Raw genomic sequence first — 54940 nt, forward strand, 5'->3', positions numbered from 1 at the left:
GGAATACCTCTCCCGCGGCACCTACATCTTCCCGCCGGGCCCCAGTCTCCGCCTGATCACCGACATGATCGCGTGGACCGTGCACCACGTGCCGAAGTGGAACCCGATCAACATCTGCAGCTATCACCTGCAGGAAGCCGGTGCGACGCCGACGCAAGAGGTCGCGTACGCGTTGTGCACCGCCATCGCCGTCCTCGACGCCGTCCGGGATTCCGGGCAGGTCGAGCGGGCCGACATGGCCAAGGTGGTCGCGCGGATCTCCTTCTTCGTCAACGCCGGGGTGCGTTTCGTCGAAGAGATGTCCAAGATGCGCGCGTTCACCACGCTCTGGGACGAGATCACGCGGGACCGTTACGGCGTAACGGATCCGAAGGCGCGGCGACTGCGCTACGGCGTGCAGGTCAACTCGCTGGGGCTGACCGAGGCGCAGCCGGAGAACAACGTCCAGCGCATCGTGCTGGAGATGCTCGCGGTCTCGCTTTCCCGTGGCGCCAGGGCCCGCGCGATCCAGTTGCCCGCCTGGAACGAGGCGCTCGGCCTGCCCCGGCCGTGGGATCAGCAGTGGGCGCTGCGGATGCAGCAGGTGCTCGCGTTCGAGACCGATCTGCTGGAGTACGAGGACATCTTCGACGGCTCGCACGTCATCCAGGCCAAGGTCGAAGAAATCATGGCGGGCGCGCGCGAGGAGATCGCGCGGGTGCAGGATCTGGGCGGCGCGGTCGCGGCCGTCGAGAGTGGATACATGAAGTCCCAGCTCGTCGCCTCGCTCGCCGAGTTGCGGCGTGGCATGGAGGACGGCAAGCGGATCCTGGTCGGTGTCAACAAGTTCGAGACCACTGAGCCTTCGCCGTTGCAAGCCGAAGGCGCCAAGGCGATCGAAACGATCGACCCGGCCGTCGAGAAGCAGGCTGTCGCGGCGATCGAAGAATGGCGGGCGCAGCGCGACAACGCGGCCGCCGAGTCGTCGCTGAAGACGTTGAAGGCCATCGCGAAGACCTCGGAGAACCTGTTCGAGGCCACTATCGACTGCGCCCGCGCCGGCGTCACCACCGGCGAATGGTCGGGGGCTCTGCGCGAGGTGTTCGGCGAATACCGCGCTCCCACCGGGGTTTCCGCGTCGGCGGCCGCGGGCGAGGGCAACGCGGAGATCCGCCGCGTGCGTGACCGGGTCAAGACGACGAGCGCCGAGATCGGCGAGCGGCTGCGGATCCTGGTCGGCAAACCCGGTCTCGACGGGCATTCCAACGGCGCCGAGCAGGTGGCCGTGCGAGCGCGCGACGTCGGTTTCGAGGTGGTGTACCAGGGCATCCGGCTCACGCCGGAACAGATCGTCGCGGCGGCCGTCCAGGAGGGCGTGCACGTGGTCGGGCTTTCGGTGCTCTCGGGTTCGCATCTCGAGGTCGTGCCGCAGGTCGTGGACGGGATGCGGGCCGCGGGCGCGGGCGAAATCCCGGTCATCGTCGGTGGCATAATCCCGCCCGACGACGAGAAACTCCTGCTGGAGCGCGGGATCGCGAAAGTGTTCACGCCGAAGGACTACGAACTCACCGACATCATGGACGGAATCGTGGGATTGGTGCGGGAGCGCCACGGCCTGAGCACGTAAAGTCACCGTAAATCTCGGTACCGTAACGGCGGCTGGCGAGGGAGTCACTCACATTGCCTGGGCAAAGGTACCCCCCTACGTTTCGATTGAACCGATTAATCGAAAAGGGGTGCTGCTGTGGCGCACGGCGAGTGGTCAAGGCGGGAATTCTTCCGGCGGTCGGCCGTTCTGGGGGCGGTGACGATCGGCGGCCCGGTGCTGTTGTCCGCGTGCACGTCGACGTCCTCCGGGAACGCGCTGGAGGCGGCGAAGAGCTCCAAGAAGATCAAGATCGGTATCGCGAACGAAGCTCCGTACGGTTTCACGGATCAAACCGGCAAGGTCACCGGTGAGGCGCCGGAAGTCGCGCGCGCCGTCTTCAAGGCCATGGGCATCGACAACGTGGAAGCCGAAGCGGTCTCCTTCGACCAGTTGATTCCCGCCCTCAACGCCAGGAAGTACGACCTCGTGGCGGCCGGGATGAACATCAAGAAGGAACGGTGCGACGCCGCCGCGTTCTCGATCCCCGACTACTCGGCGCTGACCGCTTTGCTGGTGCCGAAGGGAAATCCGCAGCAGGTCCGCAAGTTCGAGGACATCGCCGCGAAGAAGGTCAAGGTCGCCGTGCTCTCGGCCGCCGTCGAGAAGGGCTACGCCACCGATTCCGGCGTCGCGGAAGACCAGATCGTCACCCTCGATTCGCAGGACAACATGCTCCGCGCGGTCACCGACGGTCGCGTCTACTGTGCCGCGCTGACCGACATCTCCCTCAAGGACGTCCTGAGCAAGAGTCCTGGCGCGGCAGCCGAAGTCACGCCCGGTTTCGATCCGATCAAGGACGGGCAGCCGGTCGTTTCCGCGGGCGCCTTCGTCTTCCGCAAGGACGACAACCCGCTGCGCGAGGCGTTCAACGCCGAACTCAAGAAACTGCACGACAGCGGCGAGTGGACCAGGATCGTGACGCCGTTCGGGTTCTCGGCGGACAACCTGCCGAAGGCCGATGTCACCACAGAGAAACTCTGCGCGGTGTAACGGGGCTGACGTCATGTCGTCGTCGGTATCGCATATCATCACGTCCGTCCTCAGTGGACTGACCGCGACCGTCACCGCCGCGCTCGGCGGGATCGCGGTCACCGTCGTGCTCTCGTTGATCGCGGGCCTCGCGCTCCGATCGCCGTCCAGGGTCGTGCGGGGGATTTCCCGGGTCTACGTGGAGATCTTTCGCGGCACCTCGGAGGTCGTCCAACTGTTCTGGTTGTATTTCGTCCTGCCGGTGCTGGTGGGCTTCCAGCTGGTCCCGATGTTCGCCGGGATCCTGGTGCTCGGCCTGAACCACGGTGCTTACGGTGCCGAGATCGTCCGCGGCGCGGTGAACTCCGTCCCGCGGGCGCAGTTCGAAGGTGCAGTCGCACTCAACCTGTCGCCCGCCCAGCGGATGCGCCGGGTGATCCTGCCGCAGGCGTTCGCGGAAATGCTGCCGCCGTTCAACAACCTGTTCATCCAGTTGCTGAAGAGCACCGCTCTGCTCTCGTTCATCGCGGTTCCGGAGATGGCACGGCAAGGTGAACTGCTGCGACCGGTGTTCGGTTCCGAGATCGGCTGGATCTACGGCACCGAACTCGTGCTCTACCTCCTGATCGCCCTGCTGATCACCAGTGGGATGCGGGCGCTGGAGCGGGTCGCGGCGCGGCGTCTCGGCAGGACGCCGTCGAAGATGACGGCCGCGGCGGGGGGTGTCTGATGGACTGGAGCTGGGAAGCGGCGTTCGACTCGATTCCCCTGCTGTTGAAGGGTTTGCTTGTCACCGTCGAGATCACCCTGCTCGCCTCGGTGGTCGCGTACGCGCTCGGGCTGGTGTTCGCCCTGGTCCGGCGCGCGGAGATCCCGGTGCTGTCTCGTGCGGTGTGGATGTTCATCGAGTTCGTCCGCAGTACGCCGTTGCTGATCCAGGTGTTCGCGATCTTCTACCTGGTGCCGCCGCTGACGGGGTTCACGATGTCGCCGTTCGTCACCGGTGTCGTGGCACTCGGCGTGCATTACGCGACCTACTCGGCCGAGGTCTACCGCGCCGGGATCGAGGCTGTCCCGAAAGGACAGTGGGAGGCCGCGACCGCGCTGAATCTGCCCCGGCGACGGGTGTGGACGGCGGTCGTCCTGCCGCAAGCGGTCCCTCGGGTGCTGCCCGCGTTGGGCAATTACACGATCTCGCTGTTCAAGGAGACCCCGCTGCTACTGGGGATCGGTGTTCTCGACGTGCTCAACCGGGCGAAAGAGGTCGGCGCCGAGACATTCCGCGTCATCGAGCCGTACACCCTGGCCGGGGTGCTGTTCCTGCTGGTGAGCCTGCCGGCGTCGATTCTGGTGAGAAGGTTGGAGCGTCGTGCCGCCCTCAGTTGATTCCCCGATGATCCGGTTCTCGCAGGTGGTCAAGTCCTACGGTGACCACGTCGTGCTGCGGGACCTCGATTTCACCGTCGCGCCGGGGGAGTTCGTCTCGCTGATCGGGCCGAGCGGGTCCGGGAAGACGACGATCCTGCGGTTGCTGATGACCCTGGAGCGGGTCGACGGCGGCACCATCGAGGTCTGCGGTGACTACCTCAGCCATATGAAGCGCGGCGAGAAGCTGGTGCCCGCCGACGAAAAGTACCTGCGGGCCGTGCGCAAGCGGATCGGTATGGTGTTCCAGCAGTTCAACCTGTTCCCGAACATGAACGTGCTGCGCAACATCACCGAGGCGCCGATCCATTCACTCGGCGTCGCCCGCGACGAGGCCGAGGCACGAGCCCTCGAACTGTTGGAGATGGTCGGGCTTTCGGACAAGAAGGACGCGCATCCCACGCGGCTTTCCGGCGGCCAGCAGCAGCGCGTCGCGATCGCGCGGGCGCTCGCGATGCGGCCGGACGTGCTGCTGCTGGACGAGGTGACTTCGGCGCTGGACCCTGAACTGGTCGCGGACGTCCTGCGGGTACTGCGCGAGATCGCCGCGTCGACCGACATCACGATCCTGTGCGTCACGCACGAGATGCAGTTCGCGCGCGATGTTTCGGATCGGGTGATGATGTTCGACCAGGGGCAGGTGCTGGAGGGCGCCGCGCCGGACAAGTTGTTCAACGATCCCGATCACGACCGGACCCGGCGATTTCTCAAGGCGGTGATCGACCGCGCTTGAGGTGGGAGCTGAAGGGGACTTTTCCCGCATGTCATGCGGGGAAAGCGCCCTTCGCCGCGTGGGACGAGGGGAAAGTCCCCTTCAGCTCCCGAGGATCTCCTTGGTCGAGGTGACCGTGGCGAACCCGCCGCCGTGCAGGTTCGTCGCGGTCGCCCTGGACAGCTCGTCGGCGGTGAGGACGCTCCCGTCCGGCCCGGCGAGGTCGAAGGTGAACGTGGCGTCGAGCGCGAAAGTGACGTCGTAGCCCAGGTTCCCGCCGACACGCGCGGTGGTCTCGCAGCAGAAGTTCGTCTGGATGCCGGCGAGCACGAACGACGTGATGCCGCGCGTCTTCAGCCAGCCGTCGAGGTCGATGTCGCCGTGGAAGGCCGAGTTGACCTTCTTGCCGAACACCAGATCCGCGCGCACGCCGTCGAGTTCGGGCTTGAAGTGGTTGCCCTCCTGGCCCGGCTGCAGCGACGAGCCGGGTTTGACCGAGTCGTGGTGCACCAGCACGATCGGCAGCCCGCGCTCCTGGTAGGCGTCGACGAGCGCTTTGATGTTGGCTTCCGCGCCGGGATTGTTGCGCGGTCCCCAGACCGGCTTGTCGAAGCCGCGCTGGACGTCGATCACGAGTAGGGCCTTGGTGTTCTCAGTGGTCATGGCTTCGATTTTCCTGCGTTCCGCGGCCGGACGGGAGTGGCAGAAGAAGCGCGATGCGGTACTTTTCTGCCATGCGCATCGTGGGCGTTCTCCTTCTGCCGGGTAGCCGGGCGTTCGACCTGGGCGTGATCGGCGAGGTCTGGGGCGTGGACCGGACCGACAGCGGCATCGGCCCGTTCGAGGTCCGCCTGTGCTCGCCGGGCCGGACGCCGGTCGCCAGTCATCCGTTCGGGTCGCTCGGGGCGACTCACGGGCTCGGCGGCCTCGAAGGCTGCGATCTCGTCCTCGTGCCCGGCAGGGTCGATCCGCATGCCGAGGTGCCCGCGGCCGCCGTCGCCGCGCTGCGCAAGGCGCACCGGGCCGGGGTCACCGTGGCGTCGCTGTGTTCCGGGGCCTTCACCCTGGCCGCGGCCGGGCTGCTCGACGGCCGTTCGGTCACCACGCATTGGCGGCTGCTGGATGATCTCGAAACCGCCGCTCGCGACGCCGTCGTCCAGCGGGACGTCCTGTTCACCGACGAGGGTGACGTGCTGACGTCCGCCGGGGTGGTCGGCGGCCTCGACCTGTGCCTGCACCTGGTGCGGCGCGATCATGGCGCGGAGGTCGCGGCCGCGCTCGCCCGCCGTCTCGTGATGCCGCCCGCGCGGGAAGGTGGACAACGTCAGTACGTCGACAACCCGTTGCCGCCCAAGCCGTCACGGCCGAGTGTTTCGTCCACAATGGACTGGGCGCTGGCGCGGATCGCCGACGACATCGGCGTCGACGACCTCGTCGGCCACGCCGGGCTGAGCGAGCGGACCTTCCACCGCGAATTCGCGGCGGCCACCGGGGTGACGCCGGGGCGGTGGCTGCGCGCGCAGCGGGTCCGGCTCGCGCGGCGACTGCTGGAGACGACCGAGCTGCCGGTCGAGCGGGTCGCGCAGCGCTCCGGACTCGGCACCGCAGCCAACCTGCGGCGACGGCTGCGGGCCGACGTCGGCGTCGGGCCCGATTCGTATCGCCGGACGTTCCGGTCGGTTACCGTCGAAGCATGGCCGAGTACGAGCACATCCTCGTGAAACGTGACGGCGACACCGTCACCATCACCATGAACCGCGCTGCGCGGCGGAACTCGCTGTCGGCGGACCACCTCGCCGAACTGCTCGCGGCGTTCCGCGCGGCAGGGGAGACCGACGCCACCGGGATCGTCCTGGCCGGCGCCGGACCGGTGTTCTCGGCGGGACACGACTTCGGCGACGTCTCCGCACGCGACCTGACGGGCGTGCGTGAGCTGCTGCGGGTGTGCACGGACCTGATGGGCACGATGCAGTCAGTGCCGCAGGTCGTCGTCGCGCGGGTGCACGGGCTCGCGACCGCGGCGGGCTGTCAGCTGGTGGCCACCTGCGACCTCGCCGTCGCCGCCGAATCCGCCGGATTCGCCCTGCCCGGCGGCAAGGGCGGCTGGTTCTGTCACACCCCCGCGGTGCCGGTGGCCCGGTCGATCGGGCGGAAACGGCTGATGGAACTGGCGCTCACCGGCGACGTCGTCGACGCGGCGACCGCGCTGGACTGGGGCCTGGTGAACCGCGTGGTCCCGGACGACTCGCTGGACGACGCCGTCGCCTCGCTCCTGGCGCGCGCGACGCGGGGGAGCCGGGCGAGCAAGGCGTTGGGGAAGCAGACCCTCTACGCGCAGCTGGACCGGCCCGAGGCCGACGCCTACGCGCTGGCGCTGGAGGTCATGGCCTCGGCGTCGCAGCTGCCCGGGGCGCGCGAGGGAATGGCGGCCTTCCTGGAGAAGCGTTCCCCGGTCTGGCCCGACTGAGGGCCGAAGTGCAGTGAAGGCCGTCCGCAAGTCCGTGAAGACCCCTTCACGGACGCTCAGCCGCAGAAACCCGATCCCCAGGGGCGGTGAGAGAGTTCAGTGGCGTTCGCGCAGCAGCAGGAGCGTGTAAGCGGCCAACGTCTGCGCGTCGGTGATGTCACCCGAAGCGATCATCTTCTCGAACTCGCCCCGCTCGAACCACGCCGTCCGCATGTCCTGCTCTTCGATCTCACGCTGAGCTTCACCCTGCGTGAGATCCGTGGCGAGGAACACGCGCCCGCGCTGGCTCGACATGCCGGCGGCGATGTCGGTGGGGCCGAGGTCGGTCATCGACCCCGCGACCAGCCCGGTCTCCTCGCGTAGTTCGCGGGCGGCGAGCTCGGGCGGCGGGACGTTGGCGCGGTCGGGGGCGGTACCCATCGGGAACTCCCAGCGCCGGAGGCCGAGCGGATAGCGGAACTGCTCGACCAGGTGAAACCTGGCCCCGTCGAAGGGGATCACCACGGCGCAGGTGGGCTTGTCGACGACGGCGTAGATCCCTTCGGAACCATCGGGCCGCCGCACGGTGTCCTCGCGCACGGTCATCCAGTTGTTCCGGTACACCTCGCGCGAGCTGACACGCTGAATGGGGTCCATGCGACCAGTATCGCGATGCTTGTCCTACCCTCGCGGGGTGCGCTTAGTGATCGCTCGCTGCCAGGTCGACTACGCCGGCCGTCTGACCGCCCATCTGCCGATGGCCACCCGCCTGTTGCTGGTGAAGGCCGACGGCTCGGTGTCCGTGCACTCGGACGACCGCGCCTACAAGCCGCTGAACTGGATGAGCCCGCCGTGCTGGCTGATCGAGGACGGCAAGCTGTGGATCGTCGAGAACAAGCAGGGGGAGAAGCTCGTCATCACGATCGACGAGATCTTCCACGACCACGCTCAGGAACTCGGCGCGGAACCGGGCCTGCAGAAGGACGGCGTCGAGGCGCACCTGCAGGAACTGCTCGCCGAGCACATCAAGACCCTCGGTGAGGGCTACACCCTGGTGCGGCGGGAGTTCCCGACCGCGATCGGGCCGGTCGACATCATGGCGCGTGACTCCTCGGGTGGCAGTGTCGCCGTCGAGATCAAACGGCGCGGTGAGATCGACGGCGTCGAGCAGTTGACGCGGTACCTCGAACTGCTCAACCGCGACCCGCTGCTGGCGCCGGTGCAGGGTGTCTTCGCGGCGCAGATCATCAAGCCCCAGGCGCGAGTGCTGGCCGAGGACCGGGGGATCCGGTGCCTCACGCTGGACTACGACGCGCTGCGCGGTATCGAGTCGGACGAATTCCGCCTCTTCTGACCCTCCCCCTTCCCACGCGATTCGTCCTCTAGTTGCGGTAGTTGCGCGTGCAACCACCGCAACTAGAGGACTACTTGCGGTGGGGGCGCACTGAACAGCCGATATCCAATCGAGTCCCGCGCTTTGTATCTGCATTCTTTCCCGCGCCACAGAATGCCCTAAGGGGCGGCGGGAAATTAACGAACTCGGCTCCTCCTGCAAAAGAACCAGCTATTTATGGGTCATTCGAGTGAACGCCGGATTCCTCGGTCTCGCGCTGTGTCACACTCGATTTCCGCGAGGGGTACCACCGACATCCGGTGGTCGTGGGTGCAGGGGTGATGGGTCATGACTGATTCCGAAAAGCGTGTCGATCTGGTGCTTGAAGGCGGCGGCGTCAAAGGTATCGGGTTGCTCGGCGCGGTGCTGGAGTTGCACGAAGCCGGGTACTCGTTCCCGCGGATCGCCGGGACGAGCGCGGGGGCGATCGTCGCGACGCTGGTCGCCGCTTATCAAAAGGCCGGGAAGGATCTCGGTGGCCTGGAAGCGGTGATGAACGACTTGGACTGCCGCCGGTTCCAGGATCAGTCCCCGCTCGACAAGGTCACCGGCGTGATCGGCGACGGCGTCGACTTGATCCTGCACGACGGGATGCACTCCGGTGACTATCTCGCCGAATGGCTCTCGCCGTTGCTGGACGAGGTCGGTGTGCGTACTTTCGCCGATCTCGCCATCAACGATCCCGAAGGTACTTTGCTTCCTTGTCAACAGTATTCCCTGGTCGTTCACGTCAGCGACCTGACCCGTCGTGCGCTCGTCCGCTTGCCCTGGGATTATTCCCAGTACGGCCGCGATCCCGGCGCGGAAAAGATCGTCGACGCCGTCCGCGCGTCGATGTCCATTCCGCTCTACTTCCGGCCGGTGCAGTTCGGTGTCCGCCCGGCGGGCACCGTCACCTGGGTCGACGGCGGTCTGCTGTCGAATTTCCCGATCACCGTGTTCGACCGGACCGATGCGAAACCCGCGCGCTGGCCGACCTGGGGCGTGAAGCTTTCCGGGGAACCCGTGGGCGGCAGGGACGAACCGGTGAAGAGCGCGTTGCGGATCGCCATCGGTTCACTCGAAACCCTGATGTCGGACTGGAATCGTTACCGGTTGCACGAGGAAGGTGTGAACCGGCGGACGGTGTACGTCGACACGACCGGGGTCTCCGCCGTCGACTTCGGGCTCGGTGAAGAGGAGAAGAAGCACCTCTTCGAAAACGGGCGGGAGGCCGCGCGGCGGTTTCTGGAAAAGATTGTGCCGCAGTGAACTCGCCGGCGGTATTCCGGTGGGATGAGGGATAGGAGGATCCCATGCGTTATCGCCCGATCGGCAGTGAACCCGCGGACGGCCGCCTCGGCCGGTTCGTCCCGGACGACTGGCGCCACGTCGAGCGCTATCCGCTGACCGCGCTGGCCACCGAGGACCGGCCCACGAGGTCGCCGGTCGTCATCGGTGTCAACTGGTACAAGGAGTTCGACGTCCCGGAAAAGGACGAGAAGTCCGGTGAGTTCTTCGTCGCGAAGGGCGGCGCCAAAACGCTCACCCGTATCCGCGGTGGGCACTGCGTCTGCCTCGAACCCGGCGAACCGACCGACGGCGACACCCAGTACGCCTTTTACGACCAAGGCAAGGAAGGCGCCTGCGTCGGGTTCGGCTGGTCGCGCTGCATGACGTTGTTCAACGGCGATCTCTACGGCGCGCGGTGGCTGTGGGACCAGTCGAAGTTGCGTGACGAATGGGGCGAGACCAATCCCGGTGACAACAACGGCACGTCCGTCCGCGCGGCGGCCGAGGTGTTGCTCGAACTGGGACACGTCCTGTGGTCGGAAGGCTATGCCGACGACGACCACGTCAAGCGGGCCGCCTACACGCCGGACGTCAAGAACGGCATCCAGGCCTACCGTTGGGCGAAGACCGTCGAAGAGGTGCACGAGGTACTCGGCAACCCGCGTGCCGACGAACTCGGCGCGGTGCCGTTCCTCAACTCGTGGGGTTCCGGCTACCCGCACCGCACGTTCATGCCGGATGACGTCCTCGCCCGGTTGATCAAGGAGGACGGCGAAGTCGGCCTGCCCACGGACCGGTAAACCCCCGCCGGTAGCGGGAAAGGGTCGTTCCTGACCGGAGCGGCCCTTTTCTGGTGGCACTCCCGGTCGGAGGCGATCCCGGTCCGAACCGGCGGCGCATTCCTGCCCGGTCCGCGGAGCGTCACCGCCAACGGCTCCGGTGTCCACGTGGTCCGGAGTCACCGTGAACAGGAAGCTGAACGCGCCGCCGATGGCCGCGTCGGCCAAGCGCGGAACGGGAATCGACCACGGCGGTTCTGCCGATCACCGGACAGGAATTGTCAAGAACAGCCCCAAAACAGACACTACAGGGCGGTCGCCCGCCGCCCATGCTGCCGTTCCTGAATCCATGCAGTATGGTCCGCGATTGACGCGTTACCGGCGTTTCTCGTGGACATTTTCACTATGGAGGTGGGTCGGTTGCACGTGCTGGCCGATGCGAACCTGCGGCTCGACGCGAGTCCTGTCGACTACGTCCTGCTCGCCTTCTATTTCGCGCTGGTGCTCGGCATCGGGTACATGGCGCGAAGGTCGGTTTCGAGCAGCCTGGACTTCTTCCTCTCCGGCCGTTCGCTGCCCGCCTGGGTCACCGGCCTCGCCTTCATCTCGGCGAACCTCGGCGCGGTCGAGATCATGGGCATGTCGGCCAACGGCGTGCTCTACGGCCTGCCGACCTTCCACTACTTCTGGATCGGCGCGATCCCGGCGATGCTGTTCCTCGGCATCGTGATGATGCCGTTCTACTACGGCTCGAAGGTCCGCAGTGTCCCGGAGTTCATGCTCCGCCGGTTCGGCAAACCCGCCCACCTCGTCAACGGCATCAGCTTCGCGAGTGCGCAGATCCTCATCGCCGGCGCGAACCTGTTCCTGCTCGCCAGTGTCGTGAACCTCCTGCTCGGCTGGCCGCTGTGGGTGTCGATCATCGTCGCGGCCGCGGTCGTGCTCTCCTACACCGCGCTCGGCGGCCTCTCCGCCGCGATCTACAACGAGGTCCTGCAGTTCTTCGTGATCGTCGCGGCGCTGCTGCCGCTGACCATCGTCGGCCTGGTGAAGGTCGGCGGCTGGCAGGGCCTCGTCGACAAGGTCACCGCCAGCCCCGGTGGCGACGCGCAGCTGTCCTCCTGGCCGGGTGACAACCTCACCGGCTTCGGTAACAGCTTCCTCTCGATCCTCGGTCTCGTCTTCGGTCTCGGTTTCGTGCTGTCCTTCGGGTACTGGACCACGAACTTCGTCGAGGTCCAGCGTGCCATGGCGTCGAAGAGCATGTCCGCCGCGCGGCGGACACCGATCATCGGCGCGTTCCCGAAGATGTTCATCCCGTTCATCGTGATCATTCCCGGCATGATCGCGGCGGTCACCGTGTCCGAGTACGTCCAGGACAAGCAGATCCTGCTCGAAGGCGGCGAAGCGCCCAGCGGGGTCACCGCGAACAACGCGATCCTGCTGCTGATGCGCGACCTGCTGCCCAACGGCATGCTCGGCGTCGCGATCGCCGGTCTCCTCGCGTCCTTCATGGCCGGTATGGCGGCGAACCTGAGTTCGTTCAACACCGTCTTCACCTACGACATCTGGCAGTCGTACGTGAAGAAGAACGAGTCCGACGGCTACTACCTCCGTCTCGGCCGCCTGGTCACCGCGGCGGGCACGGTGCTGGCGATCGGCACCGCGTTCATCGCGTCGAACTCCGGGAACATCCTGACCTATCTGCAGGACCTGTTCTCCTTCTTCAACGCGCCGCTGTTCGCCACCTTCATCCTCGGCATGTTCTGGAAGCGGATGACGGCGACGGCGGGCTGGGTCGGACTGGTCTCCGGTACCGCGTCCGCGATCACCGTGTGGCTCCTGTCGCAGGCCGGGATTCTCGGCCTCACCGGGCAGGGCGTCAGCTTCGTGGCCGCCGGTACGGCGTTCGCCGTCGACATCGTGGTCAGCGTCGCGGTTTCGCTCGCCACCGCGCCGAAGCCGGAAGCCCAGTTGGTCGGACTCGTCTACTCCCTCACCCCGAAGGAGTCGCTGAAGCACGACGAAACCGGCGACGACGCGGGCTGGTACCGCAAGCCGGGCCTGCTCGCTGGCATCGTGCTGATCCTGACCATCGTGCTCAACATCATCTTCTAGGAGGCCGGAGATGGCTGCGTCCCAAGCTCCCAAGAAGGCCGGCGTTTTCGACATCCGGCTGATCATCGCCCTGCTCATCGGCGTCTACGGGCTGGTGCTCACGATCATGGGCATCGGCTTCACCACCGAGGCGGAGCTGGCCAAGGCCGCCGGCGTCCGGATCAACCTGTGGGCGGGCGTCGGCATGCTGGTGTTCGCGGCGTTGTTCCTGGTGTGGGCGAAGCTGCGGCCCATCGTGGTGCCGCCCACGTCCGAAACCGGCGAGGACGGCGAATAGCCGGGTTGTCCGGACAGCGGCGCGGCGCTGCGGCTACCGTGCACTTCGTGCTGCTCAACGCTCGACGTCGCCGGATCGCGTCCGCGCTGGCCCTGGTGGCCGCGCTCGGCGTGCTTTCCGCCTGCGGTCAGAACCTCGGCAAGTCCAACTTCGCCCGTACCACCGTCGCCGCCGAAGCGGGCAGCGGTGGAGAGGTGCCGAGCGGGAACATCAACGACCCGGCCGTCACCCCCGCGGTGTTGCGCACGATCGACCCGTGTCCGCTGGTGAACAAGGACGCGCTGAGCGCTCTCGGCACCCCCGAGGACCCGGTGCCGGGGTCGACCTCGTTCGGCGCCTGCCGGGCGAAGGTTCTCGACGCCGGCGGCAAGAAACTTTCCGTCAGCGTCGACATCGGCGCGTCGACCTACTTGTCCAACACCGGTGGTGCCGTCGTCACGGCGGTGGAGGGCCTGCCGCAGGTGGAGCGGAAGGCCAAGGACGGCAAGAGCTGCGAGGTCGGCGTCCTGACGCTGCGCCAGCCTGAGCGCGGGGTGAGCTTCTCGGTCACCTACGACGGCGGTGACCCCTGCGCGGCGGCCCGTGCGGTGGCGGCGAAGGGCGTGAAGAGCCTGCACTCGTCCCCGGCGAAGTTCCCTTCCAGCGCGGGTACGCTCACCGCTGTCGACCCGTGCACCGCCGCCGACGCCGCCGTCCTCGGCGAGGTGGTGCCGCACGGCGCGACCTCGCTGTCGAGTTTCCACTCGTGTGACTGGACGCCGGGTTCCAACCCGCGGATCTCCATCGGCTTCCGCCCCGGCCTGCCGCCGGCGGAACGCGACGGGACCAAGAAGGTCGAGATCGGCGGCGTCACCGCCTACCAGAAGGTCGGCAGTGGCAGCGACGCCGAGTGCAAGATCGAGTGGCAGCACAAACCGTGGATCGACGAAGACGTCGAGATCGTCAGCGTGATCTACAAGAACTACGACGAGAAGTCCGGCGATACCGCGTCCTGCGAGAAGGCGGCCAAGATCGCCAAATCGGTGATCTCGAAGCTCCCGAAGCCCTGACGCTGGCGGCATCCGGCCGGGCGAGGTAGGAAGGGGACATCCCACCCGCCGACGTGTCGGAGACCGCCATGAAGAAGATCATCAACGACCCGAAGACGGTGGTCGCGGAATCCCTGCACGGGCTCGCCGTCGCGCACGCGGACGTCCTGCGCGTGGAAGACGACCCGGCGGTCGTGGTGCGCGTGGACGCGCCCGTGGCTGGCAAGGTCGCTGTGATCTCCGGCGGCGGCTCCGGCCACGAACCACTGCACGGCGGCTTCGTCGGGCAGGGCATGCTGGCGGCCGCCGTCCCGGGCGCGGTGTTCACCTCGCCGACGCCGGACGCCGTCGAGGCCGCGGTCAAGGCCACCACCGGCGACGCGGGTGCGCTGCTGATCGTGAAGAACTACACCGGCGACGTGCTCAACTTCGAAACCGCCGCGGAACTCGCCGCCGCCGAGGGGCTGGACGTGCGCAGCGTCGTCATCGACGACGACGTCGCGGTCAAGGACTCCACCTACACCGCCGGTCGTCGCGGGGTCGGCGGCACGGTGTTGCTGGAGAAGATCACCGGCGCCGCCGCCGAACGCGGAGACACCCTCGACGCGGTGGAGACCTTGGCGCGCAAGGTGATCGGCCAGGTCCGCTCGATCGGCGTCGCGCTCAGCGCGCCGACCGTGCCGCACGCGGGCGAGCCGAGTTTCGACCTCGCCGACGACGAGATCGAGTTCGGCATCGGGATCCACGGCGAACCCGGAATCGAAAGGACACCGGCCTTGTCCGCCGACGACCTCGTCGCGCGGATGGTCGAAGCGGTGGTCACGGACCTGCCCTTCGCCGACGGCGACAAGGTCCTGCTGTTCACGAACTCGATGGGCGGTACCCCGCTGGTCGAGCTGTACCTGGCACACGGCATCGCCGAGCGGCTGCTGGCCGAGCGTGGGATCGTGGTCGAGCGGCGCCTCGTGGGGCCGTACATCACCAGCCTCGAGATGCAGGGGATGAGCCTGACGTTGCTGAAACTGGACGACGAGCTGACCGAGTTGTGGGACGCGCCGGTGAACACCCCGGCCCTGAGGTGGGGAGTCTGATGGCCTGCACCGCCGAGACGCTCGCCGCCGCCTTGCGGGCGGCGGCCGCGGTGATCGCCGAACATCGCGCCGAGCTGATCGACCTCGACCGCGCGATCGGCGACGCCGACCACGGCGAGAACATGGACAGGGGGTTCGCCGCCATCGTGTCCGCTTTGGACACCTCGACGCCGGAAACCCCCGCCGCGGTGGCGAAACTCGCCGCCACGACGTTGATCTCGAAGGTCGGCGGTGCGGCTGGCCCGTTGTACGGCACGGCTTTCCTGCGCGCGTCGGTCAAGCTGGGCGACGCGGCGGAGGTGGACGGCCCGTTGCTCGTCGAAGCCCTGCGCGCGGCACTCGAAGGAGTGCAGGCGCGCGGCAAGGCCGTCGGCGGAGACTCGACCATGGTCGACGCGCTGATCCCCGCGGTCTCCGCCGCCGAAGAGGCGGCCGGTTCGGACATCGCGGAGATCCTGTCCGCGGCGGCGGATGCTGCGGACAAGGGCGCCGCGTCCACTGTGGACCTCGTACCGCGCAAGGGCCGGGCGTCCTATCTCGGTGAGCGCGCGAAGGGGCATGTCGATCCCGGTGCCCGCTCGACGGCGCTGCTGCTGCGCGCGTTCGCGGAGGCGGCGCGGTGAGCGTCGGAATCGTGCTCGTCTCCCACAGCGCCAAACTCGCCGAAGGGCTCGCTGAACTCGCCGCGCAGATGGCGCCGGACGTCACCATCTTGGCGGCCGGAGGCCTGGCCGAAGGCGGGATCGGAACGGACTACGACGAGGTCGTCGCCGCGACCCAGCGCGCCGATTCGGGGGCGGGCGTCGTCCTGCTGTACGACCTCGGCAGCGCGCAGATGACCGCGGACCTCGCCGTCGAATCGCTCTCCGACCCGTCGGCCGCGGTCGTCGCGGACGCGCCGCTCGTCGAGGGCGCGATCGCCGCCGCCGTCGCTGCGCAGGGCGGGGCGGACCGCCAGGCCGTCGCCGGAGCCGCCGCCTCGGCCGGTGCCCCGCCGGACCTGACGTTCGACAGCGGTGCGCAAGACGGCGAGAGCAGCGTCGAACTCACGTTGCGGAACGACGTCGGGCTGCACGCGCGGCCCGCCGCCGTCCTGGTCCGGAGCGTCGCGGGGCTGGACGCGGAGGTCACCGTGCGGCTCGGCGAGGAGACCGCGGACGCCAACAGCGTGCTCGCACTGATGGCTCTCGGCGCACGTCAGGGTGACCGGATCGAGGTCCGCGCGCGAGGTACGCAGGCCGACGAAGCGCTCGCCAAGGTCAAGGACCTGGTCGAGCAGAACTTCGGCGAGAGCTGAAGGGGACTTTCCCCTCGTCTCACGCGGTGAAGGACGCTTTTCCTGCATCGCATGCGGGGAAAGTCCCCTTCAGCTCTCGTCCGCGAGTGACACTTACTCGATCCGGAGGGTGACAGCCGCTGCTTTCCGCGCCCCGGCATGGCACGATCGGAGAAAACTACCAGCGAGTAACCTCCGGAGGCCGGTTGTGGCGCGGGAAATCTCGAGTGTGGGAGTCATCGGTCTCGGCACCATGGGTGCCGGGATCGCCGAGGTGCTCGCGCGGAGCGGCGTCTCCGTGGTCGCGGTGGAGATCGACGACGACGGCGTCAGCCGGGGCCGGGGTCATCTGGAGCATTCGACCGAACGGGCGGTGTCCGGCGGCAAACTCGACGCCGACGGCCGGAGCGCTCTCCTGGATCGGATCCGGTACACCACGTCGCTGACCGAACTGTCCGATGTGGACCTGGTGATCGAGGCGATCCCGGAGAACCTCGAAGCCAAATCCGACGTGTTCGCGGCGCTGGACAAGATCACCGGCGCGGACACGATTTTCGTGTCCAACACCTCCTCGCTGTCGATCACCGAGATCGGCGTGCGCACCGCGCGGCCGGGCAAGGTCGTCGGGATGCACTTCTTCAACCCGGCGCCGATCCTCAAACTGGTCGAGATCGTCCGCACCGTCGTTACCGAGCCCGACGTCATCACCGACGTCGTCGCGTTCGCCGAACGCCTCGGCAAGACCCCGGTGGTGATCGGCGACCGCGCCGGGTTCATCGCGAACGCGTTGCTGTTCGGCTATCTCAACCACGCCGTGCGGATGTACGAGCAGCGCTACGCCACGCGTGAGGATCTCGACGCGGCGATGCGGTTCGGCTGCGGATATCCCATGGGGCCCTTGGCTTTGCTCGACCTCATCGGGCTCGACACGGCGTACGAGATCCTCGACACGATGTACCACCAGTCGCGCAACCGGCTCCACGCGCCGGCGCCGCTGCTGAAGCAGATGATCACCGCGGGACTGCTCGGCCGGAAGACCGGACAGGGGTTCTACGCCTACGACGAGCCCGATTCGCCGACGGTGACCGACGCGGTCACGGCGTCCACAGTGGACACGGTGGCGCCGCGCGAGGTGCGCAAGGTCGGTGTCGTCGGAACCGGGACCATGGCGACCGGCATCGCCGAGGTTTTCGCGAAACGGGGTTACGAGGTCATCCTCCGGGCACGCAGCACGGAAAAGGCCGCGGCGTCGGTCGCGCGGGTGAAGAAATCCCTGGACAAAGCCGTCGTCAAGGGCAAACTCTCCGAGGAGGACGCCGCGGCCGCGCTCGGCCGGATCTCACCCGCGGTGGAGTTCGAGGAACTGGCCGACGTCGACCTCGTCATCGAGGCCGTGGCCGAGGATCTCGCCGTCAAGCAGGCCGTTTTCGCCGCCCTCGACGACGTCGTGAAGCCTGGCGCGGTGCTGGCGACGACCACGTCCTCGCTGCCGGTCATCGAATGCGCGGCCGCCACCTCGCGGCCGTCGGACGTGGTCGGCGTGCACTTCTTCAACCCGGCGCCGGTGATGAAACTGGTCGAGGTCGTCTCGACCATCGCGACCGGGCCCGACGTGGTCGCGACCGTGGACGCCCTCTGCGCGGCGGTGGGCAAACACCCGGTGCACTGCGGCGACCGGGCCGGGTTCATCGTCAACGCCTTGCTGTTCCCGTACCTCAACGACGCGGTGAAGATGCTCGAAGCGCACTACGCGCAGGCCGACGACATCGACACCGCGATGAAGGTGGGCTGCGGGCTGCCCATGGGCCCGTTCGAACTGCTCGACGTCGTCGGGCTGGACGTTTCGCTGGCGATCCAGCGGACGCTGTTCAACGAGTTCCGCGAAGAGGGCTTCGCGCCCGCGCCGCTGCTGGAGCACCTCGTGACCGCCGGCCGGCTGGGCCGGAAGACAGGGAAGGGCTTCAAGGACTACTCGGCCAGGTAGGCCTCGTTGGCGCAAGTAGGCGACTACTTGCGCCAACGGTCAGTAGTCTGGACGGCGTGCCGGTTTCCTCGATCCGGACGACGAGATCCAGTACGGGTTCCCAGCCGACATCGACGGCAGCACCAATCCCAGCGTGTTCATCGCGGTGCGCGTCCAGCGGATCGGGCCGGTGGAGACGGCGACCACTCCGTGGTTCGAGTTCAGCGAGATCGACGACGAGTACGTCTCCGTCGTCAACGCGTGACGCGGTAAAGCCGGAAGATCCGCTGCCGGACCTCTAAGCTCGCCGGGTGCGCCAGCTGACATACGACGGGGTGCCGATCCCCGGCTTGAACGACCTGGTCCGGACGGCCATCCGCCTGCATCCCGCGCAAGGCGACCCCCGTCCGGACGAAAGCCATCTGGGCGGCCCGTTGCTTTGGCCGTCGGACGAGCCGTGGCCGGAATGCCCGGTGACCTGGCCGCCGGACCCGGACGCGTCCGACGACGCGTGGGCGGGCGGGCATCCGCTCGACGAACCGGTTCCGGCGATGATCAGTGCCGCGCAGTTCTTCCGCGGCGACTTCCCCGAGTTGCCCTTCCCGGAGGGCACCGACGTCCTGCAGCTCCTGTTCTGCCCGATGCAGCACAACAGCTTGCATCACCAAGGGCCCGCGGTCCGGCTGGTGTGGCGCGCTTCCGGCGAAGTCGAGGACATCGCGGACCCGCCGCCCGCGCCCGAGGACGCCGAAGCCGCCCTCCTCCCGGTGCCCTGCGTGTTCGAGCCGTGCTCGATCGACGAACTGCCCCGTCTCTGCGACTTCCCGCCGGAGACCCGCGCCGCGATCGGCATCCCCGAGGGCGCGCATGACGACCCGGAGGGCTGGCCGGAGCTGGACCAGTACTCGAAGATCGGCGGCTGGACCGCCTGGTACGAGACCGATCGTCACGAGCTGGGCTGCCGGGAATGCGGCGTCGAGCTGCGGCAGACGATCGCGTTGGCCACGGAGGAGCACGAGGTCGACTGCGGGTGCGAGGTCGCCGAAGCGGAACCGGTCGGCTGGTCGTTCGCCCGAAAGGGGGTGCTGAACGTCTTCACGTGCCCCACCGACGTCACGCATCCGTTCAAAGTCCGGATTGACTAGTGTCGCGTGATCCTGCTTGCTTGACGTTGGGTTTCGTTCGTCGGACGGCGATCTCGCGTGATCAGACGGCGGTTACGCGTGATTGGACGGCGATCTCCGAAATCGCCGCCCAATCACGCGTAAGACCTGCAGGATCACGCGACACTAGCGTCCCGGGCGTGATCAGGTACCGCATTCGCGTGCTCGGACTCGGGACACTAGGCGGGCGGTAGCAAAGGTCCCCCGCTCCAGTGCTGGAAGACGAGGTTCGTGTGCACCCGGGCGACCTCGTCGCGGGCGGTCAGTTCGTCGAGCACCAGGCGTTGCAGTTCGGTCGCCGAAGCGGTGGCGACGTGCGCGAGGAAGTCGTCCGGTCCGGTCAGGTGGTAGACGGAGCGGACCTCGGACAGGGTCAGCAGGTGCTCGACGAACGAGTCCACCAGTGCCCGCCGGTGCGGGCGGACTTGGACGAACAGGAGCGCTTCGAGCGGGCGGCCGAGTTTGGCGGCGTCCACGTCCGCGCGCTGTCCGGTGATCACTCCGAGCGCACGAAGCCGGTTGACGCGGTCGAGGCAGGTCGAGGGCGCGATGCCGACCTCGGCCGCCAGATCCTTGTTCGAGATCCGGGCGTCGTTCTGTAGCAGCCGTAGAATCCGTAGGTCTACCGTACTCAATTCGACAGTACCCGTCATCGGCGAATGATATCCGAGGATATTGCCTCCGATCCGGAGAAAACCGCACCATCTCGGTATGACCGCAACGCTGCGCACCCGAGCCGTCCACGCCGGCCGTGACGACCTCACGGACCTCGGCGTCCACGCCGCTCCGCTCGACTTGTCCACGACCTACCCGTCGCGGGACAGCGTCGAGGAGGCGAGTCGCATCGACGAGTTCGCCACCACGGGCTCGCTGTCCGGACTCCCGGTCTACGGGCGGCTGAGCAACCCGACCGTCGAACGGTTCGAGAAGGCCCTGGCCGAACTCGAAGGTTTCGAAGACGCCGTCGCCTTCGCCACCGGCATGGCCGCGGTGTCGGCCTCGCTGCTCGCCACCGTCGCACAGGGCAAGCGGCACATCGTCGCCGTCCGGCCGGTCTACGGCTGCACCGACCACATGCTCACGTCCGGTCTGCTCGGCACCGAGGTGACCTGGACCGATCCGGAAGGGCTCGCCTCGGCGCTGCGTCCCGACACCGGGCTGGTGCTGCTCGAAACGCCCGCGAACCCGACCCTGCGCGAGGTCGACATCGCCGAGATCGTTAGTGCGGCGGGCGATGTTCCCGTGCTGGTCGACAACACCTTCGCGACTCCCGTGCTCCAGCGTCCCGGACGCGACGGAGCCCGCTTCGTCCTGCACAGTGCGACCAAGTTCCTCGGCGGCCACGGCGACGTCATGGGTGGCGTGGTCGCCTGCGGCGCCGAAGACGCCGGGATGCTGCGGCAGATCCGCTTCGCCACCGGCGGCGTGCTGCACCCGCTGGCCGGGTACATGCTGCTTCGGGGCCTTTCGACGCTTCCGCTGCGCGTCAACGCCGCCTCCGCGACGGCCGCCGAACTCGTCGAGCGCCTTCGCTCGCATTCGAACGTCGGTGCGGTGCACTACCCCGGTATCGGCGGTCCGCTGATCGCGTTCGAGGTGGAAGGCAATCCGCACGCACTCATCGGCGCGGTCCGGTTGATCACCCCGGCCGTCAGCCTCGGCAGCGTGGACTCACTCATCCAGCATCCCGCCTCGATCAGCCACCGGATCGTCGCCGAGGACGACCGGCACGGCGCGGGTGTCACCGATCGGCTCATCCGCATGTCGGTGGGACTCGAAGACGTCGAGGACCTCTGGCACGACCTGGATCAGGCACTCAAGGCGTGCTGAATCAGTGCGATAGTGATCACCGGGATGTCGACAAATCGCCTGACCTGGCTAACCTGGTCGGGTGAAAGATCTGGTCTCGTCCTGGGTGGAATCTTCAGCTCGTAACACGCTTTCGCGGCTTCACGAGCAGATCGGCGTCGCCGGACTCGCCGCGGCGGCGGCCCTTCCCGGGCTGTCGGCCGTCTTCGATCAGCACTCCGCCGCGGTGCGGGACATTCTCGCGGCGGGGGTCGAGGGTTCGGCGGCGGTCGCCGGGGTGGTACTTCTCGCCGGCTATTCGCGAGGACTGCTGGACGAGGCCAGGGCCAAGGGCTGGGCGTTCCGCGCTCCGGCCGATCTGTCCGCATGGAGCACCAGCGACTGGACGACCGCGCGCCTGGTCGGCGTGTGTTCGCTGGCCGCGACGATGGACGACCACCGGGCACAGGAGACCGGGAACGGGTAGGGCGGCCTGACGCCCCACCCGTTCCCATATTGGGTCAGCGGTACTCCGGCGGAGGGGGCATTGACCCACCGGGGGGCCGCTGGCCGGGATCCTGGTGCGACTGCACCTGACCCTGGTTCGGCGGGAACTGCTGGTGCTGGCCACCGGCCATGTCCGGATCAATCACCGCGTGATGTCCGGCGGACACCGGCTGGTGAGCGGTCGTCCGTTCGGTCGGCACGTCACCGGAACGGTTCGCGTCCTCGCGACCCCGTTGGTAGGCCTCGGCCTGCGCCTTCGCGGCCGGGATCTCCGCCTCGGCCCGGCCGAGCCAGGTCTCCCAGCGCTGCTGCATCGGTTTGATGAGGCCGCCACCGACACCGACGACGGCGATCCCGCCGACCGTGGCGAGCACGGTGATCAGCACCGGCAGCGTGACCGCGGTGGCCACCCCGATCTGGTTCAGCGCGGCGATCACGCCGAGACCCCAGATGAACACCGAAGCGATGGTGGCGAGCACCTTGCCGTAGGAGACGCCGCCGAGGGCGTTGCCCACCAGATCCTTGACCGCCTTGGCGATCGCGCCCGCGATCACCACGATGACGATCGCGACGATGGCGCGCGGCAGCCAGGCGACGATGTCGTTGAGCAGCGAGCTCACCGGGTTCGGGCCGAACACGCCGAACGCGATCTGCAGGGCGATCAGCAGGATCGCGTAGTAGATGATCTTGCTGATGATGTTCGACGCGTCGAACTGGCCTCGCGCGAGCATCTGTTTGAAGCCCCCGCGTTCGATGAGCCGGTTGAACCCGACTTTCTCGAGCACCATGCTCACGGCCTTCGCGATCGCCTTGGCGATCAGCCAGCCGATGAACAGGATGACCAGGAACGCGAGCAGCTTAGGGACGAACGTGGCGACCGAACTCCAGGCGCTGGACACGCCTTGACCGAAATCGACGGCCGCCAGTGCTGATGTGGCCACTGGGTTTCTCCCTTCCCACGAACTGGAGGATCCAGACTGGTGGGAACGAGATACCCGGTGGTCAAACGGTCACACGTGGTGCCACCCGAACGAGTGGTTCAACTACAGCAGCCGCCTCCGCAGCAGCCGCCGCCCCCACCTGCGGGAACAGGGGCCGGACCGGACGCCGATCCGGTCAGCGCCACGGTCGTCAGCAGCTTGACGGTGTCCCGGTGGCCCTCGGGGCACGGCGCGGGCGCGCCGGACTCGCTCATCGGCCGGAGCAGTTCGAAGGTCTCGGTGCATTCGCGGCAGCGGTAGGCGTAAGTCGGCATGCGCTCATCTTCTCATCCCGGAAGCCGCTCCGGAATGAGAAGCTGGCCGGGTGGAACTGCCTGTCGCGGCGCACGTGCCGCACCTCGGCCAAGTCGTCCCGTCCGTCCTTTCCGCCCTCGGTGCCGCCGAGTTCGCGAACTCGTTGAGCCTCGCCGAGGCGTCCAGTGCCTGCGTCCTGCTGATCGACGGTCTCGGCTGGGAACTGCTGGCCGAGCACACGGCCGACGCGCCCGTGCTCACGCAACTGGCGAAGTCGCCGCTGCGGGTCGGTTTCCCGGCCACGACGGCGGCGGGCCTCGGCGCGATCGGCACCGGGCTGGCCTCGGGCGAGCACGGCCTGGTCGGTTACAGCTTCGAAGTCCCCGGGGCGGGCGTCCTGAACGCGTTGCGCTGGGCCAGTCACGAGGACGGCGGCGATCTCCGCGGCGCGCTTCCGCCGCGCGAGGTCCAACCCCTGCCGACGACGTTCGAGCGCGCGGCGGCCGCCGGGATCACGACCAGCGTGGTCTCGTCGGCGAAGTTCGCGGACACCGCGCTCACCCGCGCGACGCAATCCGGCGCACGCTATGTGGGCGTCCACGCGCTCGGCGACCTGGCAGCGTGCGTCCTGCGCTGTCTCGAGGTGCGGCCGGCGTTCTGCTGGGGCTATCACAGCGAACTCGATATGCTCGGCCACATCTACGGACCGGGTTCGGCGCCATGGCGGATGCAACTGCGGCACGTCGACAAACTGGTCGAGTCCCTTGTGGACGGACTGCCGTCCGGCGCGCTCCTCGCGGTGGTGGCCGACCACGGCATGGTGACCGTCGAGGGCGCGCTCGACATCGACGAGACGCCCGCGCTGCTCGGCGGCGTCCGGGCCATCGGGGGCGAGGTCCGGGCACGGCACGTCTACAGCGAGCCGGGGGCGGAGGCCGACGTGCTGGCGGCCTGGCGCGAGGTGATCGGCGACCGGGCGTGGATCCTCTCTCGCGACGAGGCCGTCGAGGCGGGCTGGTTCGGGCCGGTCGCCGACCGGGTCCGGCCACGGATCGGCGACGTCGTAGTGGCGTCGAAGGAGCGTTTTGGGCTCGTGCGGGAACTGGCCGAGGCCGTCGAGTCCTCGATGGTCGGTCAGCACGGCTCGCTGACCCCGGCGGAACAACTCGTCCCGCTGGTACTCGCGCGCGGCTAGCCCGCGTTTAGTCCTCTAGTTGCGGTCCTTGCATGCGCAACTACCGCAACTAGAGGACTAAACGCGTCAATTCGGCGTCCTGGAGCCTGGCCAGACTTCCCCCGATGGCCACGGCGATGGTGCTCGGCGAGGTGGATCTGTCCGCGGGCACCTGTCGGCGACTGGCACGGGCTCGATATACCGTCTCGGCGTGCCTCGACGTAACCGGCCCGAACGCGGTGGACGCCCAGACCTCGGTGCGTCGACCGGCTGGGCGCGCTCCGAATCGGCCACGGACGGGGAGTGGCTCGTCCGGACCGTGCCCGGTGCGCAGGCCACCAAGGACTACCGCTGCCCCGGCTGTGACCACGAGATCCGGTCGGGGACCCCGCATCTGGTCGTCTGGCCCGCCGACGATACCGGCGGGGTCGCCGACCGCCGCCATTGGCACAGGGCGTGCTGGGACGCGCGGTCCCGGCGCCGCCCCGGCCGCTGGTGATCCTGGTGCCTGATTCAGCGCCGCAGGTGTAGTGAAGGCGCTCCCTCGAACTCCTCCTTCGTGTGGATCTCGAAGCCGAGCCGCTCGGCGACCCGGATCGACGGTTTGTTGGACTCCATGATGTTCGCGATCACCGGGACGTCCGGGATCTCCCGATCCGCCCATTCGACGACGGCGGCCGCCATCTCCGTCGCGTAGCCCTTGCCCCAGGTGAACGGCCAGAAGCGGTACGCGAGGTTCAGCACGCGCTCGCCGTTCCACTCGTGATATCGGACCCCGCCGAAGCCGGCGATCACGTCCGGATCGTCCAAAGCGGACACCGTCATGTAGCCGAAACCATGCTCGGCCCATTGCTTCATCCAGGCGTCGAAGAGTTCGCGCGCACCTTCGATGGTGTGCGGCACCTGGTTGAACTTGTTCGTTTCGGGATCGGCCTGCAGTGCGACGATGTTCTCGCGATCCGCCTCGCGCAGCCGCCGCAGCAGCAGCCTCTCCGTCTTGATCTCTGTCAGCACGGTTCTGACGGTAGACCCAGGGTGCGACAGAATTATCGCCATGAAGGATCTGCCGCTGGTACTGTTGCACGCTTTCCCCGTCGACGCCCGCATGTGGGACCCGGTGCGCGCGCCGCTGTCGGAACGCCTTCGGCTGATCACCCCCGACCAGCGAGGACTCGGCCGCAGCCCGCTGCCGGAAACCGACAGGGAGCCGAACCTGGACGACGCCGCCCGCGACGTCGTGGCGCTGCTCGACCGGCTCGAACTCGACAAGGTCGTCCTCGGCGGCTGCTCGATGGGCGGCTACCTGACGATGGCGGTGCTGCGCGCCGCACCGGAACGCGTGGGCGGTCTCGTGTTCATCGACACCAAGGCGACGGCCGACACTTCCGAAGCCGCGCAGGCTCGGCATGACCTCGCGGCCAGGGTCGAAGCGGAAGGCGCCGGATGGCTGTCCGAAGTCCTCACACCCGGATTGCTCGCCGAGGAAGCCCGCCCCGAGGTGGCCGAACGGCTTCATGAGTTGATCACGACGCAGCCGTCGTCGGGGATCGCGTGGGCGGCGCGCGCGATGGCGGCACGGCCCGATTCGCTCGCGACACTGCGATCGGTGGACGTGCCGGCGCTGGTCGTGGTCGGCGAAGAGGACCGCCTGACCCCGCTCGACGCGGCGAACACCCTGGTGGAGACGCTGCCGGACGCGACACTGGTCGTGCTGCCGGAGGCGGGACATCTGACGCCGCTGGAGGATCCGGCCGGAGTCGTAGAAGCGATCTTGGGCTGGTACCCCGCGTAGAAACGTCTCCCTCGCCCCTTCAAAGGTATAGCGGACAGGGGGACTTGCGGCAAGCCCCCATTGCCGGTCCACAATTCGTGCCTTCACGTTTTGCCGAAGGGGGATTTCCATGCGTGTACTCCTGTCCACTGTCGGGACAAGGGGTGAGGTACAGCCGCTGGTGGCACTGGCGGTGCGGTTGCGGGAACTCGGCCAAGAAGTCCGGCTTTGCGCGCCGCCGGAATTCCGTGAATGGGCCGAAGGTCTCGGGATCTCCTTCGCCCCGCTGGGGCCTGAGCTCAGGTCGACCGCGAGGCCGGGCTCCGAGCTGACCAAAGCGATGGCCACGCCGGAAGGACGGCGCGAGATGGCCGAGGCCATGGTGGTGAACCAGTTCGAGGCGATGCCGGAGGCGGCCGAGGACTGCGACGCCGTCGTCGCGGGAATGGCCTTGAACATCGCCGCCCATTCGGTCGCCGAGCTGAAAGGAATTCCTTATTTCTTTACCGCTCACTGCCCGATAACGCTGCCTTCACTGCACCATCGTCCGCCCGTTTTCCCGGGATGGGCGCCGAAGAACCCCGACGCCGCCATCCCGGCCTTGTGGGCCGACGACGCGGAACGGTGGAACGGGCAATGGGGAGGTGTGCTCCAAGCGCGGCGGAAACTGCTGGGCCTTCCGCCGGTCGAAGACGTTCGCGGGCACATCTTCACCGAGCGGCCGTGGCTGGCCGCCGATCCGGTGCTGGCGCCGTGGCGGGAACCGTCGGCGCTGGACGTGTACCAGACCGGCGCCTGGATCCTGCCGGACCACAGCCCGTTGGCCCCGGAACTGGAGGCGTTCCTCGACGCCGGGGAGCCGCCGGTCTACTTCGGATTCGGGAGCATCCGCGCTCCGGAGGAGATCGCGAAGGCGATGATCGAGGCGGCGAGGGCGAACGGGCGGCGGGCGATCGTGTCCCGCGGCTGGACCGAACTGGCGCTGATCGACGACGAACCCGACTGCATCGCGATCGGGGACGTCAACCAGCAGGCGCTCTTCCCGCGGGTCGCGGCGGCCGTGCACCACGGCGGTGCCGGTACGACCACGGCGGCGACCAGGGCCGGGGTCCCGCAGGTACTCGTTCCGCGGATGTTCGACCAGCCCTACTTCGCGCAGCGCGTCCGGGACCTCGGGATGGGGACCTCGATCACCGGGGAACCGACGGCGGCATCGCTGACCTCGGCGCTTTCCGAGGTGTTGCGGCCGGAGGTCGCGGAGCGGGCGCGTCAGGTCGGTGGTGAGGTGCGGGTCGACGGGACCGATGTGGCGGCGAAGCTGCTGATGACGTCGGTCTAGGCCGGATCGCAAGTAGTCCTCTACTTGCGATCCGGGCCCGGTCGAGTCCCTGTCCCCAATGTGGCATTGGAGACGCTGAGTGTCGCGTCCCCGCCGCGCAACTAGAGGACTAATTGCGCGAGGGGGGAGGGCGCCCACGGCTCGGCCGGGCTCACCTCGACCGCAAGTAGTCGACTACTCGCGGGAGAAGTAGTGCTCCAAGGCCGCCTCGGCTTCCCCGAGTCGCGAAGGGAACCGCCGCGGGATCACGAACCCGCCAGGAAACTCGACAACCGTCGAAGTGCGCTGAACGGCTGCAGCGACGAAGGCGCCACATCCGCCGGGTACGCGGAAAGGACCGAAGGGCCGAGGTCCGCGTAGAGGGCACCGAGGTCCCGGCCGAGCGATCCGCGTCGGGTGTCCTCGAAGTCGAGCCAGCACGGCCCGGCCGCCGTCGCGAAGACGTTTCCCGAGTTGGGCGTCCCCGTGCAGCGGCCGCACAGGCAGGGTCAGGCAGCGCCGCCGCGACCCGTTCGAGTTCTTCGTACAGTCGCGGCGCCGCACCGGCCATGAAGGACCCGTTCCGGTCGAGCAGCGTCCGGAGTTCCCGGATCGGTCCGAGTTCGGGCAGTTCACCGGGGTGATCCATGAGCGCCGCCTTCACTCGCGCGAGTGAAGACGCCACCTCCCGCGGTGGCAGAGTGCCTCCGGGCTCATGGGGCGTGTAGTGCCAGAGAGTGACCGGCAGGCCGTTGGCGAAATGCGGTCCGGCCGGGGGATCCGTGGGTGGTGAGACGACGAGCACATCACGTTCAGTGAGGTGCTTCGACAGTTCGACGTCGCGCGCGAGCCAGTCCACAGGGGACGGCCGGGCGAAGCGCGTCGTTCCCGGTACCCGCGCCACTACCGGACCCAGCCTCACCAGCACGTTCGACTGGAACTGCAAGACCTCGGGATGCCCGGTCGGCAGCCCGTACCGGTCACCGACAGCGATCGCCGCGGCCACTCCCGCCCGGGTGTGTTCGTCGGTCACGGCGCGATCTTGCCAGCCGGTGCGCGCGACGGTCGGTAGTGAGGGCTACGATCCCCACTAGCCGCCGAAACGGGTCCCCACCCCGGCCGACGGCAGAACATTGACCACCACAAGGTTTGAGTGTTGGAGGCAGGAGTGACGGCCGTAGCCCCCAAGCCGATCGCCACGCGCCCATACCCCGCGCGCGAGTCGGTTAAGGGTTCGTACCTGCTGCGGTTGTTCCGCACGACGGACCACAAGCAAATCGGCATCATGTACCTGGTCACGTCGTTCGCCTTCTTCATGGTGGGCGGCGCGATGGCGATGCTGATCCGCTCCGAGCTGGCGCGTCCCGGGCAGCAGTTCCTTTCGCAGGAGCAGTACAACCAGCTGTTCACGATGCACGGCACGATCATGCTGCTGCTGTACGCGACGCCGATCCTCTTCGGATTCGCGAACTTCATCCTGCCGCTGCAGATCGGTTCGCCCGACGTCGCGTTCCCGCGGTTGAACGCGTTCTCGTACTGGCTGTACCTCTTCGGCGGCCTGATCGTGATGTCCGGCTTCCTGACCCCGGGTGGCGCCGCCGACTTCGGCTGGTTCGCCTACACCCCGCTGTCGGACGCCATCCACTCGCCCGGCGTCGGCGCCGACCTGTGGATCTCCGGTCTGGTCGTGTCCGGTCTCGGCACCATCCTCGGTGGCGTCAACATGATCACCACGGTGGTCTGCTTGCGCGCCCCCGGTATGACGATGTACCGGATGCCGATCTTCACCTGGAACATCCTGGTCACCAGCATCCTGATCCTGCTGGCCTTCCCGATCCTGACCGCGGCCCTGATGGGCCTGCTGGCGGACCGGCATCTCGGGGCGCATGTGTTCGACCCCGCGAACGGCGGCGTGATCCTCTGGCAGCACCTGTTCTGGTTCTTCGGCCATCCAGAGGTCTATATCGTGGCCCTGCCGTTCTTCGGGATCGTGTCGGAGATCTTCCCGGTCTTCAGCCGCAAACCGATTTTCGGATACAAGGGCCTGGTCTGGGCGACGCTGGCGATCGCCGCGCTGTCGGTGGCCGTGTGGGCACACCACATGTACGCGACCGGCGCCGTGCTGCTGCCGTTCTTCTCCTTCATGACCTTCCTGATCGCGGTCCCGACGGGCGTGAAGTTCTTCAACTGGATCGGCACGATGTGGAAGGGCCAGCTGTCCTTCGAGACGCCGATGATCTTCTCGATGGGCTTCATCGTCACGTTCCTCTTCGGCGGGCTGACCGGCATCATGCTGGCCGCGCCGGCGATCGACTTCCACGTGTCCGACAGTTACTTCGTCGTCGCGCACTTCCACTACGTGCTTTACGGCACGATCGTGTTCGCTACGTTCGCCGGGATCTACTTCTGGTTCCCGAAGATCACCGGCCGCATGATGGACGAGAAGCTCGGCAAGTGGCACTTCTGGACCACGTTCATCGGCTTCCACGCCACGTTCCTGGTGCAGCACTGGCTGGGCGCCGAAGGTATGCCGCGGCGGTACGCGGACTACCTGCAGTCAGACGGCTTCACCACGCTGAACACGATCTCCACGATCGGCGCGTACATCCTCGGCGCCTCGACGCTGCCGTTCATCTGGAACGTCTTCAAGAGTTACCGGTACGGCGAGATCGTCACGGTGGACGACCCGTGGGGCTACGGCAACTCGCTCGAATGGGCGACGTCCTGCCCGCCGCCGCGGCACAACTTCACCGAGCTGCCGCGGATCCGTTCCGAGCGGCCGGCGTTCGAGCTGCACTACCCGCATATGGTGGAGCGCATCCACAAGGAGGGTGAGATCGGCTTCTTCGGGAAGCAGAAGGTCAACTCCCACCGGGCGCCCTCCCAGGTGCTCACCGAGGCGGCCATGCCGGGTGATCACTCCAAGGACAACTCCAGCGAAAAGTGACCCGATAAGCGGAAATGGCGCGTGCCCTGCCTCACACCGAGGTAAGGCACGCGCCATTCTTGTGCCCGGCTAAGGAAGACTGAGCCCGTGACGCAGACACCAGTTCTCATCACCACCACCGGTCCAGACAAGCCGGGTGTGTCCTCGGTCCTGTTCGCCGTGTTGTCCCGGCACGACGTCGACGTCCTCGACGTGGAACAGGTGGTCATCCGCGGCCAGCTGGTGCTCGGTGTGCTCGCCGGGGTGTACCGCGACCCCGAAGGCCTGCAGGAGTACGTCGAGCAGGCGATGGCCTCGGTCGGGATGCAGGTCGAGGTGAAGATCGGCTCGGCCATCGGCGCCGACCCGTTCGCCATCGGCCAGAAGGACTCGACACACGTCCTGCTGATGCTCGGCCGCCCCGTGACCGCGCGGGCGTTCTCCGACGTCGCGCGCCGCCTCGCCGCGCTGGACGTCAACATCGACTCGATCCGCAGCGTCGCCGACTACCCGGTCACCGGGCTGGAGCTGTACACCTCGCTCGCCCAGGACACGCCGGAGGCCGACGCCGCCTTGCGGGCCGCGCTGGCCGACGCCGCCGTCGCGGCCGGGATCGACATCTCGGTCGAGCGGGCCGGGCTCGCCCGCCGGGCGAAGCGGCTGGTCGTCTTCGACGTCGACTCCACGCTCATCCAGGGTGAGGTCATCGAGATGCTCGGCGCGCACGCCGGCGTCGAACCCCAGGTCCGCGAGATCACCGAAGCCGCGATGCGCGGCGAACTGAACTTCAGTGAGTCGCTGGAGCGCCGTGTCGCGCTGCTGGAAGGGCTCCCCGAGACGGTGCTCGACGAGGTCGCCGCCTCGATCGAACTCACCCCCGGCGCCCGCACGACCATCCGCACGCTGAAGCGGATGGGCTTCCGCTGCGGGGTCGTTTCGGGCGGGTTCACCAAGATCATCCAGTCTCTGGTGGACGACCTCGGCCTCGACTTCGCCGCCGCGAACGAACTCGAAGTGGTCGACGGCAAGCTCACCGGCCGGGTGGTCGGGGAGATCGTCGACCGCGCGGGCAAGGCGACGGCGCTGCGCCGGTTCGCCGAGGAGTACGAGATCTCGCTGCAGCAGTGCGTCGCGGTCGGCGACGGGGCGAACGACATCGACATGCTGTCGGTCGCCGGGATGGGGGTCGCCTTCAACGCGAAGCCCGCGCTGCGCGAGGTGGCCGACACCGCGCTTTCGCACCCGTACCTCGACGCCGTGCTGTTCCTGCTCGGTGTCACGCGGGGCGAGATCGAGGCCGCCGACGCGGCAGACGGTCTCGAACTGTCCCGGCCATGAGCATGTTGGAGCCGTTGGCCGCGCGCTACGCGTACTGGCTGGGCCTGCCGGCCGAGGCCACGGAGGACACCTCGGACGAGGATTCCGCCGAGGTCCGCGCCATGCCGGTGATCCTGCGGATGGAACGCGCCGAACCGCCGTCACGGACCGCTTTGCTGGAGGCCGCCGCGGCGGCGGCCGTCGCGGTCTGCCTCGACGAACGCGCCGGACCCGAGGGTGAGTGGCACGAGCCACTCAAGGCCTGGGTCGACGGCCGGATCCGCAAGGTCGCCCGGCGTGCGCGGGGCGCGCACTGGCGAGCGGTCCAGGAGCTGCCCGGCGTCACGGTCGAGGTCGACGGCGCCGAGGCGCGGGCCTTGCTTCCCGGCCGCGTCGTCGAGACGCCGAAAGAGGTCTCGCGGCTGCAGATCTCCGGGAGCGAACTCCCGGCCGACGAGCCGGGGCCCGCACCGGACGGTGTCCCGCGGTTGCTGCTGAACCCCGAGGTCCCGATGACCGTCGGCAAGGGCTCCGCCCAGGTCGGGCACGCGACGATGATCCTGGCCTCGCTGCTGGACGAGGCCGAACTGACCGCTTGGGCCGAGACCGGTTTCCGCTGCTCGGTGCGGACCCCGCCGGTCGCGACCTGGAAGGCGCTGTACCCGATCGAGGACCCCGAGGGCTCGTGGCGCCGTGACGGTGTCGTGGCGGTCCGCGACGCGGGATTCACCGAGGTCGATCCCGGAACGGTCACTGTCCTGGCCCAAAGGGCTTAACCTCCTATACTCCCCGCATGGGTGACCGGCTGATCGCCGGGCGCTACCGCTTGGAGGAGCGGATCGGCGCCGGAGGTATGGGTGTGGTCTGGCGTGCCACCGACCAGGACCTCGGCCGGGTCGTCGCGCTCAAGCGCTCGCAGGCAGGGGACAGTGGGCAGATCCGGCGCGAGGCGCGGATCGGCGCTGGTCTGCATCATCCGAACGTGGTCACCGTCTTCGACGCGGTGATGGACGGTGACGAGCGCTGGCTCGTCATGGAGTACCTGCCTTCGCGCAGTCTCGCGAACATCCTCGAAACCGACGGCCCACTGCCGCCCGGCAAGGTGGCGAAGATCGGTGTCCAGCTCGCCGCCGCGCTCGCGGCGATGCACGAGAAGGGCATGGTCCACCGCGACCTCAAACCGGGCAATGTCCTGATGGCCGAGGACGGCACCGCCAAACTCACCGACCTCGGCATCGCGCAGTGGGCGGAGGTGACCCGCACCGGGGGTGGTCTCGACGTCGGGACTCCCGGCTACGTCGCGCCTGAGATGGCCGAAGGGCAGCAGGCGGGGGCCGCGGCGGATGTGTTCTCGCTCGGTGCGACGCTGTTCGCCGCCGTCGAGGGCACCTCGGTGTGGGGGGACGGGAACGCGGGACCGTTCGTCCAGCTCCGGCGGGCGACGTCGTACACCCTGGAGCCGATCCGTCAGGCGGGACGGCTGGCGCCGGTGCTGACCGAGTTGCTGCGGCGCAGACCCGCCGGCAGGCCGGACGCCGTCCGCGCCGCCGAGCTGCTGGCCGAAGTCGCGGATGTCGACGTTCCGGTGCGGTCGCGACGTTTCCGGGTGACCAGGCGCGCCGTCGCGATCGGCGCCGTCGCCGCGGTGCTGGTGCTGGTGGGAGGCCTTGTCCACGTCACGAAGGAACCGGCGTCGATCGCGGCTGCCGCGCTCCCCGCCGATTCGGTCGGCGACCCGCGCACGGCGGATCCCTGTGCGCTGGTCGACCCCTCCGTGCTGAAGCGGTTCGGTACCCCCGAGCTGGACACCGCCAACGGCAACTTCAACGCCTGCGGGATCCTGCTGCGCATGAGCCGCGACGACGGTGACATCGTCGACGTCCGGCTCGAATTGACGTTTCCGAAATCGCCGTTGCTGGAGAAGCCGGTTCCGGGGCACTTGAGTGTGCGCGAAATACCGGGCGAACCCGAAGAGAAGTGTGGCCGGGTCATCCCGCTGCCGGACGGCAACCAGGTTTGGGTGCACGCCCGGCACATCCAGGACTGGCATGCCCACCTGTGCGACTACGTCGATCCAGTGGCCGTGCACGCGGCCGAGGTGCTGAACCGGGAACCGCTCAAGCGGCGTCCCGTTCCCTTCCCCGCCGGGACGCTCGGGAGTCTCGACGCCTGCGCGCTGGGCGGGGAGGCACCGCAGGCGATCGTCGGCGGCCCGGCCGCGCCGGATCCGATCTTCGGCAACTGGGAGTGCTACTGGAACCATCGTGAGACGGAGGTGACGATCCGGTTCGAGCGGGAGTGGGCGCCGTTCGAGGCGGACGGCACGCGTGTCGCTCTCGGACCGCGGGAGGCCTTCGTCGAGGTCGCGCCCGAGTGGGAGGCTTGCCAAGCTGAGATCCCGCACCGGACCTTCACCGGGAATGGCCGTGCCATGATCGAGACGGTGGAGATCTACGTCTCGGACAAGGTCAAGAAACCGCCGGAGATGTGCCCGGCGGCGGAGCGGCTCGCCGGGGAGATCGCGCCAAGGCTGCCACCACTCTGAAAGGGAAGACCGTGTCTCTGGAAGTCCAGCGCGACGGCGAGCACCGCTTCGTCGGCCGCAACGAACGCGGTGCCGAGGTCGTGATCGGCCGCAAGGGCGCCGAGGGCGCCTTCTCACCCGCCGAACTGCTTCAGATCGCGGCGGCGGGCTGCTCGGCCGTCACCGCCGAGAACCTCATCACCCGGCGGATCGGGGAAGATTCGAAGTTTCGGGTCGGCGTGACCGCGGACAGGCGCGAAGGCGCTTCGGAACTCGACGCCGTCCATGTGGCCTTCGACGTCGACGTGTCGTCACTGCCCGCTTCGGAGCGGGAGGCGCTCGCGGCGGCGGTGGATCGCGCCATCGAGCGGCTGTGCACGGTGAGCCGGACGTTGAAGAAGGGTGTCCCGGTCACGGAGAGCTTCCCGGCCGAGTAGCCCCCGGGATGTTATGAACGTCCGTTCATAGCACTTCTCTAGTGCTTCGCGGCGTGGCCTTCGGAGCTCCAGACCACGTACGCCTCGTCGGCGTCGGTGGTCATGGCCTCGATGAACTTCTCGTTGTCGAAGCCGGGCAGCGTCTGCAGCCGTTCGATCAGCGCGTCAGCGGCCGGGTCGCCGCTGGGGATCGCCGTGCCCTGCCCATTGGCGCCGGCGAGCATGAAGAAGACGTCTTCTTTCCACGGGCCTTCAGGGATCACTCGGACCACCACCGCGGACAGCTCGGACCACTTGACGGCTTCCTCGCTTCCGTCCGCGAGCTGGCGCCGCACTCCGGTGTCATCGACGCTGACGGTCCGGGATTGTGCATTGGGCGACTCGTGGGACAACCGGTTCTCCCTGTCTTCGGCGTTCTGTTAACGGTACTCGGCCGTGTTCCAGGCCACTCAGGCCGGGGCGGCGGCGTCGAGGCGGCGTAGCGCGTCGCGGGCGACCTTCGGGTCCATGGTGGGCCAGAACGGCGGCAGTGAGGCCCGCAGGAATCCTCCGTAGCGGGCCGTGGCCAGCCGCGAATCCAGGATCGCCACGACGCCTCGATCGCTGACCGAGCGGTGCAGCCGTCCGGTGCCCTGTGCGAGCAGCAGCGCGGCGTGCGTGGCCGCGACGGTGAGGAAACCGTTGCCACCCCTGGCTTCCACGGCTCGCTGCCGCGCCGACGAGACCGGGTCGTCCGGACGCGGGAACGGAATGCGGTCGACCACCACGAGCTGGAGCGACGGGCCGGGCACATCGACGCCCTGCCACAGCGACAGTGTGCCGAACAGGCAGGTGCGCGCGTCTTCGGAGAATTTCTGTACCAGCAGGCCGGTGGAGTCGTCGCCCTGACAGAGGATCGGCACGTCGAGCCGCTCCCGCATCTCCTCGGTGGCCTGTTTCGCCGCGCGCATCGAGGAGAACAGGCCGAGCGTGCGCCCGCCCGCGGCCTCGATCAGCTCGGCCAGTTCGTCCATGGTCGAGGGCTGCAACCCGTCCCGGCCCGGCGGCGGCAGATGCTTGGCCAGGTAGAGGATGCCGTTGCGCTTGTGGTCGAACGGGGAGCCGACGTCGAGCCCGGTCCACTTCGGGCCGTCCTTGTCTTCGCCGTCGGCGGGTGCGGCCTTGTCGGTCGCCGCGCCCGGTGCCTTCTCGACCCTGGCCCCGCCGGGCGGCAGACCCCATTGCCGGGCCATGGTGTCGAAAGTGCCGCCCAGCGTCAGCGTCGCCGATGTGAGGACGGTCGTGTGCTGGTTGAAGACGCGTTCGCGCAGCAGGCCTGCGACACCCAGCGGAGCGACCTTCAGCGCGGGCGGACGCGGGTTGGTGGAAAAGCGGTCCCCGGTCAACCAGACGACGTCGCGCTGATGCGCGTTGTCGTCGTCGAAGGCTTCGAGCAGCCGGACCGCGGTGTCGTGGACCTCTTCGAGCAGCGACCGGGCCAGTTTACGAGCCGTGGCCTCGTCGACCTCCTCCTTCCGGTCCTTGCCGAGCGCGGTGAGGCAGCGGTGCGCGGCGTCGCGGACGGCGGGGACCGCGCCGGTGAGGGCCTGCGGCAGCGAGTCCATGCGGCCCGACGGCAGGTCGTCGAGGATCAGGGCCAGCCCGTCGCTCGCCTCCAGCAGCTGGTCGGCCACTTCGTCGTCGACCAGTTTCCCGCAGCGCCGGGCGGCGGCGGAGACCATGCCGCTGGTCAGCTCGCCGGTGGCCACGGACGTCACGCGGTCGACCAGGTCGTGCGCCTCGTCGACGATCACCAGGTCGTGATCGGGGAGCACCTGATAGCCCTGCAGCGCGTCGATCGCCAGCAGCGCGTGGTTGGTGACGACGACGTCGGCCTTGCCGGCCTCGGCGCGGGACCGTTCCGCGAAGCAGTCGGTGCCGATGGGGCAACGAGAGGCACCAAGGCATTCCCTTGCCGTGACGGAAACCTGGCGCCACGCCTGATCCGAGACACCGGGAACCAGTTCGTCGCGGTCGCCGGTCTCGGTGTCGGACGACCACTCCCGCAGCCGCGTGACCTCCTTGCCCAGCCGGGAGACGGCGAACGGGTCGAACAGCTGCTGATCCTCCGGCTCGTCCGGGGCGCCGGAATCGAGTCGGTGGAGACAGAGGTAGTTACGGCGTCCCTTGAGGATCGCAAAGGTGGGCTCACGGCCGAGGGGCTTCTTCAGCGCCTTCGCGAGCCGGGGGAGGTCTCGGTCGACCAGTTGGCGTTGCAGGGCGATGGTGGCCGTGGAGACCACGACCGTGGCCTCCTTCTCGACCGCGTGCCGGATCGCGGGAACGAGGTAGGCCAACGATTTCCCGGTGCCGGTGCCCGCCTGCACGGCGAGGTGCTCGCCGGTCCGGATGGCGCGGCCGACGGCGTCCGCCATCCGCACCTGGCCCTCGCGCTCGGCACCACCCACGGACTCGACCGCGTGGGTCAGGAGTTCGAGGACACCGGGGAAGTCAGCACGGGTTGGCACGGGACAAGACGATAGCCGGGCCCACCGTCAGGATTCTGCGGCCCGTGTGATGAACGGGACTTTCCTTGCGAATTCTGCAAGGAAAGTCCCGTTCATCACACGCCGGACAGCGGTGAAAGGGCCGGTCACGCGTCCTTGCGGCTGTGCTTGTCTTCAAGGAGAGGCGAGACCAGCGCCCAGGTGCCCGGAAGCAGCGCCGCCGCGATGGCGATTTTCAGCGCGTCACCGATCAGGAACGGCACGACGCCCCTCTCCAGCCCGGTCGACAGGCTGTACCCGGCCGAGGCCATCAGCCACGACACGCCGAACGAGTAGATGACGAGGTTGCCGAGCACCATCGTGCCCGCGGTGCGCAGCGGCGTGCGGTCCCCGCCGCGGCCGGCGAGCGCGCCCACCAGGGCGCCGGCGAAAACGAACCCGACGATGTAGCCGGCGCTGAGGCCGAACAGTCCCGACGAGCCGTTCTGGAACCAGCCGAAGCCGGCCGCGCCGACGGCGAGGTACAGCGCCATCGACAGCGCGCCGCGCTTCCAGCCGAGCGCCGTGCCGACCAGCAGGGCGGCGAACGTCTGGCCGGTCATCGGCACCGGCGAGCCGGGCACCGGGATCATGATCTGCGCGGCCGCACCGGTCAGCGCGGCACCACCGGCGACCAGGATCGCGTCACGGACCAGTGCGCCGGGAACGAGGTCGGCGAGGACGACACGACGGTCGGCCACAGACAGCGAAGACACTCAGACCTCCTGTGAGTACACGAATGTGAACCGAGGTTAACGCCAGGCGACTGGTCGCGGTCCGAATGTCGGCCACCTCACGGTCCTTGCCGATCCCCTCGTCCGGGTGGCAAGCCCCGCGTTTCGTCCTCTAGTTGCGGTCCTTGCACACGCAAGTACCGCAACTAGAGGACTAATTGCGGAAAGGGCTTAAGTGCGCGAGACGTACTTCGCGGCCGCGGCGACGAACTCGCTCGCCCTGGTCGCGAGATCCGTCAGCGACCCGCTGGAGGTGAGTGAGTCACCCAGCAGCGGCGTCGCGGCGGCGACGGCGATCGAACCCGACTCGAGGTACTTCGCGACGTCGGCGAGGTGGACGCCGCCGGTCGGCACCAGCGGGATGTCCGGCATCGGCGCCCGGATCGCCCGCAGGTAGGCGACCCCGCCGACGGCGGCGACCGGGAACACCTTCACCGCGGCCGCGCCGAGGCGCCAGGCCTGGTCGATCTCGGTCGGGGTCAGCGCGCCGCAGACCACCGGCAGCCCGCGTTCGTGCGCGCGCTCCAAGACCAGCGGATTCACCGTGGGCGTGACCAGGAACATCGCGCCCGCGTCCGCCGCGATGTCCACATCGGACGGTTCACGGACGCTCCCGGCGCCGACGTGCGCGTCGTCGCCGAGCTTCTTGCGGATGGCCGCGATGGCTTCCGGTGCGCCCGGCGTGGTCAACGCCGCTTCGAGCACCCGGACGCCTGCCGCGTGAAGCACCGTCGCGGCGTCGGCGAAGCGGTTCGCGTTGTCGGCTCGCAGGATCGCGATGAGCCGGTTTTCGATCAGGGTGTCCTGGAGGTGGTGCTGGATCATGCGGCCGGGACCGGCGCCTTCCCGGTGTAGGTCACGCCGGCCTCGTCGAAGTCCTTGAGCGAGGCGTCGACCGTCGGCTGCGAACCGCCGACGGTGAGGTCCAGCAGCACTCGCACGGTGAAGCCCGCCTTCGCCGCGTCGAGCGCCGTGGCGCGTACGCAGAAGTCGGTCGCGATGCCGACGACGTCGACCTCGGTGACGTCGTGTTCCTTCAGCCAGGCCTCGAGCGTCTTGCCGTCGCGCGCGTTGCCCTCGAAGCCCGAGTACGCGGCGGTGTACTCGCCCTTGGAGAAGACCTCGCTGATCGGGACCACGTCGAGCGCCGGATGGAACGAAGCGCCGGAAGTACCCGCGACGCAGTGCCGCGGCCAGCTGTCCTTGAAGTCCGGCGTCTCGCTGAAGTGGTCGCCCGGGTCGATGTGGTAGTCACGGGTGGCGACGACGTGCGCGTAGCCACCCTCGGCGGCCTGCTTGGAGATCGCTTCGGCGGCGGCGGCGCCACCGGGCAGGCCGAGCGACCCGCCTTCGCAGAAGTCGTTCTGCACATCGACCACGATCAGGGCGGTCCCCATGTGTTGCTCCTGAGTTCTCTTCAGACGAATACGGTCGGGATGGCGGGCTCCCCGTGCGAGAGCTTGAGGCCCTCCCACGGCAGGCTCACCAAGGCCCGGCGAAGCCGCTGGCGCGCGTCGTCCAGCGTGGGCAAATCATCCACCGTCCGGCCGTCCCGGACCAGCGGAATCTGTAATTCGTGGTCGTTCGGTCCCTGTTCCGGGACCTCTGAGGCGGCCGTCCAGATCACCTCTTCGACGGCGGTGCCGGTGTCGCGGTGCCGTCGCAGCGCGGATTTCCGGCCGCCGCGGGACTCCTTGTGCGCGCTGCGCTTGGCGACCGGTTTGCCGTCGACATCGACGAGTTTGTAGACCATCCCGGCGGTCGGCGCGCCGGAGCCGGTGACGACCGAGGTGCCGACGCCGTACGCGTCGACGGGTTCCGCCCGGAGCGCCGCGATGGCGTGTTCGTCGAGGTCACCGGACACCACGATGCGGGTGTCCTTGGCGCCGAGGGCATCCAGTTGTTCGCGGGCCCTGCGGGCCAGCGGGCCCACGTCACCGGAGTCGATGCGGATCGCGCCGAGCTCGGTCCCGGCCACCCGGACGGCTGTTTCGATGCCCTGGGTGATGTCGTAGGTGTCCACCAGGAGTGTGGTGTCGGCGCCCATCTTGTCCACCTGCGCGCGGAACGCCTCCTCTTCGCTGTCGTGCAGCAACATGAAGGCGTGCGCGACGGTGCCCCGCGTCGGGATCCCGTAGCGGCGTCCGGCTTCGAGGTTGGACGTCGTGGCGAAACCGGCGAGGTACGCGGCCCGCGCGGCGGCGACGGCTGCCCACTCGTGGGTGCGGCGCCCGCCCATCTCGATGATCGGCCTGCCGTGCGCGGCGCCCGACATGCGCGCCGCCGCGGACGCGATCGCGCTGTCGTGGTTCAGGATCGACAGGATCAGCGTCTCCAGCACGACGGCCTCGCCGAAGGAACCGGTGACGGTCAGGATCGGGGAGCCGGGGAAGTACAGCTCGCCCTCGGGGTAACCGTCGATGTTCCCCGAGAAGGAGTAGTCCGCGAGCCACGAAAGGGTGGCGTCGTCGACGACAGCGGTCGCTTCCAGCTGGCTCAGCTCGGCGTCGGTGAACCGGAAGTCCGCGATCGAGTCGAGGACCCGGCCGGTGCCCGCGACGACGCCGTAGCGACGGCCGTCGGGCAGGCGACGGGCGAAGACCTCGAAGACGCACGGCCGATCCGCTGTCCCGTCGGCCAGGGCGCTGGCCAGCATGGTCAGCTCGTAGTGGTCGGTGAGCAACGCGGTGCCGGCGCTAGTGGCCGCCTCGGGGAAACCCATGCGGCCAGCCTATTCACTCACATGGCCGGACCTGCCAGCCCGTACCGGGTTGGGCCCGTGACACCATGGAGTGCATGTCCACGCCTGTCGCATCCGAGCAGACGCAGGTTGATCCACAGGGAGTAGAAGTCGCCTCTGAGGACAGCCCCTGGCGGACGGTCGTCTGGAACGATCCGGTGAACCTCATGTCGTACGTGACGTACGTGTTCCAGAAGCTGTTCGGTTACAGCCGGGACCACGCGACGAAACTGATGCTCGACGTGCACCAGAAGGGCAAGGCGATCGTGTCCTCCGGTTCGAAGGAGAAGGTCGAGACCGACGTCGCGAAACTGCACGCGGCCGGTCTCTGGGCGACGATGGAGCAGCCGTCATGAACGGATGGCGCCGCAAAGGCGAAACCATCGTCGCCGGGTTCGAGCAGCAGGAGGCCGCGGTTCTTCGCGGTCTGGTCAGCCAGCTGGAGGACATGCTCACCGCGCGCGCCGAGGAGGCGCCGCAGGACGAGCTGGCGGAGCTGACCGGGATCCGCACGGGCCCGACCGAGTCACCCGACGATCCGGTGCTTTCGCGGCTGTTGCCGGACTTCCACAAGCTGGACCCGGACAACCCGACCCGCGAGGACATCGATTCGGCCGCCGCGATGCGGTCGATCCACGAGCCCGATCTGCTGGACAAGAAGGTCGGCGTCGCCAAAATCGTGCTGGACACGCTGCCGCGTGACGGCGGTGACGTGCGGCTGACCTTCGAGCAGGCCGACGCGTGGCTTGGCGCGCTCAACGACGTCCGGCTGGCGCTGGGCACCGCGCTCGACGTCACCGACGACATGCCCGACGAACTGCCCGAGGACGATCCCCGCGCGCCGCATCTCGGCGTCTACCACTGGTTGACCTGGGTGCAGGAGACCCTCATCCAGTCGCTGACCTCATGATCACCGACGTGCCAGGGGTGCTGGTCGGGCACCACGAGCGGGTCGGTGGCGGCTGGGCGACCGGGACGACGGTCGTGCTGGTCCCCGGCGGTGCCGTCGGGGCAGTCGACCAGCGCGGCGGCGCGCCCGGCACGCGGGAGACCAATCTGCTGGAGCCGGAGAACCTGGTCCAGCACGTCAACGCGATCTGCCTGTCGGGTGGGAGCGCGTACGGCCTGGCCGCGGCGGACGGCGTCATGCGCTGGCTCGCCGAACGGAACCTGGGCATCCCGGTCGGTGCCGAGCCGCACGAGGTGGTGCCGATCGTGCCAGCCGCGGTGCTGTTCGACCTGCCGCGCAGTGACTGGGGAAACCGTCCGGACGCTTCTTTCGGCTACGCGGCCTGTGAGTCGGCCGTTGCCGGTCCTGTGCCGCTGGGGACCGTCGGCGCGGGTGCCGGGGCGAAGGCGGGATCACTCAAAGGTGGGATCGGGACGGCCTCGGAACGGGTCGGTGAGTTCACCGTCGGCGTCGTGGCCGCCGTGAACGCCGCCGGTGAGGCCGTCGGCCTCTCGACCGGCCGTGCCTTCGCGGCGGATCACGAGGTCGACGGCGAGTTCGGCGTCCGCTGGCCTGACCGGCCAGGTGAGGTCGAGGCGAAGACCGCCGGGCTCAACACGACCATCGGCGTGGTCGCGGTCGACGCGGCGTTGTCCAAGGCGGAGGCGCGACGGCTCGCCGTGGCCGCGCAGGACGGTCTCGCCAGGGCCGTGCGGCCCGCGCACACGATGTTCGACGGCGACACGGTCTTCGCGCTGGCGACCGGCGAGCGGGAACTACCCGGCGGCGCGGGCCCGGTCGCGGCGACGCGACGGGCGGCGGTGCTGGACACGCTGTGCTCGGCCGCCGCGCGGGTGTTCGGGCGGACGATGGTGCACGGTGTGCTGAACGCCACTTCGGCAGGCGGCATGCGCGCGTACCGCGACGTGTGGCCTGAGGCCTTCGCGTAACTCGACGCGCGTAACGCGGAACGGGTGCGGACGATCAAGTCGGCATGCGACAAGGGGGCTTGTGGATCGTCGAGATCCACAATGACCACATCAACACCGACACGGGCGTCTCGCTGGTGATCGAGGAGCTGATCGGCCTGTCCACCGATGACGCGCGCCAGATGGCCGAGGACATCCATCAACACGGCCAGGGCGACTTCACGCCCGTGGCTCAGGCCGAGGCGGAGCGACTGGTCGCCGCGTTCCAGGTCCGCGGCCTCAACGCGAAGCTGCGGAAAGCCCGGCGTGCGTGACGCGGCGCGGGTGGCACCCGAGGGCGACGGCGCCCGGATCGACATGGCGGAGAACGTGGCCGAGGTGCTGCGGTTCATCCTGACCGACTTCGCGGGCGCGCTGGCCGCCGACCCCGTGGGCCCGGACGGGGTGCCCGACGATCTGCTGTTCCCGGACGCCTACCCCCGAAAGGCCGCCAGCGCCGATTTCCGGGCGAGGCACGGCCGGGCCATGCGGGGTGAGGTCGTCGCCGCGGTGGCCCGCGTTCTCGCGGCCTGGCCGGGCGGGCAGGTCCTGACCCTCGACCGGGGCGGGGTGCAGGACCTGCGTCTCACGCTCGTCCACGCCCAGGTCCGGTACCTGCGCAAGCCGCGGTGGAAGTCCGACCCGCCGGACGAACGCTATGCGAAAAAAGACCGCGAGGTGAAGTCCCTGTGGCTTCAGAAGCTCGAGCTCATGATCACCGCGGCGCTCTACGTCGATCCGGCCGAGCCGGTCATCTACACGCTCTGAGTGGCGGCAATCTCAGAGTGTGGAAGGCGCCTGTCCAGCACCTAAGATGTGCGATGTGCTCCGGATCCGCCGTGAACTCGTCGACGAGATCGTCGCCCACGCCCGTCGTGACCATCCCGATGAGGCGTGCGGGGTGATCGCCGGTCCGCAAGGGTCGGACAGCCCCGAGCGGTACATCCCGATGCTGAACGCGGCCCGCTCGCCCACGTTCTACGAATTCGACTCGGGCGATCTGCTCAAGCTCTACCGCGAGATGGACGCCAACGACGAGGTCCCGGTGGTCATCTACCACTCGCACACCGCGACGGACGCCTACCCGTCGCGCACCGATGTCTCGTACGCCTCGGAACCGGACGCGCACTACGTGCTCGTGTCCACGAAGGACCCCGATTCGCACCAATTCCGGTCTTACCGGATCGTGGACGGGGAGATCACCGAGGAGCCCGTCGAGATCACCGGCTGAACCCCGGCCCCGGAACAAGCGGGCCGACCCGAACGTCTGCGTAATAGAGAACACCACCGGAGGTAGAAACCATGGCCGTGACCGTGTCCATCCCGACCATCCTGCGTACGCACACCGGCGGCGAGAAGTCCGTCGAGGCGACCGGCAAGACCGTGCTCGAGGTGATCGACGACATCGAGTCCCGCCACGGCGGCCTCAAGGCCCGCCTGGTCAAGGAAGAGAAGCTGCACCGCTTCGTCAACGTCTACGTCAACGACGAGGACGTCCGCTTCTCCGGTGGCCTCGAGGCCGAGGTCAAGGACGGCGACACGCTGACCATCCTGCCCGCCGTGGCCGGAGGCTGATCCATGGCTCGCTTCGAGTCGCTGCTCGACACGCTCGGCGGCACCCCGCTGGTCGGCCTGCCCCGGCTTTCGCCCACTCACGACGTGCGGTTGTGGGCGAAGCTGGAGGATCGCAATCCGACCGGTTCGATCAAGGATCGCCCCGCGCTGGCGATGATCGAGGCCGCCGAGCGGGAGGGCATCCTCCGTCGCGGCTCCACGATCCTGGAGCCGACGTCGGGCAACACCGGGATCGCGCTCGCCATGGCGGCGAAGCTCAAGGGCTACGGCCTGGTGTGCGTCATGCCGGAGAACACCTCCATCGAACGCAAGCAACTGCTGCAGGCGTACGGCGCGCGGATCGTCTTCTCCCCGGCGGCCGGCGGGTCCAACGAGGCCGTGCGCCGGGCGAAGGAACTGGCCGAGGCGAACCCGGAGTGGGTGATGCTCTACCAGTACGGCAACCCGGCCAACGCCGAAGCGCACTACCGAGGCACGGGGCCCGAACTGCTCAAGGACCTGCCGACGCTGACGCATTTCGTCGGCGGCCTCGGCACCACCGGCACACTGGTCGGTGTCGGGCGCTACCTGCACGAGGCGAAGCCGGACGTGCAGATCATCGCGGCCGAGCCGCGCTACGGCGAGCTGGTGTACGGCCTGCGGAACCTGGACGAGGGCTTTGTCCCGGAGCTTTACGACGCGAGCGTGCTCAACGGCCGCTTCTCCGTCGGCGCCTACGACGCGCTTCGCCGGACACGGGAGCTGCTGGAGCACGAAGGCATCTTCGCGGGGATCTCGACCGGTGCCGTGCTGCACGCGGCGCTGGCCGTCGCCGAGAAGGCCGCTGCTTCGGGGAAGCCCGCCGACGTGGCCTTCGTGGTCGCGGACGCTGGGTGGAAGTACCTCTCTACGGGCGCTTACTCCGGTTCGCTCGACGAAGCGGCCGAAAGGCTTGACGGGCAGCTCTGGGCCTGACCACGTGTAAGAACGGACCTTTCCTAACAGGATTTGTCCGGGTCCGACAAAGTCGAGGTCTTGCAGGTCAGGCGGTTTATTCGTCCCCTAAGGAACCCCGGCACACGCCCGAGTGGGGAGGATTTGGCAGGCACCGGAAATGTCCAACTCGGACTACCGCCAGCAGCGCGGACCAGCAGCTCTGCGACTTCGCCGGGACCCTGACAGGATTTGTTGGGAAAGGTCCGTTCATAGCACGGACGCTGGCAGGATGGCGGGCATGAAGGTCATCGGGCTGCTCGGCGGGATGAGCTGGGAATCGTCGGCCGAGTACTACCGGCTGGTCAACGAGCGCGTTCGTGAGCTGCGAGGCGGGTACCACTCCGCGCGTACCGTGCTCTACTCCGTGGACTTCGCCGATATCGAAGCGATGCAGACCGAAGGGCGCTGGGACGACGCCGGTCGGGAACTGAACCGTGCCGCCCGCGGCCTCGAAGCGGCCGGAGCGGACTTCATCGTCTTGTGCACCAACACGATGCACAAGGTCGCCGCTCTGCTCATCGACGGCCTCGGCATTCCGTTACTGCACCTCGCCGACACCACGGCCGCCGCGATCAAGGCGGCGAAGATCGAGCGCGTCGGGCTCCTGGGTACCGGTTTCACCATGGCCCAGCCGTTCTACCGCGAACGCCTCGTCGCGCACGGGCTCGACGTGCTCGTGCCGGACGAAGCCGATCGCGAGACGGTGCACCAGGTCATCTACGGCGAACTCGTCCACGGCGTCGTCACCGAGGACTCTCGCGAGCGGTACCGCGAGGTCATCACGAGGCTCGTCGAGGCGGGAGCCGACGGCGTGATCTACGGCTGTACCGAGATCGAACTGCTCGTCGGCCCCGAAGACAGCCCGGTGCCGACGTTCCCCACCACCAGGCTGCACGCCGAAGCGGCCGTGGACTACGCGCTCGGCGAGATCTCACTCCCTCCCGCACTGTGATGTTCGTGCTGCTCGAAGGCCTGCCGCCACAGCCTGTCCTGTTCTTCACCGGTGAAGCCGCCGCGCGGCACGCCGAAGACGTCCTCGATCGCCGTCCACCAGACGGCAGGTGACTCCAGCACCGTTTTGTCGCCCGGCAGCCTGCTCAAAGTCAGCGCGCGCAGAGAGTCGACGCCCTCGGCGTCCCGGCGCTGTAGCACGAGCGTGCGGACGAACCCGGAGTTCGCGGACGTGGACAGTTCGACGTGCTTCTCGGCGAAGTCCGGCATCACGGCCGTCTCCGGCGCGAAATCCATCCCGACGAAACTGCCCTGCGGATCGTGGTCGAACCGCCAGCCGCCCGGCGTGACCTCCGAGGCCCGCATGCCGAACACCAGCGGCCCTTGTTTGTACTCGCCTTCGAGCAACGGAAGCGGCTCGTGGATGCCGTCGCCGAGCCCCACGTCGACGAACCAGCTCGATTCCGGTGTCTCCGCCAGCCCGGACACGGTCAGCGGCAGGTGGTTGAGGTGGATCCCGGCCGGGTCGCCCGGCATCTGCGCCCCACCCGGATGCCTCGTGACCCGGTAGCCCAGCTCCCGAAGCAGCGCGGAGAACGCGCCGTTGAGGTGATAGCAGTAGCCGCCGCGGCCGGCGGCGATCCGGCCGAACGACACCGCCGGATCCAGCGAGGTCACCCGGCCCAGCTGGATTTCGAAGTCTTCGTACGGCACCCGTTCGACGTGTGCCGCGTGCAGCCGGAAGAGCGCGCCGAGGGACGGCGGCTCGTGCTCGAGGCCGAGTCGCGCGAGATAGGCCGGCACGTCCACGTGCTCGGAAGAAGAAGTCCCCATGCCGACGACCGTAGCGCCGCCCACCGACAATTCAGGGTTCTCACGGAGGCGATCTCGGCGGTCCCCGTCGTAGCCTGGGGGCGTGACCACAATGCCTTCCCAGCCGGTACCGGCGAATGAGTCGTCCGGTACGGATCCGGCCAAACGCGTCCTGCCGCCGAACCCGAAGGCCGCCGCGATCGTGGCGCTGGCCTTCACCGTGCTGCTCTACCTGGTCGAGCTGGTCGACGTCGTGCTGCCCGCCGACCTCGACCAGGGCGGCATCGTCGCCCGTGACGTCTCCGGCCTCGACGGCGTGCTCTGGGCGCCGTTGCTGCACGCGGGCTGGGGTCACCTGTTCGCCAACACCGTCCCGGTCCTGGTGTTCGCCTTCCTCGCGATGGCCGCGGGCATCGGCCGGTGGGCACTGGTCACCGGCATCATCTGGGTGCTCTCCGGTCTCGGTGTCTGGCTGATCGCGCCGGACAACACGGTGACCGTGGGAGCCTCGTCCGTCGCCTTCGGATGGCTTGCGTTCCTGCTGGTCAGAGGCATTTTCAACCGGGCCGTCGGGCAGATCCTGGTGGCCGTGCTGCTGCTGGGAATCTGGAGCGGGATGCTCTGGGGACTGCTTCCGGGTGATCCGAGCGTCTCGTGGCAGGGGCATCTGTTCGGCGCGCTGTCCGGGGTCTTCGCGGCCTGGGTGGTGGCACGGATGGACAAGTCCCGAGCCAGGCAGCCCTCTTCAAAAGGGACCTCCACCGGTCCGGGTAGCCTCGCCGGGTGACCACGCCGAGCGCCGACGCCCCGATCGGCGTCTTCGATTCCGGAGTGGGCGGGCTCACCGTCGCCAGGGCGATCCTGGAGCAGTTGCCCGGCGAGCAGTTGCGCTACGTCGGCGACACCGCCCGCAACCCCTACGGTCCGCTTCCCATCGCGACGGCGCGCGAGTACGCGCTCGCGGCGTTGGACGACATCGTCGAGGGTGGGGTGAAGGCGCTGGTCATCGCCTGCAACACCGCCTCCGCCGCTTGTCTTCGCGACGCCAGGGAGCGCTACGACGTCCCCGTGATCGAGGTCGTCCTCCCGGCCGCGCGCCGAGCGGTCTCCGCCACACGCTCCGGCCGGATCGGCGTGATCGGCACCGAGGGCACCGTCCGGTCCCGCGCCTACGACGACGCCTTCAACGCCGCCCAGCAAGTCGAGATCACCAGCGTCGCGTGCCCGCGGTTCGTGGACTTCGTCGAACGCGGGATCACCACCGGGCGCCAGGTGCTCGGGCTCGCACAGGGATATCTGGAGCCACTGCTGGACGCGCAGGTCGACACGCTGGTCATGGGCTGCACGCACTACCCGTTGCTGTCCGGCGTGCTGCAGATCGTCATGGGCCAGGACGTCACGCTGGTGTCCAGCGCCGAGGAGACCGCGCGTGACCTCGTGCGCGTCCTCACCGAGAACGATCTCCTCGCCGAGCGCGACACCCCGCCGCGGCACGAGTTCGTCGCCACCGGATCCGCCGAGCCGTTCACCAGACTCGCTCAGCGGTTCATGGGTTTCGCTCCGGGTGTGCTGGCTCCCACCCGAGCGTAAATCGCCGAATCCGCGCTTAAGGTGTCACAGTGCGTCTCACGATCCTCGGCTGCTCCGGCAGCATCCCCGGGCCCAACGCCGCCACCTCCGGCTACCTGATCGAGGCGGACGGGTTCGTGCTGGGGCTCGAACTCGGCAACGGAACGCTCGCCAGGCTGCAGGCCCTGCGCGACCCGTTCGACCTGGACGCGCTGATCCTTTCGCACCTCCACCCGGATCACTGTGCCGACGTCAGCGCGCTGACCGTGCTGCGGCGCTACCACCCCGCGCTGCCGTATCCGGCGAGGCCGCGACGGCTGCCGGTGTACGGGCCGTCTGACGTGCACGAGCGGCTCGCCTACGCCTACGCCGCGAACGAGGCGGAGCGGGCGACCACCGATCTCTCCGACGTCTTCGCCTTCGACGTCCTGCGCACGGAGCCCATGAAGATCGGGCCGTTCGAGGTCACCGCGGTCCCGGTCGACCACCCGACGCCGGCGTTCGGCCTGCGGATCACGCACGGCGGCAAGACGCTCGCCTACACCGGAGACACCGGCGTCTGCGACACCTTGACCGACCTCGCCGCCGGCGTCGACGTCCTGCTGTCCGAAGCGTCGTGGACCGACTCGCCCGACCGCCCGATCGGTGTCCACCTGTCCGGCAAGGAAGCGGGGGAACTGGGGCGCAAAGCCGGGGCGGGGCGGCTGCTGCTCACCCATGTCGCGCCCTGGACCGATCGCGACGCCGTGCTCGCCGAGGCGGCCGTCGCGTTCCCCGACGCCGAGCTGGTCGAGCAGGGCGCCGTCTACGACCTCTGACCCGGGGTTCTAGAGTGACGGCCGTGGCGAGAAAAGACGGCAGGAACGACGACCAGCTTCGCGACATCAAGATCACCCGCGGCTTCCAGCGGTGGCCCGCGGGCTCGGTGTTGATCGAGTTCGGCGACACGCGGGTGCTGTGCGCGGCGAGCGTCACCGAAGGCGTCCCCCGCTGGCGGGCCGGTTCCGGCCTCGGCTGGGTCACCGCCGAATACGCGATGCTGCCGTCGGCGACCAACACCCGCAGCGACCGCGAATCCATCAAGGGCCGCGTCGGCGGCCGCACGCACGAGATCTCCCGGCTGATCGGCCGGTCCCTGCGCGCCTGCATCGACCTCGCGGCGCTGGGGGAGAACACGATCGTCATCGACTGTGACGTCATCCAGGCCGACGGCGGCACCCGCACGGCCGCGGTGACCGGCGGCTACGTCGCGCTCGCCGACGCCATCACCTGGCTCGGCGCGGCCGGCAGGCTCGCCGACCCGCAGCCGCTTTCGTCCTCGGTGGCCGCCGTGAGCGTGGGTGTCGTCGACGGCCGCGTACGTCTCGACCTGCCCTACGAGGAGGACTCGCGCGCGGAGGTCGACATGAACGTCGTCGCCACCGACGCGGGCACCATGATCGAGGTGCAGGGCACCGGTGAGGGCGCCACCTTCGCGCGGTCCACTTTGGACACCATGCTGGACATGGCGCTCGAAGGCTGCGCGGAGCTGACCCGCCTGCAGACCGAGGCGCTCGCGCTGCCGTACCCCGGCGAACTGCCCGAGCCGCGCACGGACAAGAAGAAGGGTGCGAAGTGACCAAACTGCTTTTGGCCACCCGCAACGCGAAGAAGCTCGGCGAACTCCGGCGCATCCTGGTGGCGGAAGGGATCGAGGGCGTCGAGGTCATCGGCCTCGCCGACGTCCCCGAGTTCCCCGAAGCGCCCGAAACCGCTCCGGACTTCGAGGGCAACGCGCTCGCGAAGGCGCAGGACGCGGCCGCCGCGACCGGCCTCCCGGCCATCGCCGACGACTCCGGCATCGCCATCGACGCGCTCAACGGCATGCCGGGCGTGCTCTCGGCCCGCTGGTCGGGCAAGCACGGCGACGACGAGGCGAACTTGGACCTCGTACTGGCACAGCTGTCCGACACTCCCGACGAGCGCATGGGCGCGGCTTTCGTCTGCGCGGCGGCGCTGGTCGTCCCCGGCGGCGGCGAGACCGTGGTGCGCGGGGAATGGCGGGGCTCGCTCAGCCGGGAACGCCGTGGTGCCAACGGATTCGGCTACGACCCGATCTTCGTGCCCGAAGGGGAGACGCGGTCGTCCGCCGAGCTGGAACCGTCCGAAAAGGACGCGGCGTCGCATCGGGGGAAGGCGTTGCGGGCGTTGGTAGGGGAACTCGGGAAACTGGCGGGTTAGGTCTCGTGAGTGGTGAGTCGTGTCCTGACGCGACTACCACTCACGAGGCTCATGCCCAGTGCTTTGGAAGTACAGGAAGGCCCCTTGCTTGCGCTAGTGTCGCGTGATCCTGCAGGTCTTACCCGTGATCAGCCGGCGATCTCCGGAGATCGCCGTCCAATCACGGGTAACCGCCGTCTGATCACGCGAGATCGCCGTCCAAGGAACGAAACCCAACGTCAAGCAAGCAGGATCACGCGACACTAGGCGCAAGGAAGGGACCTTCCTGTACTGGGAAAAGACCTTCACGCGCCATCGTTGTGGCTGGTGTGTTGCTGAGGCCGGAGGTGGAGTTCCCGGGCGGATGAGGGGAACTTTGAGGGACCCTGGGTCCCTCAAGGAGTCCTTCACGGACCCACGACCGCGACTCACCGTGGTCCTACCACTCACGTCAGGGAGAGGTCCCGCAGCAGCTTCGCGACGTGCCCGGTAGCGCGCACGTTGTACTGTGTCACGGCGATCTTGCCCTCCGCGTCGACGACGAAAGTCGAGCGGATGACGCCTTCGTAGACCTTGCCGTAATTCTTCTTCTCCCCGAAGGCGCTGTACGCCTTGAGGACGGTCTTCTCCGTGTCGGAGAGCAGCGGGAAGGTCAGCCCTTCCGCCTCGGCGAACTTCGCGAGCTTCGCGGGCTTGTCCGGGGAAATGCCGAGCACCTGGTAGCCGGCGTCGTTGAGCTGCGCGAGGCTGTCCCGGAAGTCGCACGCCTGCTTCGTGCAGCCCGGCGTGCCGGCGCTCGGGTAGAAGTAGACGACGACCGACTTGCCGCGGAAGTCGCTGAGCTTGACGTCGTTGCCCTCGCTGTCGGGGAGGGTGAAGTCGGGCGCTTTGTCGCCAGGGGAGAGTCGCTGGTCGGTCATGACGCACACGGTAGCGAACCGGCGGCGTCAGACCTTCCCGCAGTACTTCGCGGCGACGGGCTCCGCGGGGTTCGGCCGCACCTGCAGGCGCAGCTTCACCGGCTTGTCCGGAACGGCGAACGCCAGGTTCAGCTGGACCGACCGGCCGGGTGCCACGTCCTTGCCCGCGTCCGCGATGCCGTTGTAACCCTGCACGGCGTCGACGACCTGTTTGACCGACGAGCTTTCGCCGTCGACCTCGCCCGTCACGGACAGTCCGGAAAGCCGGTAGGTCCCGTCGCCCGCGTTGGTCACCTCGATGCCGAAGGCCACCGCGCGCGGGCTCTGCGGGTACGCCGACGCGCTGGGACGGAACGACTTCGGCGCGGAGACGGAGATCGTGACCCCGGTCGCGAACCGGTGCGGGGCGCCGAACGCGAGGTCGCCTTCCGCGTGCGTCGCCGCCAGCCCCTGCGCCGGGACGTCCGCGCCGAGAACGGCGGCCCCCTTTTCCGGTGCCGGAACCCCGCACGCGGCCGCCAGCATCAGTGAGCAGGCGGCGATCAAGAGCTTCGGGGTGCGCGGGGGCGCCATGTGCGGTTACTCCAGTCGGCGGTGCGGGTGGGCCGTTCGAGGTAGTCATTAGTGCCGAAGAGTCCAGGGTGACGGTCTTCTTCAGCTGAGAGGAGCGGCGAGGCCGGGTTGAGGCGCACCTGGTGTACAGCCGTGGCCGTTCCGTGATCGGAAGGGTACGGCTAGTGACAGTCGTCACCTCGGTGGTACACCGGTCAGGGGTCAAAAGGCGATGGCGAAGAACAGGATGAAGATCGCCAGACCGGACACCCAGGCCACGATCAACCAGCCGAAATCACGCATCGGGTCGACCGCGCGGCTCTCCTCGCCCGGGACGTAGACGCCGCGCTCTTCGAACCAGTCCACCCACCGGGTCATCCAGCGAAAGGGGCTTCGAGACGCCATGTCGTCACAGTACGGGTACGGATGAGCCGCGTCGGCCAGGGAGGGCCGCTCGAAAGGGCGAATCGGATGTCCGGGTTATCGCCCACTAGGCCCTTTTGTCCGACTAGTCCACCCGCCAGGCTGTAACGATGGCGCTGGGAATAGATGTCTACAGCCGCTTCCAATCCGTTACTGACTGGCAAGCCGTCAAGAATCACGGTGTTTCGTACGTTTTCGTCAAGCTCACCGACGGTGGTGGCCTGCCGAACGGCGGCCGCAACACCGGTGACGCCTTGGTGGCCGGAGCGAGATCCGTCGGAATTCCGGTGGGCGGCTACCACTTCGCTCAGGAGAGTCCGTCGCCCGAGGCGCAGGCGGGCGTGCTCATCGCGGAGGTCCGTCGGCTCGGGGCGACCGGCTGCGTCCCGATGCTCGACCTCGAGGACAACCCGCCGGGTTCGGGCGCGCCGAACATCCCCGACGGGCGCAAGCGGGACTTCTCGATCAGGTTCTGCAACCGCGTCGCGGGACACGGGTTCCGGCCGGGCGTGTACATGAACAACTCACTCGCGAAGATGCTGCGCCCCGACCAGTTCGGCGTACCGGACCTGGTGATCTGGATCGCGCGTTACGGCGCCAGACCCGACGCCGCCGCGGGCCGCTACGACGTGCACCAGTACTCCGACGCCGGTCAGATCCCCGGCATCCGCGCGAGCAGCGTCGACCTCAACGAGTCCTACACGAACGCCCACTTGACCGGCGGCGGCGCCGCCCCGAACCGGAAGGCGACGACAGAACTCATGGAACGCAAGACCATTCCGGCCAGCCCGTCCACCAGGTCCGTGCGGCTGCTGCTCTCCGGCAGCGAGACGGCCGCGATCATCGTCCGCCCGCGTGTCGACGGCGACGGCGTCACCGAGGCACCCGTCTGGCAGGGCAACATCTACGCCTGGGGCAGCGACAAGGTCGGTGTCGGCGGGAATCCCTTGCAGACGCCCGGATTCAACCCGAAGACGGTTTCGCACCGGCGGTACGCCCTGCCGGGCGCGGTGTGGGCCGACTTCGAGTACAGCTCGAACATGGAGTTCGAGATCGACATTGTCGGTTGAAGTACATGAAGGCCCCCTTCCTCGCGCCTAGGTACAGGGTCCAGGCAAAGTCGCAGAGCTGCCGGTCGGCACTGCTCGGGCGGATGCCGGGGGGTATGTCCCTGAACCTCTGTTGGTCAAGCTTCGCGATCAGTGTGATCCCGCGACGGAGAACCGCCTGACCTGCAAGACCTCGACTTTGCCGAGACCCTGCGCCTAGGTACAGGAAGGGGACCTTCTTGTACTTCGAGTTGTGGCACGATGTGCGCGTGACGAACTTTCTGAAGGGCGATGCCGCGTAGAGCGCCCCCGCTCGACGCTGAGATCGCTCGCCTCGAACGATCCCGGAACGCCGGATCGGTCCAGGCCGCGCTGCCTCTCTGGCGAGAAGCCGCCGCTGATCCGTACCGGCGGCTTCGGGTCGAGACCGAGGGCTGTGGCATCTGGGAGTGTTGCGGCGATCCTTTCGAGGCAGGGAAATACTCGAAGGCGTGCTTCTCGCCCTCCCCAAGCGGGTCGCCAAGGAACCGCGGAATCAGGTCGAGCGGATCGACGAGCGCTGGTGACCCTTCAGCGGCCCGGCGCCGCGTCCCGGATGGCGTCCACGATGAACTGGTAACCCGTGCACCGGCACAGGTTCCCCGAGATCCCCTGCCGGATCTCGTCGTCCGTCGGGGCGGGGTTCTCCTTCAATAACTCGAGTGCCGTCGCCAGCATCCCCGGCGTGCAGAAACCGCACTGCAGGCCGTGATGTTTCCGGAACGACTCCTGCAGCGGGTGCAGCTCGCCGTCCGAAGCGAGGCCCTCGACGGTGACGATCTCCGCGCCGTCCACCTGGACCGCCAGCAGACAGCACGAACGCGCGCTCGCGCCGTCGAGGGTGATCGTGCACGAGCCGCAGACGCCGTGTTCGCAGCCGACGTGCACCCCGGTGAAACCCAGGTCGTGGCGCAGGAAGTCGGCCAGCGTCCGCCGCGGCTCGCAGTCGGCGCTGTAGGTCCGTCCGTTCACCGTCAGGGTGACCGTGATCATGCGCCCTCCTTCGCTCGGGTGATCGCCCGCCGGGTGAGGACCGCGGCCATCTCGCGTCGGTAGCCCGCCGGGGCGTGGAGGTCGCCGGGCGGGTCGGTCGCGGTGGCGGCGAGATCGGCCGCGGCGGCGATCACGCCCTCCGTCAGAGGGTGCCCGACGAGCGACGCTTCGGCCGCGGTGGCCCGGATCGGCGTGGGGCCCGCGCCCGCGACGGCGATCCGGGCGGTTTCGCAGACGTCGCCGGACGTCGTCACGGTGGCGAAGACGGCGACCAGCGCGAGGTCGCGGCTGCGCCGGCTCAGTTCCTCGACGGCGCAGCCGCCGGGAAGCACCGGCACCGAAATCCGGGTCAGCAGTTCGCCGGTCCCCAGAGCGGTCCGGTGCGGGCCGAGGAAGAAGTCCCGCGCGGCGATCGTGCGCTCACCGTCCA

62 protein-coding genes (2 of these 62 only partly in view) are annotated in these 54940 nt (G+C 68.4%); 44 read left to right on the forward strand and 18 right to left on the reverse strand.

Annotated elements, in window-relative coordinates:
- The 5 genes from ACM6LR_RS15145 to ehuA form a co-directional block, all read left to right on the forward strand.
- Window positions 1–1606, forward strand: partial view of a protein meaA gene (locus tag ACM6LR_RS15145; RefSeq protein WP_414939316.1) — the 3' portion only. The gene continues 416 nt to the left of window position 1, outside the view; only the last 1606 of its 2022 coding nucleotides appear in the window; the start codon falls outside the window, past its left edge; it ends in the stop codon at window positions 1604–1606.
- Between the two features lie 117 nt (window positions 1607–1723).
- Window positions 1724–2617, forward strand: coding sequence for an ectoine/hydroxyectoine ABC transporter substrate-binding protein EhuB (gene ehuB, locus ACM6LR_RS15150; RefSeq protein ID WP_414939315.1), 894 nt, complete (start codon window positions 1724–1726; stop codon window positions 2615–2617).
- Window positions 2618–2630: 13 nt separating this feature from the next.
- Window positions 2631–3326 carry an ectoine/hydroxyectoine ABC transporter permease subunit EhuC gene (ehuC, locus tag ACM6LR_RS15155; RefSeq protein WP_414939314.1) on the forward strand — a complete coding sequence of 232 codons (696 nt, stop codon included), beginning with the start codon at window positions 2631–2633 and terminating at the stop codon, window positions 3324–3326.
- A complete protein-coding gene (ehuD, locus tag ACM6LR_RS15160) occupies window positions 3326–3982 on the forward strand; it encodes an ectoine/hydroxyectoine ABC transporter permease subunit EhuD (RefSeq protein ID WP_414939313.1) in 657 nt (218 codons plus the stop codon). Before ehuC ends, ehuD begins: the two co-directional genes overlap by 1 nt.
- 7 nt (window positions 3983–3989) lie before the next feature.
- Window positions 3990–4754, forward strand: a complete 765-nt coding sequence (gene ehuA, locus ACM6LR_RS15165; protein ID WP_414944040.1) for an ectoine/hydroxyectoine ABC transporter ATP-binding protein EhuA — start codon at window positions 3990–3992, stop codon at window positions 4752–4754.
- 81 nt (window positions 4755–4835) lie between these two features.
- Here ehuA and ACM6LR_RS15170 read toward each other — a convergent pair whose 3' ends face one another.
- Window positions 4836–5396, reverse strand: a complete 561-nt coding sequence (locus ACM6LR_RS15170) for a cysteine hydrolase family protein (protein ID WP_414939312.1) — start codon at window positions 5394–5396, stop codon at window positions 4836–4838.
- A gap of 71 nt (window positions 5397–5467) precedes the next feature.
- Between ACM6LR_RS15170 and ACM6LR_RS15175 the strand changes: the two genes are divergently transcribed.
- Both ACM6LR_RS15175 and ACM6LR_RS15180 read left to right on the forward strand, forming a co-directional pair.
- A complete protein-coding gene (locus ACM6LR_RS15175; protein ID WP_414939311.1) occupies window positions 5468–6454 on the forward strand; it encodes a GlxA family transcriptional regulator in 987 nt (328 codons plus the stop codon).
- On the forward strand, window positions 6427–7200 hold the full coding sequence (locus ACM6LR_RS15180) for an enoyl-CoA hydratase-related protein (protein WP_414939310.1): 774 nt from the start codon (window positions 6427–6429) through the stop codon (window positions 7198–7200). The genes ACM6LR_RS15175 and ACM6LR_RS15180 overlap by 28 nt, the downstream gene beginning before the upstream one ends.
- Window positions 7201–7296: 96 nt before the next feature.
- On the opposite strand, the gene ACM6LR_RS15185 is transcribed toward ACM6LR_RS15180, so the two are convergent.
- Window positions 7297–7836: an NUDIX domain-containing protein gene (locus ACM6LR_RS15185; protein ID WP_414943980.1), complete on the reverse strand. Its 540-nt coding sequence runs from the start codon at window positions 7834–7836 to the stop codon at window positions 7297–7299.
- 37 nt (window positions 7837–7873) lie between these two features.
- On the opposite strand from ACM6LR_RS15185, the gene nucS reads away from it, so the two are divergent.
- From nucS to ACM6LR_RS15240, 11 genes are all read left to right on the forward strand, one after another.
- Window positions 7874–8533 carry an endonuclease NucS gene (gene nucS, locus ACM6LR_RS15190; RefSeq protein ID WP_414939308.1) on the forward strand — a complete coding sequence of 220 codons (660 nt, stop codon included), beginning with the start codon at window positions 7874–7876 and terminating at the stop codon, window positions 8531–8533.
- Window positions 8534–8860: 327 nt separating this feature from the next.
- Window positions 8861–9823: a patatin-like phospholipase family protein gene (locus ACM6LR_RS15195; protein WP_414943981.1), complete on the forward strand. Its 963-nt coding sequence runs from the start codon at window positions 8861–8863 to the stop codon at window positions 9821–9823.
- Between the two features lie 44 nt (window positions 9824–9867).
- Window positions 9868–10644 carry a hypothetical protein gene (locus tag ACM6LR_RS15200; RefSeq protein ID WP_414939306.1) on the forward strand — a complete coding sequence of 259 codons (777 nt, stop codon included), beginning with the start codon at window positions 9868–9870 and terminating at the stop codon, window positions 10642–10644.
- Between the two features lie 399 nt (window positions 10645–11043).
- Window positions 11044–12741: a sodium:solute symporter family protein gene (locus tag ACM6LR_RS15205; RefSeq protein ID WP_414939552.1), complete on the forward strand. Its 1698-nt coding sequence runs from the start codon at window positions 11044–11046 to the stop codon at window positions 12739–12741.
- 10 nt (window positions 12742–12751) lie between these two features.
- Complete coding sequence (locus ACM6LR_RS15210) at window positions 12752–13018, forward strand: hypothetical protein (protein WP_414939305.1); 267 nt, start codon at window positions 12752–12754, stop codon at window positions 13016–13018.
- Window positions 13019–13065: 47 nt separating this feature from the next.
- On the forward strand, window positions 13066–14067 hold the full coding sequence (locus ACM6LR_RS15215) for a DUF3558 domain-containing protein (RefSeq protein WP_414939304.1): 1002 nt from the start codon (window positions 13066–13068) through the stop codon (window positions 14065–14067).
- 68 nt (window positions 14068–14135) lie between these two features.
- A complete protein-coding gene (dhaK, locus tag ACM6LR_RS15220; protein WP_414939303.1) occupies window positions 14136–15137 on the forward strand; it encodes a dihydroxyacetone kinase subunit DhaK in 1002 nt (333 codons plus the stop codon).
- Window positions 15137–15760 carry a dihydroxyacetone kinase subunit DhaL gene (gene dhaL / locus ACM6LR_RS15225; protein ID WP_414939302.1) on the forward strand — a complete coding sequence of 208 codons (624 nt, stop codon included), beginning with the start codon at window positions 15137–15139 and terminating at the stop codon, window positions 15758–15760. Before dhaK ends, dhaL begins: the two co-directional genes overlap by 1 nt.
- Window positions 15757–16434 (forward strand): dihydroxyacetone kinase phosphoryl donor subunit DhaM, encoded by a 678-nt coding sequence (dhaM, locus tag ACM6LR_RS15230; protein WP_414939301.1) that lies wholly within the window; start codon window positions 15757–15759, stop codon window positions 16432–16434. Before dhaL ends, dhaM begins: the two co-directional genes overlap by 4 nt.
- 187 nt (window positions 16435–16621) lie before the next feature.
- Window positions 16622–18397 carry a 3-hydroxyacyl-CoA dehydrogenase family protein gene (locus tag ACM6LR_RS15235; RefSeq protein ID WP_414939300.1) on the forward strand — a complete coding sequence of 592 codons (1776 nt, stop codon included), beginning with the start codon at window positions 16622–16624 and terminating at the stop codon, window positions 18395–18397.
- Window positions 18398–18687: 290 nt separating this feature from the next.
- Window positions 18688–19521 carry a hypothetical protein gene (locus ACM6LR_RS15240; protein ID WP_414939299.1) on the forward strand — a complete coding sequence of 278 codons (834 nt, stop codon included), beginning with the start codon at window positions 18688–18690 and terminating at the stop codon, window positions 19519–19521.
- A gap of 197 nt (window positions 19522–19718) precedes the next feature.
- On the opposite strand, the gene ACM6LR_RS15245 is transcribed toward ACM6LR_RS15240, so the two are convergent.
- On the reverse strand, window positions 19719–20192 hold the full coding sequence (locus tag ACM6LR_RS15245; RefSeq protein ID WP_414939298.1) for an Lrp/AsnC family transcriptional regulator: 474 nt from the start codon (window positions 20190–20192) through the stop codon (window positions 19719–19721).
- Window positions 20193–20250: 58 nt separating this feature from the next.
- On the opposite strand from ACM6LR_RS15245, the gene ACM6LR_RS15250 reads away from it, so the two are divergent.
- A complete protein-coding gene (locus ACM6LR_RS15250; protein ID WP_414939297.1) occupies window positions 20251–21369 on the forward strand; it encodes a trans-sulfuration enzyme family protein in 1119 nt (372 codons plus the stop codon).
- 61 nt (window positions 21370–21430) lie between these two features.
- Entirely contained in the window at window positions 21431–21814 is a 384-nt protein-coding gene (locus tag ACM6LR_RS15255; protein WP_414939296.1) for a DUF6401 family natural product biosynthesis protein, read from the forward strand.
- Between the two features lie 34 nt (window positions 21815–21848).
- On the opposite strand, the gene ACM6LR_RS15260 is transcribed toward ACM6LR_RS15255, so the two are convergent.
- Both ACM6LR_RS15260 and ACM6LR_RS15265 read right to left on the reverse strand, forming a co-directional pair.
- Complete coding sequence (locus ACM6LR_RS15260) at window positions 21849–22775, reverse strand: mechanosensitive ion channel family protein (RefSeq protein WP_414943982.1); 927 nt, start codon at window positions 22773–22775, stop codon at window positions 21849–21851.
- Between the two features lie 98 nt (window positions 22776–22873).
- Window positions 22874–23089, reverse strand: coding sequence for an FmdB family zinc ribbon protein (locus tag ACM6LR_RS15265; protein WP_414939294.1), 216 nt, complete (start codon window positions 23087–23089; stop codon window positions 22874–22876).
- 50 nt (window positions 23090–23139) lie between these two features.
- Here ACM6LR_RS15265 and ACM6LR_RS15270 point away from each other — a divergent pair, with 50 nt between their 5' ends.
- Window positions 23140–24264 carry an alkaline phosphatase family protein gene (locus ACM6LR_RS15270; protein WP_414939293.1) on the forward strand — a complete coding sequence of 375 codons (1125 nt, stop codon included), beginning with the start codon at window positions 23140–23142 and terminating at the stop codon, window positions 24262–24264.
- A 190-nt stretch (window positions 24265–24454) separates the two neighbouring features.
- Window positions 24455–24742 carry a hypothetical protein gene (locus tag ACM6LR_RS15275; RefSeq protein WP_414943983.1) on the forward strand — a complete coding sequence of 96 codons (288 nt, stop codon included), beginning with the start codon at window positions 24455–24457 and terminating at the stop codon, window positions 24740–24742.
- A gap of 14 nt (window positions 24743–24756) precedes the next feature.
- On the opposite strand, the gene ACM6LR_RS15280 is transcribed toward ACM6LR_RS15275, so the two are convergent.
- On the reverse strand, window positions 24757–25257 hold the full coding sequence (locus ACM6LR_RS15280) for a GNAT family N-acetyltransferase (protein WP_414939291.1): 501 nt from the start codon (window positions 25255–25257) through the stop codon (window positions 24757–24759).
- A gap of 40 nt (window positions 25258–25297) precedes the next feature.
- Between ACM6LR_RS15280 and ACM6LR_RS15285 the strand changes: the two genes are divergently transcribed.
- From ACM6LR_RS15285 to ACM6LR_RS15315, 7 genes are all read left to right on the forward strand, one after another.
- Entirely contained in the window at window positions 25298–26035 is a 738-nt protein-coding gene (locus ACM6LR_RS15285; protein WP_414939290.1) for an alpha/beta fold hydrolase, read from the forward strand.
- 109 nt (window positions 26036–26144) lie between these two features.
- Window positions 26145–27353 carry a glycosyltransferase gene (locus ACM6LR_RS15290; protein ID WP_414939289.1) on the forward strand — a complete coding sequence of 403 codons (1209 nt, stop codon included), beginning with the start codon at window positions 26145–26147 and terminating at the stop codon, window positions 27351–27353.
- A 1147-nt stretch (window positions 27354–28500) separates the two neighbouring features.
- Window positions 28501–30279 carry a cytochrome c oxidase subunit I gene (ctaD, locus tag ACM6LR_RS15295; RefSeq protein WP_414939288.1) on the forward strand — a complete coding sequence of 593 codons (1779 nt, stop codon included), beginning with the start codon at window positions 28501–28503 and terminating at the stop codon, window positions 30277–30279.
- Between the two features lie 87 nt (window positions 30280–30366).
- The gene (serB, locus tag ACM6LR_RS15300) at window positions 30367–31596 is read left to right on the forward strand and encodes a phosphoserine phosphatase SerB (RefSeq protein WP_414939287.1); all 1230 of its coding nucleotides are present in this window, start codon (window positions 30367–30369) and stop codon (window positions 31594–31596) included.
- Window positions 31593–32351, forward strand: coding sequence for a peptidyl-tRNA hydrolase (locus ACM6LR_RS15305; RefSeq protein ID WP_414943984.1), 759 nt, complete (start codon window positions 31593–31595; stop codon window positions 32349–32351). Before serB ends, ACM6LR_RS15305 begins: the two co-directional genes overlap by 4 nt.
- A 17-nt stretch (window positions 32352–32368) precedes the next feature.
- The gene (locus ACM6LR_RS15310) at window positions 32369–34120 is read left to right on the forward strand and encodes a serine/threonine-protein kinase (RefSeq protein WP_414943985.1); all 1752 of its coding nucleotides are present in this window, start codon (window positions 32369–32371) and stop codon (window positions 34118–34120) included.
- An 11-nt stretch (window positions 34121–34131) separates the two neighbouring features.
- Entirely contained in the window at window positions 34132–34536 is a 405-nt protein-coding gene (locus ACM6LR_RS15315; RefSeq protein ID WP_414939284.1) for an OsmC family protein, read from the forward strand.
- A gap of 38 nt (window positions 34537–34574) precedes the next feature.
- Here ACM6LR_RS15315 and ACM6LR_RS15320 read toward each other — a convergent pair whose 3' ends face one another.
- From ACM6LR_RS15320 to ACM6LR_RS15345, 6 genes are all read right to left on the reverse strand, one after another.
- On the reverse strand, window positions 34575–34928 hold the full coding sequence (locus ACM6LR_RS15320; protein WP_414939283.1) for a hypothetical protein: 354 nt from the start codon (window positions 34926–34928) through the stop codon (window positions 34575–34577).
- 57 nt (window positions 34929–34985) lie between these two features.
- The gene (locus ACM6LR_RS15325; RefSeq protein ID WP_414939282.1) at window positions 34986–37043 is read right to left on the reverse strand and encodes an ATP-dependent DNA helicase; all 2058 of its coding nucleotides are present in this window, start codon (window positions 37041–37043) and stop codon (window positions 34986–34988) included.
- Between the two features lie 125 nt (window positions 37044–37168).
- Window positions 37169–37777 (reverse strand): biotin transporter BioY, encoded by a 609-nt coding sequence (locus ACM6LR_RS15330; protein WP_414943986.1) that lies wholly within the window; start codon window positions 37775–37777, stop codon window positions 37169–37171.
- A gap of 189 nt (window positions 37778–37966) precedes the next feature.
- A complete protein-coding gene (locus tag ACM6LR_RS15335) occupies window positions 37967–38620 on the reverse strand; it encodes a bifunctional 4-hydroxy-2-oxoglutarate aldolase/2-dehydro-3-deoxy-phosphogluconate aldolase (protein ID WP_414939280.1) in 654 nt (217 codons plus the stop codon).
- Complete coding sequence (locus ACM6LR_RS15340; protein ID WP_414939279.1) at window positions 38617–39192, reverse strand: isochorismatase family protein; 576 nt, start codon at window positions 39190–39192, stop codon at window positions 38617–38619. The genes ACM6LR_RS15335 and ACM6LR_RS15340 overlap by 4 nt, the downstream gene beginning before the upstream one ends.
- A gap of 20 nt (window positions 39193–39212) precedes the next feature.
- Window positions 39213–40517 (reverse strand): nicotinate phosphoribosyltransferase, encoded by a 1305-nt coding sequence (locus ACM6LR_RS15345; protein ID WP_414939278.1) that lies wholly within the window; start codon window positions 40515–40517, stop codon window positions 39213–39215.
- 74 nt (window positions 40518–40591) lie between these two features.
- Between ACM6LR_RS15345 and clpS the strand changes: the two genes are divergently transcribed.
- The 9 genes from clpS to ACM6LR_RS15390 all read left to right on the forward strand — a co-directional run bounded on the left by clpS (window position 40592) and on the right by ACM6LR_RS15390 (window position 45954).
- Window positions 40592–40891 carry an ATP-dependent Clp protease adapter ClpS gene (gene clpS, locus ACM6LR_RS15350; RefSeq protein WP_414939277.1) on the forward strand — a complete coding sequence of 100 codons (300 nt, stop codon included), beginning with the start codon at window positions 40592–40594 and terminating at the stop codon, window positions 40889–40891.
- A complete protein-coding gene (locus ACM6LR_RS15355; RefSeq protein ID WP_414939276.1) occupies window positions 40888–41445 on the forward strand; it encodes a DUF2017 domain-containing protein in 558 nt (185 codons plus the stop codon). Before clpS ends, ACM6LR_RS15355 begins: the two co-directional genes overlap by 4 nt.
- Window positions 41442–42434: a P1 family peptidase gene (locus ACM6LR_RS15360; protein WP_414943987.1), complete on the forward strand. Its 993-nt coding sequence runs from the start codon at window positions 41442–41444 to the stop codon at window positions 42432–42434. Before ACM6LR_RS15355 ends, ACM6LR_RS15360 begins: the two co-directional genes overlap by 4 nt.
- Before the next feature lie 59 nt (window positions 42435–42493).
- A complete protein-coding gene (locus ACM6LR_RS15365; protein WP_414939274.1) occupies window positions 42494–42727 on the forward strand; it encodes an ATP-dependent Clp protease adaptor ClpS in 234 nt (77 codons plus the stop codon).
- A complete protein-coding gene (locus ACM6LR_RS15370; RefSeq protein ID WP_414939273.1) occupies window positions 42720–43220 on the forward strand; it encodes a hypothetical protein in 501 nt (166 codons plus the stop codon). The genes ACM6LR_RS15365 and ACM6LR_RS15370 overlap by 8 nt, the downstream gene beginning before the upstream one ends.
- A 55-nt stretch (window positions 43221–43275) precedes the next feature.
- The gene (locus ACM6LR_RS15375) at window positions 43276–43683 is read left to right on the forward strand and encodes a M67 family metallopeptidase (RefSeq protein ID WP_343072057.1); all 408 of its coding nucleotides are present in this window, start codon (window positions 43276–43278) and stop codon (window positions 43681–43683) included.
- 71 nt (window positions 43684–43754) lie between these two features.
- A complete protein-coding gene (locus tag ACM6LR_RS15380) occupies window positions 43755–44027 on the forward strand; it encodes a MoaD/ThiS family protein (RefSeq protein ID WP_005165659.1) in 273 nt (90 codons plus the stop codon).
- A 3-nt stretch (window positions 44028–44030) separates the two neighbouring features.
- A complete protein-coding gene (locus tag ACM6LR_RS15385; protein ID WP_414939272.1) occupies window positions 44031–44981 on the forward strand; it encodes a PLP-dependent cysteine synthase family protein in 951 nt (316 codons plus the stop codon).
- Window positions 44982–45240: 259 nt separating this feature from the next.
- Window positions 45241–45954 (forward strand): aspartate/glutamate racemase family protein, encoded by a 714-nt coding sequence (locus ACM6LR_RS15390; protein ID WP_414939551.1) that lies wholly within the window; start codon window positions 45241–45243, stop codon window positions 45952–45954.
- Here the strand turns inward: ACM6LR_RS15390 and ACM6LR_RS15395 are convergent.
- Window positions 45915–46787 (reverse strand): arylamine N-acetyltransferase family protein, encoded by an 873-nt coding sequence (locus tag ACM6LR_RS15395; RefSeq protein ID WP_414939271.1) that lies wholly within the window; start codon window positions 46785–46787, stop codon window positions 45915–45917. The genes ACM6LR_RS15390 and ACM6LR_RS15395 overlap by 40 nt on opposite strands.
- Window positions 46788–46878: 91 nt before the next feature.
- Between ACM6LR_RS15395 and ACM6LR_RS15400 the strand changes: the two genes are divergently transcribed.
- Genes ACM6LR_RS15400 through rdgB form a run of 5 tightly spaced genes read left to right on the forward strand, consistent with a single transcriptional unit; the run spans window position 46879 to window position 50555 of the window.
- Complete coding sequence (locus tag ACM6LR_RS15400) at window positions 46879–47553, forward strand: rhomboid family intramembrane serine protease (RefSeq protein ID WP_414939550.1); 675 nt, start codon at window positions 46879–46881, stop codon at window positions 47551–47553.
- Window positions 47550–48356 carry a glutamate racemase gene (murI, locus tag ACM6LR_RS15405; RefSeq protein WP_414939270.1) on the forward strand — a complete coding sequence of 269 codons (807 nt, stop codon included), beginning with the start codon at window positions 47550–47552 and terminating at the stop codon, window positions 48354–48356. The genes ACM6LR_RS15400 and murI overlap by 4 nt, the downstream gene beginning before the upstream one ends.
- Before the next feature lie 29 nt (window positions 48357–48385).
- Window positions 48386–49153 (forward strand): MBL fold metallo-hydrolase, encoded by a 768-nt coding sequence (locus tag ACM6LR_RS15410; RefSeq protein ID WP_414939269.1) that lies wholly within the window; start codon window positions 48386–48388, stop codon window positions 49151–49153.
- A gap of 23 nt (window positions 49154–49176) precedes the next feature.
- On the forward strand, window positions 49177–49953 hold the full coding sequence (gene rph, locus ACM6LR_RS15415) for a ribonuclease PH (RefSeq protein WP_414939268.1): 777 nt from the start codon (window positions 49177–49179) through the stop codon (window positions 49951–49953).
- Window positions 49950–50555, forward strand: a complete 606-nt coding sequence (rdgB, locus tag ACM6LR_RS15420; protein WP_414939267.1) for an RdgB/HAM1 family non-canonical purine NTP pyrophosphatase — start codon at window positions 49950–49952, stop codon at window positions 50553–50555. The genes rph and rdgB overlap by 4 nt, the downstream gene beginning before the upstream one ends.
- Before the next feature lie 425 nt (window positions 50556–50980).
- Here rdgB and bcp read toward each other — a convergent pair whose 3' ends face one another.
- The 3 genes from bcp to ACM6LR_RS15435 all read right to left on the reverse strand — a co-directional run bounded on the left by bcp (window position 50981) and on the right by ACM6LR_RS15435 (window position 52411).
- Window positions 50981–51454 (reverse strand): thioredoxin-dependent thiol peroxidase, encoded by a 474-nt coding sequence (gene bcp, locus ACM6LR_RS15425; RefSeq protein WP_414939266.1) that lies wholly within the window; start codon window positions 51452–51454, stop codon window positions 50981–50983.
- Between the two features lie 27 nt (window positions 51455–51481).
- Window positions 51482–52027, reverse strand: coding sequence for a hypothetical protein (locus ACM6LR_RS15430; protein ID WP_414939265.1), 546 nt, complete (start codon window positions 52025–52027; stop codon window positions 51482–51484).
- Between the two features lie 201 nt (window positions 52028–52228).
- Complete coding sequence (locus tag ACM6LR_RS15435) at window positions 52229–52411, reverse strand: hypothetical protein (protein ID WP_414939264.1); 183 nt, start codon at window positions 52409–52411, stop codon at window positions 52229–52231.
- Window positions 52412–52539: 128 nt separating this feature from the next.
- Between ACM6LR_RS15435 and ACM6LR_RS15440 the strand changes: the two genes are divergently transcribed.
- Entirely contained in the window at window positions 52540–53499 is a 960-nt protein-coding gene (locus ACM6LR_RS15440) for a glycoside hydrolase family 25 protein (RefSeq protein WP_414939263.1), read from the forward strand.
- A 549-nt stretch (window positions 53500–54048) separates the two neighbouring features.
- On the opposite strand, the gene ACM6LR_RS15445 is transcribed toward ACM6LR_RS15440, so the two are convergent.
- Window positions 54049–54510: a (2Fe-2S)-binding protein gene (locus ACM6LR_RS15445; protein ID WP_414939262.1), complete on the reverse strand. Its 462-nt coding sequence runs from the start codon at window positions 54508–54510 to the stop codon at window positions 54049–54051.
- A protein-coding gene (locus ACM6LR_RS15450; protein WP_414943988.1) for an FAD binding domain-containing protein crosses the window boundary here: on the reverse strand, window positions 54507–54940 show its 3' portion. Its footprint extends 415 nt past the window's final position; 434 of the gene's 849 nt are visible here — the last part of the coding sequence; its start codon lies beyond the right edge, outside the window — the gene reads right to left on this strand; it ends in the stop codon at window positions 54507–54509. Before ACM6LR_RS15450 ends, ACM6LR_RS15445 begins: the two co-directional genes overlap by 4 nt.

It is taken from the genome of Amycolatopsis sp. cmx-11-32 (assembly GCF_047608695.1).
Lineage (GTDB): Bacteria > Actinomycetota > Actinomycetes > Mycobacteriales > Pseudonocardiaceae > Amycolatopsis.

Bases quoted from the DNA above. Each gene is read 5' to 3' on its own strand.
- ehuC (WP_414939314.1), top strand. From the start codon at position 2,631: ATGTCGTCGTCGGTATCGCATATCATCACGTCCGTCCTCAGTGGACTG.
- ehuD (WP_414939313.1), top strand. From the start codon at position 3,326: ATGGACTGGAGCTGGGAAGCGGCGTTCGACTCGATTCCCCTGCTGTTG.
- ehuA (WP_414944040.1), top strand. From the start codon at position 3,990: ATGATCCGGTTCTCGCAGGTGGTCAAGTCCTACGGTGACCACGTCGTG.
- ACM6LR_RS15170 (WP_414939312.1), bottom strand. From the start codon at position 5,396: ATGACCACTGAGAACACCAAGGCCCTACTCGTGATCGACGTCCAGCGC.
- ACM6LR_RS15175 (WP_414939311.1), top strand. From the start codon at position 5,468: ATGCGCATCGTGGGCGTTCTCCTTCTGCCGGGTAGCCGGGCGTTCGAC.
- ACM6LR_RS15180 (WP_414939310.1), top strand. From the start codon at position 6,427: ATGGCCGAGTACGAGCACATCCTCGTGAAACGTGACGGCGACACCGTC.
- ACM6LR_RS15185 (WP_414943980.1), bottom strand. From the start codon at position 7,836: ATGGACCCCATTCAGCGTGTCAGCTCGCGCGAGGTGTACCGGAACAAC.
- ACM6LR_RS15195 (WP_414943981.1), top strand. From the start codon at position 8,861: ATGACTGATTCCGAAAAGCGTGTCGATCTGGTGCTTGAAGGCGGCGGC.
- ACM6LR_RS15200 (WP_414939306.1), top strand. From the start codon at position 9,868: ATGCGTTATCGCCCGATCGGCAGTGAACCCGCGGACGGCCGCCTCGGC.
- ACM6LR_RS15210 (WP_414939305.1), top strand. From the start codon at position 12,752: ATGGCTGCGTCCCAAGCTCCCAAGAAGGCCGGCGTTTTCGACATCCGG.
- dhaK (WP_414939303.1), top strand. From the start codon at position 14,136: ATGAAGAAGATCATCAACGACCCGAAGACGGTGGTCGCGGAATCCCTG.
- dhaL (WP_414939302.1), top strand. From the start codon at position 15,137: ATGGCCTGCACCGCCGAGACGCTCGCCGCCGCCTTGCGGGCGGCGGCC.
- ACM6LR_RS15245 (WP_414939298.1), bottom strand. From the start codon at position 20,192: ATGACGGGTACTGTCGAATTGAGTACGGTAGACCTACGGATTCTACGG.
- ACM6LR_RS15250 (WP_414939297.1), top strand. From the start codon at position 20,251: ATGACCGCAACGCTGCGCACCCGAGCCGTCCACGCCGGCCGTGACGAC.
- ACM6LR_RS15265 (WP_414939294.1), bottom strand. From the start codon at position 23,089: ATGCCGACTTACGCCTACCGCTGCCGCGAATGCACCGAGACCTTCGAA.
- ACM6LR_RS15285 (WP_414939290.1), top strand. From the start codon at position 25,298: ATGAAGGATCTGCCGCTGGTACTGTTGCACGCTTTCCCCGTCGACGCC.
- ACM6LR_RS15290 (WP_414939289.1), top strand. From the start codon at position 26,145: ATGCGTGTACTCCTGTCCACTGTCGGGACAAGGGGTGAGGTACAGCCG.
- ACM6LR_RS15305 (WP_414943984.1), top strand. From the start codon at position 31,593: ATGAGCATGTTGGAGCCGTTGGCCGCGCGCTACGCGTACTGGCTGGGC.
- ACM6LR_RS15310 (WP_414943985.1), top strand. From the start codon at position 32,369: ATGGGTGACCGGCTGATCGCCGGGCGCTACCGCTTGGAGGAGCGGATC.
- ACM6LR_RS15335 (WP_414939280.1), bottom strand. From the start codon at position 38,620: ATGATCCAGCACCACCTCCAGGACACCCTGATCGAAAACCGGCTCATC.
- ACM6LR_RS15340 (WP_414939279.1), bottom strand. From the start codon at position 39,192: ATGGGGACCGCCCTGATCGTGGTCGATGTGCAGAACGACTTCTGCGAA.
- ACM6LR_RS15345 (WP_414939278.1), bottom strand. From the start codon at position 40,517: ATGGGTTTCCCCGAGGCGGCCACTAGCGCCGGCACCGCGTTGCTCACC.
- clpS (WP_414939277.1), top strand. From the start codon at position 40,592: ATGTCCACGCCTGTCGCATCCGAGCAGACGCAGGTTGATCCACAGGGA.
- ACM6LR_RS15355 (WP_414939276.1), top strand. From the start codon at position 40,888: ATGAACGGATGGCGCCGCAAAGGCGAAACCATCGTCGCCGGGTTCGAG.
- ACM6LR_RS15360 (WP_414943987.1), top strand. From the start codon at position 41,442: ATGATCACCGACGTGCCAGGGGTGCTGGTCGGGCACCACGAGCGGGTC.
- ACM6LR_RS15380 (WP_005165659.1), top strand. From the start codon at position 43,755: ATGGCCGTGACCGTGTCCATCCCGACCATCCTGCGTACGCACACCGGC.
- ACM6LR_RS15385 (WP_414939272.1), top strand. From the start codon at position 44,031: ATGGCTCGCTTCGAGTCGCTGCTCGACACGCTCGGCGGCACCCCGCTG.
- ACM6LR_RS15390 (WP_414939551.1), top strand. From the start codon at position 45,241: ATGAAGGTCATCGGGCTGCTCGGCGGGATGAGCTGGGAATCGTCGGCC.
- ACM6LR_RS15395 (WP_414939271.1), bottom strand. From the start codon at position 46,787: ATGGGGACTTCTTCTTCCGAGCACGTGGACGTGCCGGCCTATCTCGCG.
- ACM6LR_RS15400 (WP_414939550.1), top strand. From the start codon at position 46,879: ATGCCTTCCCAGCCGGTACCGGCGAATGAGTCGTCCGGTACGGATCCG.
- bcp (WP_414939266.1), bottom strand. From the start codon at position 51,454: ATGACCGACCAGCGACTCTCCCCTGGCGACAAAGCGCCCGACTTCACC.
- ACM6LR_RS15430 (WP_414939265.1), bottom strand. From the start codon at position 52,027: ATGGCGCCCCCGCGCACCCCGAAGCTCTTGATCGCCGCCTGCTCACTG.
- ACM6LR_RS15435 (WP_414939264.1), bottom strand. From the start codon at position 52,411: ATGGCGTCTCGAAGCCCCTTTCGCTGGATGACCCGGTGGGTGGACTGG.
- ACM6LR_RS15440 (WP_414939263.1), top strand. From the start codon at position 52,540: ATGGCGCTGGGAATAGATGTCTACAGCCGCTTCCAATCCGTTACTGAC.
- ACM6LR_RS15445 (WP_414939262.1), bottom strand. From the start codon at position 54,510: ATGATCACGGTCACCCTGACGGTGAACGGACGGACCTACAGCGCCGAC.